Origin of the sequence: Paraburkholderia sp. (genome assembly GCF_035501035.1) — a bacterium.
Lineage (GTDB): Bacteria > Pseudomonadota > Gammaproteobacteria > Burkholderiales > Burkholderiaceae > Paraburkholderia.
Map to the genome: position 1 here is coordinate 1 of NZ_DATJWR010000025.1, position 44064 is coordinate 44064.

Sequence of the window (44064 nt, forward strand, 5' to 3'; positions counted from 1 at the left end):
TTCACCGCCACGAGCGAATCCGACTGGCTTATACGGTACGAAAGAAGGCCCTGTCGGGGCAGGAGCAGACACGCGAGACGGCGTCGCCGGAGTTGCAGGTCGCCCTAGAGCGGATAGCCAGGCTGGAAGGCGAAAATCGCCGCCTGGAAGCGGAGAACAACGCACTGCTTGAGCAGTTTGCACGATGGGCCTACAACGCCCAGACGCGGAATCTGACCAAGGAATTCCTGAACAATCCGCTTCCTGCCGTGGACCGCGAACGAAGCAAACCACTTCAGCCGGCAAAGAAGTCATCGTTGGCCGGCAAGAGCCGTCGATGAGGGGCCGCGCAGGGACCTGTGGATAACTTGCGCTGCTCTCCCCCCTGCACGATTAAAGATATTTCCTGACCGAAAAGCGAAAGCACCAAAAATTAGAGCCCGGCTACGCCGGGCTGAACAAAAGCGTAAATAAGATGGGACATCTGGCAAGATTAGCTACGTCTACTAGTACGATGGGATTGTGTGAGCCTTATGCAGCAAGCTTTCCAAGCGTTATTGACAAACAAAAGTGCCCATAACCATTTTGAGGTTGCGTAACCGCGGAATATGAGCATCAACCCCGCCTCTGTGCGGGGTTTTTCTTTTTCACCTGCGTTATTCATTGCGCCTGGAAATCTGTCTGCCGGACAGCGGCACGCCGAACTCGTCACCGCGCACATGCAGGCCGCAGCCGGCGCTGCGACCTTTTTGCACACGCAGTCTCCTTTCCGCCTGAGCCTGCACATTTCCTGACCAAAATCACGGCAAATCCGCCGCTGCTGAGTGACCATAAAAAAGATGCATTAATTTTGCATCTTACAGAGATCGCGCATCGATCCGACAGTCGATCAGGCGCCTCTCGATCACGTCATCGCCGTCACCCACAAGGAAAGGAGCAAGCCGTGTTTTGCTATCAATGTGAACAGACCGACCGCACCCAGGCCACACCGGGGTGCGCCTCGGCGAGAGGCAACTGCGGCAAGGACGCCACGACCTCGGATCTGCAGGATCTGCTGATCTATGCCGTCAAGGGCATCGCACAATACGGCGCGCTCGCGCGCAGCCTCGGCAGTCCCGATCGCGAGGCCGACCGTTTCATGCTCTACGCGCTGTTCACGACGCTCACCAACGTGAACTTCAACGCAAGCCGCTTCGTCGCGATGCTGCGTGAGGCCGCGCAGCATCGCGATCGCGTGAAGGCGGCCTGCACGGCGCTCGCGCTCGCGCAGGGCGTCGCCGTGCAGGAGCCGGCCGGTCCCGCGCACTGGCAGCCGGGCAACGATCTCGCCGAATTGCAGGCGCAGGCCGCGCTCGTCGGCATCAAGGCAGGGCTGCCGAACGTGGGCCAGGATATCGTGGGGCTTCGCGCACTCGTGCTGTACGGTCTGAAGGGCGTGTGCGCCTATGCGCACCACGCGCGCGTGCTCGGCTACGAGAGCGAAGAGGTCTATGCGGGCGTGGAGGCGGCGCTCGTGTTTCTCGCGAGCGACCCCGCACAGGCCGGCGATCTGCTCGAGCATGCGCTCGCGCTCGGCAACCTGAACCTGAAGGTGATGGAACTGCTCGACGCGGCGAACACGGGCCGCTTCGGCATGCCCGAGCCCACTGCCGTGCGCATGACGCCGGTGGCGGGCAAAGCGATCCTCGTCTCGGGTCACGATCTCGGCGACCTGGAGGCGCTGCTCGAAGCGACTCAGGGCACCGGCGTGCAGGTCTATACGCATGGCGAGATGCTGCCGGCCCATGCTTATCCGAAGCTGAAGGCGTATTCGCACCTCGCGGGCAATTACGGCGGCGCATGGCAAGACCAGCAAGCCGATTTCGCGAACTTCCCCGGCCCGATCCTGATGACGTCCAACTGCCTGATCGAGCCGCTCCCGCAGTACCGGCAGCGCATCTTCACGGCGGGGCCGGTGGGCTGGGCCGGCGTGCGCCATCTCGAGCATCACGGCTTCGCACCGCTCGTGCAGGCCGCGCTCGCGCTGCCGGGCTTTCGCGAGACGGCGCCCGAAGAGGTCATCACGATCGGCTTTGCGCGCAATACGGTGCTCGGCGTCGCCGACAAGGTGATCGACGCCGTGAAGGCCGGCCAGATCCGCCACTTCTTCCTGATCGGCGGCTGCGACGGCGCCGCACCGGGCCGCAACTACTACACCGAGTTCGCGCAGGCGGCGCCCGAGGACACCGTCGTCATGACGCTCGGCTGCAACAAGTACCGCTTCAACCGTCACGCGTTCGGCGACATCGGCGGCATTCCGCGCCTGCTCGACGTCGGCCAGTGCAACGACAGCTACTCGGCGATCCAGATTGCGATTGCGCTCGCGAAGGCCTTCGATTGCGGCGTGAACGATCTGCCGCTCACGCTCGTGGTGTCGTGGTTCGAGCAGAAGGCGGCCGCCGTGCTGCTCACGCTGCTCGCGCTTGGCATCCGCAATATTCATCTCGGACCGACGCTGCCCGCCTTCCTCACGCCGAACGTCCTCGACATTCTCGTCGAGCAGTTCGGCATCCAGCCGATCGGCGTGGCGCACGCGGATCTCGCGGCAGCGCTCGCACGCAAGGCCGCATGAATGCCGGTGGGAATGCGATGAGTTATCGAATCGAGCTCACCACGCGCGACGGCCACGCGTTCGGCTTTGCGTGCGAGCCGGGGCAGGACGTGCTGGCGGCGGCCGCGGCGGCGGATATCACGCTGCCCTCGCAGTGCCGGCGCGGCAGTTGCGGTGCGTGTCACGCCACCGTGACAGAAGGCGCGTACACGCTCGGCGCGCATGGCGCCGACGCGCTCCCACTTGGCGAAGCGCAGGCGGTCCTGCTGTGCCGCACGACGCCTTCGGGCGACCTGCGCGTGGCCGTGCCGTACGACCACACGAAGGTGTTGCTGCAGCCGGTCGCCGTGCGCGCGGCTCGCATCGCCGCGCTGGAGACGATCGCCGACGACACATGCCGCCTCGAACTGCAACTCGAACCCGACGACATCAACGGCAGCGCCGCCGAATTCGAAGCGGGCCAGTTCGTCGAGCTGGCGCTGCCCGAGCTTGGCGTGCGGCGGCCGTTCTCGCTTGCTAACACGAGCAACTGGGAAGGGCGCCTCGAATTCCTGATCCGGCTGCGGCATGGAGGCGAGTTTTCGGCGTATCTGCGCGAGCGGGCGCGGCCAGGCGACGCGCTCACCGTGCACGGCCCGCAAGGCGGCTTCGGACTGATCGCGGATAGCCTGCGTCCGCGCTGGTTCGTTGCGGGCGGCACGGGGCTCGCGCCAGTGCTTTCGATGCTGCGTCGCATGGCCGAGTACCAGGAGATGAACGACGCGCGGCTTTTCTTCGGCGTGAATCGCGAGAGCGAGCTCTTCATGCTGGGCGAGCTGGACGCGCTTCGGGCGGCGTTGCCGCAATTGCGCGTCGAGCTGTGCGTGCGCGAAGCGGCCCACGGCTGGCAAGGCTCGCACGGCACGCCAGTCGATGCGCTTGCCGCCGCGCTTGCGCCCGGGGGGGCCGTGCCCGACCTCTACGTCTGCGGGCCGCCCGCCATGGTCAGCGCCGCGCAGGCGGTGGCGGCGCAGGCGCGCGTGCCGTCCGTGCAGTTCGTCAGCGAGCGCTTCGCAGTCTGAGCGGTCGGCGCTTCGTCTGCTTCTTTCCCCGTTTCTGTTGACCCCGCCCTCGGGCGGGTTTTTTTTCGCGCGTCGGTCGACCGGGAGAGGCGCCGATTCGTAAGTAATTGACATTTGGTCATTAACTGTCAAAATGTCCAGCATCATGAAGCCAATCCGCGAAATCCGTTCCAGCCAGCCGTGCGACGAAAACGAGCTGCTCCTGCGTGAGGGCAGCAAGATCGTCGAGGCGCTCGGCCAGACGCTCGCGCCGCTTGTCGAGGTCGTGCTGCACGACCTGACGCGGCCCGAGCATTCCGTCGTGGCGATCTCGAACAACCTGTCAGGGCGGCAGGTCGGTGATGCCGCGACTGAAATGGGCCTCGCGCGCATTACCGACCCCGGCTTTCCCGAGGTCGTGCCCAACTATCCGAACCGCTTTCCCGACGGGCGTGCGGCCAAGAGCACGTCGATCGGCCTCAAAAACAGCGCGGGCGAATACGTCGCGGCCCTCTGCCTGAACATGGATGTTTCGCTGCTCGGCGCGGTGACCGCGGGCCTCGGCCAGCTGATCCAGACCGAAAGGCACGCGCCGGTGGCCGAAACGCTCGCGCCGCGCGCCGCCGGCGACGTGCGCGCGGCACTCGAACGCTTCGCCGCCGCGCGCAACACCACGCCCATCGGCATGACACTCGCGCAGCGCCGCGAAGCCGTGCGCGAACTCGCGGCGAGCGGCCTTCTGAACCTGCGTCATGCACTCGCCGACGTGGCTACCACGCTCGGCGTGGCGCGCTCGACCGTATACACCTACTTGCCAGCCGAAGACCGACCATGAGCACTCTGCCTATCACCTTCGAAGACGTTGTCGCCGCCCACGAACGCCTGCGCGGCGTCGCGCATCGCACACCGGTTCTAACCTCAAGCACTGCGAACGAACGCACCGGCGCGCAGCTTTTCTTCAAATGCGAGAGCTTCCAGCGCATGGGCGCGTTCAAGTTCCGCGGCGCCTACAACGCGATTGCGCAGTTCACGCCGCAGCAGAAGGCGGGCGGCGTGATCACGTTTTCGTCGGGCAATCACGCGCAGGCGATAGCCTTGTCGGCGCGTCTTCTCGGCGTGAAGGCCGTGATCGTGATGCCGCACGACGCGCCCTCCGTGAAGGTGGAGGCGACGCGCGGCTACGGAGGCGAGATCGTCTTCTACGACCGCTATACCGAGGACCGCGAGGCATTGGGCAAGCGGCTCGCGGCCGAGCGCGGTCTCACGCTGATTCCGCCTTACGACCATCCGCACGTGATGGCCGGGCAGGGCACCGCAGCGAAGGAGCTGTTCGAGGAAGCGGGCGAACTCGACATGCTGCTGACGCCGCTTGGCGGCGGCGGCCTGCTCTCGGGCTGCGCGACGGCCGCGCACGCGCTCGCGCCGGCATGCACGGTGGTGGGCGTCGAGCCCGAGGCCGGCAACGACGGCCAGCGCAGCCTGCAGACGGGCAAGATCGTCCACATCGACACGCCGAAGACGCTCGCCGATGGCGCGCAGACCCAGCATCTCGGCAACTTCACGTTCGAGGTGATCCGCGAGCGCGTGAGCGAGATCGTCACGGTGAGCGACGCCGAGCTGGTCGAGACGATGAAGTTCTTCGCGAGTCGCATGAAGATCGTGGTCGAGCCCACGGGCTGCCTCGCGGCGGCGGCGGTGCTGCACGGCAAGGTGGACGTGCGCGGCAAGCGCGTGGGCGTGCTCATCTCCGGCGGCAACGTCGACTTGCTGCGTTTCGCGGAGCTGGTTCAGGCTGCGGGCTGAGGTGCTTTAACGGCTGAGGTGCTTTAACGGCTGAGGTGCTTTACGGCTGAGGCGTGGTGCGCTCAGCCGCGCTGTTGCGCGCTGCGCCGTGCGCGCGTTCGTCCCTGGCCGAATTCCTTCCATTTGCGGCCGGCTCAACCGGGCGCGGCCGCGCCTTTCACCGCGCTCGCTACATTTGCGTGGAAACCGCACTCGCGCTGGGCAATAACGGCGTGTTCATCGCTTTACTGGCCCCTCCTGCAACTACTCCATTGCGCTAGTCGTGCTTTGCATGGCCGTCTTTGCGCGTCGGCGTGAAGTAACCTCTTTTGGGGGCACTTTCGGGGAAAGGTGGCCTCATTGAGCATAATTCATGCGAAAAATGGAGACAGGAGAGTTAATGTTTCGGAAATCTCCGATTTCGGCGGTCGAGATTCAATGGTCAGATAAAAGACCCTGCTGACGTTGGCGCATTCTGGCGCGCGCTCGGGGCGCAACGCGCCACGGCAAACTCACCTCGAAGGAGATTCAGTGTGAAGCTACGTGTCGTCCTGACGGACGATCATCCATTCGTTTTGCCTGGTCTTCGCTCCGTACGCATCGTTGTGGGGGACATCGAGGTGGTTGGCCTGGCGAGAACCGCAAGCCAGCTACTCCAACTATTCGAAACGGTATCGTGCGAAGTCGTGGCGGCCCACCTCGCGATACCCGCAGCCTCCGGCGAAGCCGAAGATGATTTGCGTCTCGTGCGGCGTTTGCGTCGCGATTGGCCCCATATTCGCGTGATCGTCGCGCCGGGCGTCACGAATGCCGCAAACCTGCGCGCAATGGCGTGCGCGGGCGTGACCGGCGTGTTGGGCAAGAGTGCTCCCATGGATCAGATCGAGGGCATCGTGTGCGCGGCGGGGCAACGGCACACCTCGATGAGACCCGCCATTGAGCGTGAATTCGAGGTCGCCGGTAGCAGGCCCGCTATGCGCGCGCCGCGTTTGACGCCACGCAAATCAGCGGTGATTCGCAGGTTCGCCGGCGGCTGCACGCCCCCCAGAATCGCGCGCGCCCTCGGCCGCGAAGTGCACACGGTGAGCCGCCAGAAGCAAGACGCAATGGCGAAGCTCGGCGTGAGCAACGACGCGGGACTCTTCGCCTTTGCGAGGGCGTACGGACTCCTATGAATTGGTCTACCTTGCCGTCGGCGCGTTGCGCCTCAATGCGTGCGGCTCCCATGCGCGAGCGCGACGAGACGCGTGTCGCCTCGTCCGCCTCGGCCCTCGTGCTAGCGCCCGAGACGGTCGAAGTCGCGGCGCCTGTGCGCGTAATCGTCGCGGACGATCACCCGGTCGTCCTGCATGCATTGGAAAGCCTCCTCGCGAGCTATCCCAACCTGCAGATCGTCGCGCGTGCGCAGAGCGTGCCCGAACTGTTCGAGGCCGCGGCGCGCCATCCCTTCGAGCTCGTTCTGATGGACCTGTATATGTCTCTGCCCGGCGAGATTGACGGTCCTGGCGCAATCCGCGCCTTTCGCAGCGATTTCCCGCACAAGGCCGTGGTCGTGCTCACTATGGAAAGCGACGCCTCGGTGTTGCGCAAGGTCATCGATCTCGAGGTGAACGCTTTGCTCAGCAAGTGCGACCGGATCGACCTGATTCCGGTTGCGATCATGTCGGCGATGGCGCGCGAGCACTATGTCGGGCCCGTCGTGCGCGATTTGCTGGAGGCTGCGGTGCGCACCGAGCGGCGCGAGGAGGTGCAACGCATTCTCACGCGGCGCGAGTTCGAAGTGATGACGCACTATGCCGCGGGACTCGGCGTCACGGAAATCGCAGGTCTGCTCGGCCGCAGCGTCAAGACGATCAGTGCGCAGAAGTGCGCGGCCATGAAGAAGCTCGCACTCAGCAACGACATCGAGCTGTATCGATTCGCGGTCGAATGCGGCGTGACGCAGGGCGAGCAAGCCTGAGCGCGCGTTCGCACACAACGCCGACATGCAAGACATTCGCGTCGCGCGAGAGGCGCCCACTCGCGCGAACAGGCCTCAGTGGATGATTGCCGACGCGCAAGCGAGGGTTCGCGATCGTGTCGCGAATTTTGGGACGCAACGGCGCGCGGTGTAGTCGGCGGCGAGGCCAGTGACACGCTTGCGCTCGCTACGCAGATCGATACGACCGAGCGTGACGTTTGTCGCTTCCGCACTCTGTATACGTGGCTTGCGCGGCGAATAGCGATCGTTTGCCGTGCTGCGTGCGCTTGCGCGCACGGTGTGCCGCTCTGTCAGATCGTCGGTCGGCTCCCACGCAGCGTCAGAACACTCAGCGCGCAAAAAGCGCAGCAGGAAGCGAGATCGGGGCCTTGCCTTCGACTCACCAACCGCGATCGTGTCGATTTCGCAGCGCAGGTCGAACTCGCCCAGTTCCGCCCGAGTCGCGCACATCTCAATTTACCGCCCTTTTTTCTGTAGGAATTCTCTTCGTTTATCTCGCGCAATGTCCTGTTCATTTTCAGAGTTGTCCTATCTGAATGCCGGGATTGTCTCTCCATAATTTCAGATTAGACGCGTGGTCCGTCAGATATTCCCGCTTTTGCTATGCGATAGACGGGCGGCCCAGTCAGAGCCGGCCGGAAATGGTGTAGCAGGCTGCCCGCGGCTCCGACGGCTTCCGCGCGAATCTGCGATGGATTGGAGGCAGGACGATGAAGCTCGGAAAGCGTTTGGCGGTCGAGGGCGCAGGCACCGCGTGGCTCGTGTTCGCGGGATGCGCGGCCACGGCGCTTGGCGCGAACCTTTCCGCGCAGGGCAACAACGTGCTCGAAATGGCGGCGGCGTTCGGCTTCGCGCTCATGGTCGTGAGCTATGCGGCCTCGCGCGCGACGAGCGCGCACTTCAATCCCGCGGTCACGATCGGCTACGCGGTTTCCCGGCGCTTCCCGGTGCGCGACGTCGCGCCGTACATCGCGGCTCAGACCGTAGGCGCCATTCTCGGCGCCGCCTTGCTCATACGCGTCGCGAGCGGGCGCCCGGGATTTTCGGTCGCGGTCTCCGACTTCGGCAGCAACGGCTACGACGATCATTCGCCCAGCGAATACGCACTCTCCGCCGTGTTTGTGCTCGAAATGGCCGTGTCGTTTGCGTTCGTCTTCATCCATCTGTTGATGTCGAGCACGGCTGCGCGGCGCAAGGCGGCACCTCTTGCGCTGGGCGCGTGCCTTGCCGCCATCTATCTGATCGCCATTCCTGTGAGCAATGGCGGCGCGAATCCGGCGCGCTCGACAGGGCCGGCGCTTTTCGTCGGCGAGTGGGCGCTCGATCAGCTCTGGCTCTTCTGGGCGGCGCCGCTGTTGGGAGGCGCCGCGGCTGGCATGGTGTACCGCCTCGTGTGCCGCCGGCGTTCGTACACCTTGTCCGCGCCGTTGCGCGAGGGCGCGTGAATGCTGTTCGCCGTACGCCGGGTGCCGATGAGGTCGACTTTCGACATCCCCGCTTTGCACGCATACCCAGCCAATTCCCGGAGCGTGTGCGGGCTTTCTGGCGCGCTTGCACTCGTCGTGGCGTTTCTGCTCACTTGTTTCGCAACTGCGGCGGACGCTGCGCCTTCGGGCGGGCCGCTCGGCCAGGGCGCCGAACTTTCGCGACGTGAGCCCACGGCGTTGCCGCCGCGGCTCGTCGTGGGTGTCGTCGCGGGGGGCTGGCCGCCGCTGGAAGTCTTCGATGGCGGCACACTCACCGGCTTCAGCGCCGATTATCTGCGCCTGCTCGTTGGCACGGGCGTCAAACTTCAGGCGCGTATCTTTCCTGACATGCCGACGCTGCTCGCGGCGGCCTGCGCGGGCGACATCGACATCGTAATGAGCCTCGCGCGCACCCCGTCGCGCGAACGCTGTCTCGCCTTTACGGTGCCTTACCTGAGCGGCAACACGGCATTCGTCACGCGTGCCGGCAACACGTCGCTAGCCACCCAGCCGGAGCGCCTCGCGCATGCGAAGTTCGCCGTCGAGCGCGGGTATGCGCTCGAATCCGCATTGCGCGAGCGTTTTGCACAGGCGCGAATCAAAACGTTCGTGAGCACGCAGGCTGCCCTGCACGCCGTCGCAGAGGGCGAGGCCGACGTTTATGCGGGCTTCGCGCCGGTCACGCGCTATCAGCTTACGCTCGATGCACTCCGCGATTTGCGCGTCGCTTTCGAGGAGCGCGAGCGCATGCGCGAGTTGCGCTATGCCGTGCCGGTGTCGAAATCGGGCCTGCGCGATCGACTCGATCTGCTTCTTGCCGGTGTGCGGCCGGCGGCGGCAGCGACCGTGCGGGAGCGCTGGCTCGGCAGCGAGGTGCACCAGAATGCCTCGTCGCCGACGTTCAGCCTGAGCCCCGACGAGCGTGCATGGCTGCGTGCCCTGCCGCCGCTGAAGGTCGGCTATGACGCCGGCTGGTTCCCGTTCAGCTACAAGAACAGTGCCCGTAAGCCGTCAGGCATGGCCAACGATTATCTCGACTATCTGAGCCGCTCGCTCGGCGTGACCTTCGAACGCGTGCCGATTTCCCCTTGGGCGAGCGCCGCGGACGCACTGCAGCGTGGCGAGATTGCGCTCGCCGCGACTTCGGTGAACGACGGCGCGTTCGGCACCGGCGTGCACTATTCGGAGGCTTTCGAGCACTATCCGCTCGTGATGGTCGGGCGCCGCACCGAGCCGATGGCGCGCTCGCTTGCTGACTTCGCCGGGCGCCGCATCCTGCTCGCACCGCACGCGCCGGAACTGCAGGAATTATTGAGTGCGCCGGACGGCGGCCTGATCGGTGCGCAGGTCGCACGCGCGGCGAGCCTCGATGAGGGGCTCGAGACGGTCGCACACAACGAGGCAGATGTGCTGGTGGTCAACGCGGCCGTGCTCGACGAACCGCTCAGCGGCAAGTACCTCGAATCGCTGAAGGTGTTGGGCGCAGTAGGTGTCGACGAGTCGGCGGCTTTTGCCGTGCGCGGCGACCTCGCGCCGCTTGCGCGCCTGGTCGATCGTGCGCTCGACTCGATGACGCCCGCCGAACAGCAGCAGATCCGCAATCGCTGGACCGCCGCCGCGTCGACGCGAGCCGGCGGCTGGAGCGTGAACGCATTGCGCCTTCTGCCGCTGCTGATCGTGTCCGGCGTGCTGCTGCTCGTCACGATGCGCGCGTACATGCAACTGCAGCGCGAGATGCAGCGGCGGCGGCGCGCCGAGCAGGTGCTGGCGCGCCAGGTCGAACAGCAGGACACGATGATGGAGATGATCCCCTATCCACTCGGCGTAGTGGATCTCGACAGCCGCTTCGTCGCGATCAATCGCGCCTACGAGGAGGCGACAGGCCTGCAGCGAGCCCAGGTGCTGGGCCAGACGGGCTGCGCGATCATGGCGTGGGGGCTTGAAAACAGCCGCCGCATGGACGAACTCTACCGGCTCACGATCGCCGACGGCGAGAGCCAGCGCGTCGAACTGACCTTTGAGAACGCCGGTGGCGAGGCGCGTCACGGCATCTTCTGGACGCGCCTGTGCCGGGACCCGCAAGGCACGCCGTTCTGCGTGCTCGGCACGCTGATCGACGTCACCGACATTCGCCGCGCCGAGCTGCGCGCACGCGAATCGGAGCGCTTGCTCTCGGACGTCACGAGGTCTGTGCCGGCGATCGTGTTCCAGCTGCGCCGCGCGGCCGACGGCAGCTACTCGTTTCCGTACGTCGGTGGAGACACCCAGCGGCTGCCTCGCGGCACGGCCGAAGCGCTCACGCACGCCAGTTCGGTCGACCTCACGCGCATTTGCCGACGCGACCGCTCTCGCCTTGCCGCGCGGCTCGAACGTTCCGCGCGCCGTTTCCTGCCGGTCCACACCGAGTTCCGCTTCAATGGCCCGACGGGCCTCATCTGGGTGCGCGCGGAGTTCGCGCCGCCCCGCGCCGAAGACGGCGCGATCCTCTGGAGTGGTTACGCGGTGGACATGAGCATCGAGCACGCGCGCGCCGAAGAGCTCAAGCACGCACGCGACATGGCTGAGGCAGCCTCGCGGGCGAAGGACGATTTTCTCGCCATGATGAGCCACGAGATCCGCACGCCGATGAACGGCGTGCTCGGCCTGATCGAGGTGCTCGAGCGCACGCCGCTCAATCCCGACCAGGCGCAGATGATCGGCATGGTGCACGAATCGGCAGGGGCGCTGTTGCAGATTCTCGACGACCTGCTCGACTACTCGAAGATCCAGGCCGGCCATCTCGTGACCGATTCCGAGCCGTTCGACGTGCGCGAGCTCGTCGACAATGCCGTCGGGTTGCTGGCGGCGCGTGCGCACGAGAAGGGGCTGAAGGTGCGCGTGGACGTGGAGGCGGGCGTCGCGGCGCTATTGCGCGGCGACAGCGTGCGGCTGCGCCAGATACTCTTCAACCTGCTCAGCAATGCGATCAAATTCACGCTGGAGGGCGAGGTGAGCGTGCGCGTTCGCGCGCTCGACCTCGGCGGCCAGGTCGACGCGCCCGTGCGTCAACGGCTCTCGGTCTCGGTGGCCGATACCGGCATCGGCATTGCGCCCGAGGCGCACGCACAGCTGTTCGAGCCCTTCGTCCAGGCCGAGACGTCGACTACGCGGCGCTTCGGCGGCACGGGGCTGGGTCTCACGATCTGCCGCAAGCTCGCGGCGCTGATGGGGGGCGCGCTCGAGCTGGAGAGCGAACTCGGCCGCGGCACTTGCCTGACGCTGCACATCGAACTGCCGGTGGAGGCTCGGTACCGCACGGCCGACGACGGGCTGCTGCAGGGCAAGCGTGCACTCGTCGCTTGCAGCGACGCGAAAGTGGCCACAGCCTTGATGCACTTTGGCGTCGCGCGCGGTATGAAGATGCGTCAGGTGGCGCCTGCGGAGCTTGCCCGCGCCGCGCGTGCGGGCAAAGTCGACATGATTTTCGCATCGGAAGCGCTGATGGAGGGCTTGGGCAAGCTGGAGGCGCCCATCCTTTGCCTGACGGAGAAGCCGAAACCGGTCGGCTATCGCGTAGCGGAGAGCGGCGTGCGCGTGAGCGTCAACCCGCTGTCCTGGCGCGGCTTGAGCGTCGCTTGCGCGATGGCGCTGACGGGGCTGCCGGTCAAGGCGCCTGGGCTGGCGCGTCCGGTCGACGAAAACGCGATCACGCTTCCAGCGCCGGATCGCGAGAAGGAGCTCGCAACTGGACGTCTCATCCTCGTGGCGGAGGATCATCCGGTGAACAAGGAGCTGATTCGCTATCAGCTGACGCTGCTCGGCTTTGCCTGCGATGTCGTCGACGACGGCGCGCAGGCGCTCCAGGCGCTCGCCGAGCGAGACTACGGCTGTCTCATTACCGATTGTCATATGCCGAACGTCTCGGGCTACGATCTCGCGCGGCGCATACGCGAGGCGGAGCGGGAGGCGGGCGATGGGCGGCGTTTGCCGATACTCGGCATCACCGCCAACACGTATCTCAGGAACAAGCGCCAATGTCGCGAGGCGGGCATGGACGATTGCCTGATCAAGCCGACGCGCGTGGCCATTCTGCGCGAGCACCTCGTACGCTGGTTCGGCGCGCAAGGCGCGCAGCGCGTCGTATTGGACGAAGCGGCGAGCGAGGGCGGCACCACCGGCCAGGCCGAGTCAGGGGCCGGCCCGGCGGCGGCCTCCGGTTCCGGCACGGGAGCCGACAGGCCAGTGAGCGCACGCAGGTTCGCGCCGCTCGACCTCGCGCACATGATCCGGGTTTGGGGCGGCGAGGCGACTGTGAAGACGCTCCTCGGCACATTCGTCTCGTCAATGCGTGACGACCTGGATGCGCTGCCGCCGCTGCTCGAGCAAGCCGATGTCATGCGGCTGCGCGAATGGCATCACCGGCTCGCCGGGGCCGTGGGCGTGCTGCAATACCCGGCTCTGCTCGCCGAGCTCGAGACGTTTCGCCGTCACATGAATAGTCATACGGCCGGGCAGTTGCGCGAGGAGGGCTACGCGCTCATCCGTACCTGCCAGGAGATGCTCGGCGGCATAGAACAACAGGCCGCACTGCTGACGTGAATGGTGCGTAGCACGAGCGTTCGGGCGCAGGAAAAAACGGGCGAAAAAAAACGCGGCCGAAGCCGCGTTCAAGCTTGGAGACCCTTCGATGAAGAGTCACTTCTCGCAATCAAAGCTTAGTCGCGGTGCGAGGAGAAATCGAGATGAATTCGATCAATTGATTGTTACGGTAAGTGCCTGTAATCATCGCGCTTGCGAAACCATTCGACGGTGAAATCCACGAACGATCGCGTTTTTGCCGGCACGTGGCGACGGCCTGGGTAGACGAGCGAGAGTTCCTTCTCCGCATCGCGGATTTCCCACTCGGCAAGCACGCGCACGAGCAGGCCCTTTGCGAGATCGGCGACCACCTGGTTCGCAGGCAGGATCGTGATACCCATGCCCGCTATCGCGGCCTGGCGCAGCATCACTGAATTGTTCACGGCGTATGTGGGCTCGAGCAGCATCGGCACGCGGGCGCCGTCCGGACCCTCGAAGTGCCATTCGTTGCCGTGGACGTCGGCGGAAGGAGCAAGCAGCTTGTGCGCGCTGAGATCGGCTGGATGGTGCGGCGCAGCACGGCTTGCTAGATAGGTGGGTGAGGCGACGGCGGCGGGCGCGACATTCACGAGCGGCCGGCGGATCAGGGTGCCGCCGCTCACCTGGCGTGGCGCGACGATGCCGGCGTCGAAACCCTCTTCGATCAGTCGACGGGGCGGTGCAGCAGCGTGAGCGAGAGCCGGACTTTGGGGAACGCGGCGAGATACTGCGCGAGCATGGGCGTGAGGTCGTGCAGCGAGAACGATGCATGCGCGACAACGCGAAGTGTGCCCGACGGGACCGATACGCCATGAGCGATCTGCGTTTCGATGCGTTCCAGGTCGTCGAGAACCTGGCGGCAGCCCTGTGCATATGCGGCGCCCGCTTCGGTGAGCGACGCGCTGCGCGTGTTGCGGTTGATGAGCCGTGTTTCCAGGTGAGCTTCGAGCAATGCCACATAGCGCGTGATCACCGCGTTCGACATGTTCAAGCTGGCTGCCGCCCGACCGAACGAGCCGTGCTCCGCAACGCTCACGAATACACGCATGGCCTGGAGCTGATTCATGGTTTTGGGGCGCGAGGACATGGAGCAGAGCGGGACTTCAATGAATGAGTAATGAGGGTGGGGTAAATGCGCTATGCATACCCTGATTGATGGTACCGATGCATACCGGGTGAGTGGAATGGGAATCGTCCGAATCAACGCTTTATCTCGAATTAAGGTGTTGCATTGCGACAACGATTTATCAGGATCCCGTATGAATTTGTCGCCCATCAAAAAAATAGAGATAAGACGTGAGCGTTGAGGAACAGGAGCTTCAGGGTTGACCCCAAGCGTTTTCTATTTGTTCAAAAACTCTTTTATATAGCTTCGGGGTGGTGAGCCAGAAAGCGTCAACCATAAACTTTGCGATGCAAATCAATGCGATGTCGCATACACCGCACCATGGAATCGCTATGCCGGCGTGAGGCCGGTGACGGCATCCACTTTTGCCGAAAGGCCTTGCATCGAAGGAAGCATATGAAGAAGAACCTGGCTATCGCAGCGGCAGTCGCTGCGACCTTTGCTACGGCGTCGTACGCACAAAGCAGCGTCACGCTCTACGGCATCGTTGATGCCGGCTTTACCTACACCACGAATATCGGCGGCAACGCGAACTACGCGTTGACGAGCGGCAACATTCAGCAGAGCCGTTGGGGTCTGCGCGGCGCCGAAGATCTGGGCGGCGGTCTGCGCACGATCTTCACCCTCGAAAGCGGCTTCGACGTCACGAACGGCCAGCAGAACGGTGCCCTGTTCAGTCGTCAAGCGTATGTCGGCCTGGCGCACGACCAGTACGGCACGCTCACGCTCGGTCGCCAGTTCGACTCGGTCGTCGACTACGTTGGCCCGCTCATGGCCGTCGGCACGTGGGGCGGCACCTACATGGCGCACGTCCTCGACAACGACAACGGCAACGCCACGTTCTCGATCAACAACTCCGTGAAGTACCGCAGCGCGAACTACTCGGGCTTCGAGTTCGGCGGCCTCTACGGCTTCTCGAACCAGGCCGGTGGCTTCGCGAACAACCGCACGTATAGCGCCGGCGCAAGCTATAGCTATGGCGGTCTGCTCCTCGGCGCGGCGTACCTGCAGGCGCAGGGTCTCAATCGCAACGCGAACGGTTCGCTCCAGGGCGCACCGCTCGCCACGACTTTCGACAACGTCTACCGTCAGCGTACGTGGGGCGCGGGTGCGAGCTATACGTATGGTCCGATGGTCGGCGGCGTCGTATTCACGCAGTCGCGCGTGAACTCCGAGGGGAGCAGCGCGCTTCGCTTTAACAACATCGAAGCCAACTTCCGCTACAACCTCACGCCGGTTCTCGGCATCGGCGCGATGTACACGTACACGAACGCCAATGGCGACGGTATCGACACGGGTACTGGCAGCCGCTCGGCGCACTGGAACCAGTTCGGCGTGCAAGCAGACTACGCACTGTCGAAGCGTACCGACGTCTACGTCGAAGGCGTGGGCCTGTGGGGTGCTGGCCAGAACGCGGTGGGCCTGACGCAAGTTGGCTACACCTCGAACGGTGGTGTTTCGTCATCGAAGAACCAGGGCGTCGTCTCGACGGGTATCCGTCACCGCTTCTAAGGACTTCAGGAGCTTCGCGTTCCCGGTCCTGCACGTCACAAACGTTGCAAGCGGGAACGCGTAGCACTGGATAGCAAATAGGGAGTACCTGGGTTGAAGGGCGCTGCTTGCAGCGCCTCTTTTTATTGCAGGCAGCTTACGTTGCGCCGACTTTGGCGCATCGGACACGTTGCGCGAATTTGCTCTAGCATGTGAGAGCGCGGCTGCGACCTTATGGTGCAGCGCGCCACAACAACAGGAGAAATTCCATGAAAGCGCTTCGTCCGCTGCAGCTCGCTCTCGCCCTCTGTGTTTTCGCCTCCGGCGCCGCGTTCGCCGACACCGTCGCGCTGAAAGCCGATCTCGAACCGTCCAGCGAAGTGCCGCCGCGCGTGAGCCAGGGCCACGGCATGCTCAACGCGACGTTCGACACGTCCACGAAATCGCTGAACTGGACCATCACGTACGAAGGACTGTCGGGGCCGGTGATGGCCGCACACTTCCACGGTCCGGCGCCAGTCGGTCAGAACGCGAACGTGCAGGTGCCGATTCCGAAGGGCGAGCTGGCGAGCCCGATCAAAGGATCCGCCACACTCAACGAGCAGCAGGTCACCCAACTCATGGGCGGGCAGTGGTATTTCAACATTCATACGCAGCAGAACCCTTCGGGCGAGATTCGCGGCCAGGTGCTGCCTGCCAACTGACTGGCGCTCGGGCATTTGCCTGTCGGCTCGTTCCTGCAATCGACGTTTGATTGCAGGACGGTATCGATGGACCTCCGCCCAGAGGTGAGGCGATGAGCTGGCAATGCAGGCTGATTTGCGGGTTCTTGCGCCGCAACTTCCTGCCGCAAACGCGCAAGCCGATAGACATTGCGCGCGTGCGCCTGTTGACGCAGAGGCGCATCTGGACGCCACGCGTGCCGCGCGGCTGGCGGTTGCGCGAACAGTACGAAGTCTCCGATGTCCCCTTGCGCGGCGAGTGGCTCCTATGCGAGCGCTTGCCTGCGCAGCGCACATTTCTTTATCTGCATGGCGGCGGCTATTACTTTTGCTCGCCGCGTTCGCAACGCGCGATTTCGTTCGGCCTGGGCAAACGCGCCGATGCCGATGTCTTCTCGCTCGAATACCGCCTCGCGCCAGAGCATCCGTTTCCGGCCGCGCTCGAGGACGCACTGGCCGCCTATCGCCGCTTGCTGGCGAATGGCGCTCGGGCTGGCTCGATCGTGATCGGCGGCGATTCGGCGGGCGGCGGCCTGGCGCTTGCCACGCTCATTGCTTTGCGCGACGCAGGCGATGCGCTGCCGGCCGGCGCGTTGCTCTTTTCGCCCTGGACCGATCTTGCCGTGACGGGCGCATCGATACGCGAGAACGACGGGCGCGATCCCATGTTCTGTGGCGACGTATTTGCGCGCATCGCGCCGCTCTACCTCGGCGCGGCAAGCGCAACCGACCCCTACGCCTCGCCGCTTTACGCCGATCTTCGCGGCCTGCCGCCGCTGAGTTTCTTTGTCGGAAGCACGGAGACGCTGCTCGATGACACGCGCCGCGTGGCCGAACGCGCGCGGGCTGCCGGCGTGGAGGTGGAGTGCGAAGTGGCGCGGGAGCTGCCACACATCTGGCCGATCTACGCGCCGTTCATGCCCGAAGCGCGCCGCACGCTCGACGCCGCTGCGCATTTCGCCCGTCGCGTCACCGCCGCAGCCACCGATGCGCGCGGCGATGGCAATCCCAGCCCGTCTCAGTCTAGCGAGACGTCGATCGCGTCATAGACTTCGCGCACGGCGGCTTCGCCGTAGCGGCGTTCGAGCCGGCGCACGGTGAAGTGTCCGTGGGCCACCTGCTGGAAATGATCGATGAAGACGGTGTTGACCATCGCGCCGAGCACCGCGCCGATGGCCGGAATCGACTTTGCCGCGACCTGCTCGCTCACCTGCACGGAGAACCGCGCGGCCACGGTTTGCATGAGCCTGAGGAGCGCCGTGGAGCCGTGCGCGGCGAAGCCCTTCGTCGCCAGTTCCGACGAGGCCTTCGACACCGCCTGCGCCAGCGCACCGCGAACGATGAAGTAGCCGAAGTCCGCTTCGTCGTCGGCGCTCGAGCGTCCGCCCATGCCGAATACGGTCAGGCACTGCAACTGCGTTTCCGCCCGTGTCAGATCCTCGCCCTCGCTGCGTGCGATGTCGCAAATCGAGCGAAACATCAGCGTGGTCGTGACTGGCAGCTCGACCGGTAGTGCGAAAAGGCCGAACGCACCACCCGCCGCGCCCGTGGTCGCTACCGCGAACTTGTGCAGCAGGTTGCTCGGCCTCGCGTTTGCGCCCGCGCCAGGCACGCCATGCGCACCATCGGACGGCACGAGCGCGCCTGGTTTGCCGAGCGTCTTCAGGGCGAGCTGCAAGCACTTGCGCAGCGCGGCTTGCGTGGCGTCGGTCACCTTCTCGTTCGCGACGCCGGGCAGCCGAGCGATCAGCTTCTCCACCGGCGCGCCGACGATCGCCGCCAGCTTCATGCCGAGCGGTGGTGTTTCGAGTTGATGTCTGGCGCGCCGCAGCGCGTCGAGATCGGCCGCGGAGAAGGCAGCGGCGGGACCCTCGCGGGGCACGAGCGCGGGTGTCGGCTCCATGACTCTCCTTCGATTCGGAACGGCAAAGGCGGATAGCACCGCCACTCGACGCCCAGTGTAGTGGATCGGGTCGTGCTATGATTCAAACCTTTGACGCGTCAACCGTTGCTGGATCAAAAAATGGCCGTTCATACCGCCGCCCATCACTCAAGCGGGCAGGTTCTGCCGTTCCGGGAGTCGCTGCTCGCGATGCTCGGCGTCTCTTTCGTGACGATGCTCGTCGCGCTCGACCAGACCGTCGTGGGCACCGCGCTGCCGACCATCGTCGCCGAATTGCGCGGCTTCGAGCTTTATGCGTGGGTCGCCACCTCCTATCTGCTGACCTCGGTCATCACCGTCCCCATTTTCGGGCGGCTCGGCGACTATTACGGGCGCAAGCCGTTCGTGATTGCGTCGATCGTCGTCTTCACCGGCGCTTCGGTGCTGTGCGGCGCGGCGAACAGCATGTTATTCCTCGTGATCGCGCGCGGCCTGCAAGGCGTCGGCGGCGGCATGCTGGTCGGCACCGCGTTTGCCTGCATTCCCGATCTATTTCCCGATTCCGTGGTGCGCCTGCGCTGGCAAGTGCTGATGAGCTCCGCATTCGGCATCGCCAATGCGGTTGGGCCGTCGCTCGGCGGCTTCCTCACGCAGTACTGCGGCTGGCGCTCGGTGTTCTACGTGAATCTGCCCGTCGGCTTGCTCTCGCTCTTTTTCGTCTGGCGCTATCTGCCGCATTTGCGCCACGTCGCGCACAAGGAGCGTATGCGGCTCGACTGGCCCGGCGCGCTGCTCATCGCGCTCGCGCTCGGCAGCCTGCAGCTCTTCGTCGAGCGCCTGCCGGGGCACGGCCTCAGTGCCTCGGCCATCGGGCTGCTCGCGCTCGCACTCGCGGCCGGCTGGGCGCTGTGGCACTGGGAGCGGCGCTGCCCGCAGGCGATCCTGCCCGTCGACATGTTCCGCAACGCTAGCCTCAACGCACTCTTCACGCTGGCCGTGCTGGGCGGCTTCACGATGTTCTCGCTGCTGTTCTATGCGCCGCTGCTGTTCCAGGGCGGCTTCGGCATGACGCCGAAGGAAGCGGGCGTCGTCATCACGCCGCTCGTGGTGTTCATCACGATCGGGAGCATCGCGAACGGGCGTATCGTCTCGCGCATCAAGAATCCGAACCTGATGCTCTACATCGGCTTTGCGATGCTCGCCGTAGCGTGCTTCGCGGTTTCGCTCGCCACGCGCGGAACGCCGCGCGGACTGCTCATGGCGTTCATGATCATGGCCGGCGTGGGCCTCGGCTTCGTCATGCCGAACCTCACCGTCTTCGCGCAGCAGACCGCCGGGCGCGAGCATCTAGGCATCGCCACGGCGCTCTTGCAGTCGCTGCGCATGATCGGCGGCATGATCGGCACGGCGTTCACCGGCACGATGGTCACCCAGCTCTATTCGAGCGGCGTGCAAAGGGCGCTCGATGCCGACCACGCCACGCACTGGCTGCCGCAGCTTGCCGACCCGCAAATTCTCATCAACCGCGACGCGCAGGCTGCGCTGATCGCCGATCTCACGCACGCCGGGCATAATGGCGCGCCATTGCTCGAAGCCGCGCGCGAGGCGCTAGTGGGCGCGATTCATCTTGGCATTGCCGTGGCTGCGGCGGTTGCGCTGGTGTCGGTCTGGCAGACGCGGCGCGTGCCGCCCGTCAAGCTGCAGCGCAAGGTCGAGCCCGTGATTCACGCGGATTGAGTTCCGGCCGTTCGCGGCACATACCAGAACACCCAGCACATACCGGCGGACACCGGCAGATATCGGCCCTAGCGCCGCCAGGAAATCAAAGCATGGAAATTCAGGACCGCGTCGCCATCGTCCAGCAGTTCGGGCGGACCTACCGCTCGTTCATGTCGGCGTTCGAGGCGCAGGTCGGGCATCCGCTGCCGCGCTGGCGCATTTTGCTCGCGCTCTACGACCAGAACGGCGAGTCTTCGCAAAAGCGGCTCGTCGAGCGGCTGCGTGTGGATCCGGGCGCGCTCACGCGGCAGTTGAAGGCGCTGCAGTCGCTCGGCTGGATCGAGCGTCGCGCCAACGAGCGAGACAACCGCATCACCAATGTGACGCTCACCGACGCGGGCCGCGCCGTCGTGGAAGAGGGGATGCCGCGTCGCAACGCGTTCCTGAATCAGACGATGTCGCTGCCCGACGACGTGCTCACGGCGCTCTCGGGCGCGCTGGGGATGATGGAGGCGCGCATCGGCGAAGCCGCCGCCGCCGCGGCGATCGCGCGGGCGCCAGAGGCGCAATCCGAAGCGGGCTGAGCGCGCTACATTCGCTGAGTCCGCATCCACGCGCGCGGCGGCGTGCCATGCGCCGCCGCGCCTCTTTCTCGAAGGCGGCGGCTGCCGCGATCAGAAGAACGTCTCGATCACTTCCGTTACGCGATACGACGGATCGACCATCAGCACCTGGCGCCACTTGTCGAACGTGAGGCAGGGGTGCGAGATGTCGAATGCGATCATGTCGCCGACCTTGAGATCGGCGAGCGCCGGAATCTTCAGGTACGCGTGCTGATCCATCATCTGGAACACTTCCCAGCCTTCGCTCGCGGCCACTTCGCGCGGCGTGCCGCCGTTCGCGGGGCGATAGTGGCGCGACGGTTCCGGAAAGCCCGCGTCGAATGCGGCGTCGCGCTTGCCGAAGCCCACGATGGCGCGGCCCGGCTCGGGAATCGACTGCACGTAAGCCCATAGCTGCAGCGCGGGCAGAAGCGCCACGCCCATCTCGCGCGCCACCGGGTTGCGCGTGAGGATCTGCGTTTGAGCCTGCTTGTACACGCCCACGTCGTGCGTCACGTAGCAGCCGGGACGCAGCACCACGTCGATCGCGCCCGCCTGCGTGGCCGGTGCGAACTCTTCCGCCACGATGTCGTACCAGGCCGAACCGGCGCCCGAAAGGAGCGCTGGGGTACGCGCGAAGCGGCCCGTCGCCGCGAGCTCCTGCGTGACATTCAGCGCATCGCGCAGGAAGGTGCGCACTTCGCTCTCTTCCTTGAGAATGCCCTCGTACAGCTCCACGCCCGCCAGCTTGAGCGAGTCGGGGTAACGCGCGATGGCCGCGAGCACGGCGTTGCGCGTGTCGGTGTCGCGCACGCCCGTGCGGCCGCGCGGCACGCCCAGTTCGAGCAGCACCTGCAGCGTGCGGCGCGAGGCGCGGAAGAATTCGCCAAGTTGCTCGACGCCCTCCACCGAATCGACCAGACAGAAGAACTCGAAGTCCGGATCGCTGAGCAGCTCCGCGATGATCGCCATGTTGCGGCGGCCCACCAGCTGGTTCGCCATCAGCACACGCGAGATGCCGCCGCGGTACGCGGCACGCGTTTGATGTGCCGTGGCGAGCGTGATGCCCCACGCACCGGTCTCGATCTGGCGGCGAAAGAGCTGCGGCGCCATCGTCGTCTTGCCATGCGGGGCGAGCTTCACGCCATATCGCGTGACGAAGTCCTGCATCCACTTGAGATTGTGCTCGACGCGATCGGCGTAGAGCACCGCTGCGGGCAGGCTCACGTCCTCTTCGAGCAGATTCCATTCGAGGCGCGCAGCGTCCCCGAGCGGCACGCTCGATCCCGGCACGTTGCCGAGGCCTTTGCTGTTCGGGTCGATCGTCGCACTCTGATAGTTTGTAACTTTCATTTCCCTTTGCTCCATACGCTCCATTGCACCGCCGTATTCCGTGCCGGCGTTGACTCGGAGATAGTACACAAAGTAACATCGCTTCGTGAATTGTTATTTACTAACAGGCTCCCTGCGATGAACACTGCCGCCGATCCGGCCCGCTTCGACATCGTCGCGCGCATCGCGCAACGCGTGCCCGATCTGCGACCGGCCGAGCGCGACGTCGCCGCGCTGATCCTCGACGATCTCGCCGGCGCCGCCCGCGCGAGCATCGGCGAACTGGCGCAGCGTGCGGGCGTGAGCATCGCCTCCGTTACGCGCTTTGCGAAGGCAGTGGGCTGCCACGACGTGCGCGAACTCAAGCTGCGGCTCGCGCAGGCAGCCGCCGTGGGCGAGCGCTTCCTGCGCGGCAGAGCCGCGGCGGCAGGCGAGGGCGAGTCGAGCGCTTTGCATGGCGCCGCGGAATCCGCGCCCGAGCCGCTTGCCACGCGCGTCTACGAGGAGATTCACACGGCGCTCGCGCGCAACCATGAGCTGCTGCGCGAAGCACCCTTCGTGCAAGCCGCCGCCGCGCTCGCGCAGGCGCGCATGATCTACGTGTTCGGCATGGGCGGCGGCTCGAGCGCGCTCGCCGACGAAATGCGCTTTCGCCTCGTGCGCCTCGGCCGCCCCGTGGCATCGTACCAGGACAGCCTGCTGCAGCGCATGGTGGCGAGCACGCTCTCGCCCGACTGCGTGGTCGTCGCGCTTTCCGTAACAGGGCGCGTGCCCGAGCTGCTCGATGCGTGCCGCATCGCGCGCGATTACGGGGCGACGCTCGTCGCGCTCACGGCGCCCGCTTCGCCGCTCGCCGCGCTCGCCGACTGGCTCGTGCCGATCGTCGCGAGCGAGACCGATTTCATCTACAAGCCGTCTTCGTCGCGTTACGCGATGATGATGGCACTCGACGTGCTCGCGACCGAGCTGGCGCTCGCCCAACCCGAAGCGAGCCGCGAGCTGCTGCGCCGCATGAAGCACACGCTCGACGTGCACCGCGGCGGCGGCGAACGCCAGCCGCTCGGCGACTGAGCGCCATCCTGAGGAGAAACGCATGCATTCGCACCCCGAAGCCGCCGACACGCTGATCGTCGGCGCCATGCTTTACGACGGCACCGGCGCGCCGCCTGTCGAGCGCGACGTGGCGCTGCGCGACGGGCGCATCGTCGCGATCGGCAATCTGTCGAACTGGCTCGCGGAAGAGGTGATCGAGGCCAATGGGCGCGCGCTCGCGCCGGGCTTCATCGACGTCCACACGCACGACGACACGCACGTGATCCGCGCGCCGCAGATGCTGCCGAAGATCAGCCAGGGCGTGACGACGGTGGTCGTCGGCAACTGCGGGATCAGCGCGTCGCCCGTCACGCTCAAGGGCGATCCGCCCGACCCGATGAACCTGCTCGGCGAGCGCGACGCGTTTAGCTACCCCACGTTCCAGGCTTATGTCGACGCGGTGAACGCGGCGCGGCCTGCCGTCAACGTCGGCGCGCTGATCGGCCATACGGCGCTGCGCAACAATCACATGGACGACCTCAAGCGCGCCGCCACCGGCGACGAGATCGCAGCCATGCGTGCGCAGCTCGAAGACGCACTCGCGCTGGGCGCGCTCGGCCTTTCCACGGGTCTCGCGTACGGGTCGGCGTTCGAGGCTTCCACCGAAGAGGTCGCCTCGCTCGCGCAGCCGCTCGCCGCCGCGGGCGCGCTCTACACGACGCATATGCGCACCGAGTTCGACGCGATTCTCGAAGCCATGGCCGAGGCGTACCACATCGGCAAGCAGGCGCGCGTGCCGGTGGTCATCTCGCACCTGAAGTGCGCGGGCCCTTCGAACTGGGGGCGCAGCACGGAGGTGCTCGCCTCGCTCGAAGGCGCGCGCAAGTATCAGCCGGTGGGCTGCGACTGTTATCCGTACAGCCGCAGCTCGTCCACGCTCGACCTCAAGCAGGTGACGGGCGACATCGACATCACGATCACGTGGTCCACGCCTCACCCGGAGCAGGCGGGCAAGCTCATCAAGGACATCGCGGCCGAGTGGGGCGTCTCGCAGCAGGAAGCGGGCAAGCGCCTGCAGCCGGCGGGCGCGGTGTACCACAACATGTCCGAGGAGGACGTGCGCCGCATCCTGTCGCATCCGGCCACGATGGTCGGCTCGGACGGCCTGCCGAACGATCCGCTGCCGCATCCGAGGCTGTGGGGCGCGTTTCCGCGCGTGCTTGGTCATTACGCGCGCGACGCGGGCTTGCTGCCGCTCGAAGAAGCGGTGCGCAAGATGACGGGTCTTTCGGCGCGGCGCTTCGGCCTCACGCAGCGCGGCGAGGTGCACGTGGGCTGGCATGCCGACCTCGTGCTGTTCGATCCCGCGAAGGTGCGCGACGCGGCCACCTTCGACAAGCCGCAGCAGGTGGCCGAAGGCATCGACGCGGTGTGGGTGAACGGCGTGCTTTCGTACCGCGACGGCCAGCCCACGGGCGAGCGCGCGGGTCACTTCGTCGCGCGCGGCAAGCGCGAAGCGCAGGCCGAGGCGGATGCCTTCTAGGCAGTCGACATCCGGCGAATTTCGAACTCCGGCGCGTGTGGATAACCAGGCCGCGCGCGCTGCACACTTCTCACAGGAGCAAACGATGAAACGAATTGGAGTGGAAGGCGGCAAGGGCCAGGGCGGACAACATCTGCCGTTCGCGCGCGCCGTGGAAGCCGACGGCTGGCTGTACGTCTCGGGCCAGACGCCGATGGAAGGCGGCGAGGTGATCAACGGCGGCATCGTCGAGCAGTCGCACAAGGCCATCCAGAATCTGTTCGCAATCCTTAAGGAAGCGGGCTACGGCGCGGAGCACGTGGTGCGTTGCGGCGTGTGGCTCGACGACGCACGCGACTTCTCCTCGTTCAACAAGGTGTTCCGCGAGTACTTCGGCGAGCATCCGCCGGCACGCGCATGCGTGCAGTCGAGCATGGTGGTCGACTGCAAGGTCGAGATCGACTGCGTGGCGTACAAGGCGCCGGCCGGCAAGTAACGGCGCGTCGCGAAGCTGCACCGAAGCTGTGTGAAACGGCTGCCGGAGTCATCCGGCAGCCGTTTTTTCTTGTGCGCCGCCGCCGCGCGGGGCCGTGGTAGTACTCCATTCAACAGAGGATAACGATTTCGTGAAAATTCCCAATATATGAGCGACCCAATCACATATTGGAGAAGTCAAAAAAACCTGCCTACAATCTGACCCATCCGACAAGCCGCGCCGACAAGGCCCGCGGCAAACGCAGTCGGCAGACCCCAATAAATCCGGCGCACGCGGCAACACGCGCAGCGAACCGGACCGCAAAGGAGACGTTCGCCATGTTCCAGCCTGCGCAAGGTGCGGCCACGCGCTGCTGCCTGCCGCTCCGTGTTCGATGTGTCCCGGCAGCCACGGCTGGCGAGGCGCATCGCCGTCTCCCGAAGCTGGGTTCGCGTGCCGCCTGACGGCGCGCGCCTCCAATCGACTCCTTCGTCGCCCTCGCCATGAACAAAGCGATGTCCTCGACTCTTGCCGCGAGCCTCCCCGACGAGGCCGCCGCCACGCAAGCCCCCGCGCCAGCGCAGGCGAACGCGCGCCCGGCCGATGAAATCGGCGTCGCGAGCTCGCTGCTCGACGGCTCGATGCAGCAGGCCGGCACGCAGACGCTCTTGCGCGGCCTCGCGATCCTCGAAGCCGCCGCCGCCGGCGTGCGCGACCTGCGCTCGTTCGGCGCGGTGCTCGGCACGACGCGCAGCACCACGCATCGCCTCGTGTCCAGCCTCGTGCAGGCGCGCTACCTGCGCCAGGTGCAGGGCGGCTATCTGCTCGGGCCGAAGCTCATCGAACTCGGCACCATCGCGCTCGAGCAGATGCCGCTCACGGCCGTTGCACGCGCGCATCTGCAGGCGCTCGCCGACGAAACGCTCGACACGATCCACCTCGGCGTGCGCGACGGCGACGACGTGCTCTACATCGACAAGATTCCCGGCCAGCGCGGTCTCGAGATGCGCTCGCGCGTCGGGCACCGCATGCCGCTCGCCTCGACGGGCATCGGCAAGGCGATGATGCTCGATCTCGCGCCGCAATCGTGGCGCGACCTCTTCGACGCGTCGCGCCGCGCGCTCGCGGGCGTGAGCTTCCGTCCCGATCACAGCCTCGATCCGGATACCTTCCTCAAGCGCATGGCGACCTACTCCGCGGGCGGGTACACCTTCGATCTGGAGGAAAACGAAATATCGATCCGCTGTGTGGCGGCGCCGGTGCGCGACGCCTCGGGCGCGATCGTGGCGGCGCTTTCGGTCGCGAGCACGATTCCCTATATGCCGCTCGAACGCATGGACGAACTGATTCCGGTGGTGCAGCGCGAAGCGCGCGCGATTTCCCTGGAGCTCGGCTGGCGCGCGCCGCAGCCCGCCACGCGCAGGATCCGTCGATGAAGGCATCCGACAAGCACGCAGGCGGCGCGGCCGGCGACGTCGCGCTCGCTCGCAAGGCCGCGCTGATCGCGCTGGACTGGGGCACGACATCGCTGCGCGCGTATCTGTTCGACGCGGCCGGCGACGTGCTCGCCACGCGAGTCTCGACGGCGGGGATCATGAACCTGCCGGTGCCGGCCGAACAAGGCGGCTTCGACGCCGCCTTCGATGAAGCATGCGGTATCTGGCTCGGCGCGTCCCCGACGCTACCGGTGCTCGCCGCAGGCATGGTGGGCAGCGCACAGGGCTGGGTGCAGGCGCCTTATGTGGAAACGCCCGCGGGCGCGCAGGCGCTGGTGGACGGCATCGTCCGTGTGCGTGCGGCGTGCGGCGCGCAGGTGGCCGTGGTGCCCGGCGTGCTCGAGCCGGGCGCGCTGCCGAATGTGATGCGCGGCGAGGAAACGCAGATTTTCGGCGCGCTGGACGCATTGCGCGACGAGGCTCCGGTGCAAACGTCGCTGATCGGCTTGCCCGGCACGCATGCGAAATGGGTGGTGGTGGAGGGCGATCGCATCGTGCGCTTCTACACCTTCATGACGGGCGAGGTGTACGCGGCGCTGTGCGCGCATACGATCCTCGGCCGCACGATGAAGCATCCCGCCGAACCGGATACGGCTGCATTTCTGCGCGGCGTGAGCGTCGCGCGAGAGCAGGGCTGCGTGGGGCTGCTCGCGACGGCGTTCAGCGCGCGCACGCTCGGCCTCACGGGCCAGCTGGCCGCGGACGAGCAGCCAGACTATCTCTCGGGCCTCGTGATCGGGCACGAACTCGCCGGCCTCGAAGCGGCGCTTGCACGGCGCGACGTGGCGCTTGCCGCCTGTGCGCCGCAGCTGATCGGCGCCGAGGCGCTTTGCGAGCGATACCGTCTCGCGCTGGCGCAATTCGGCTGCGGCGACGCGCACGTCGTGCAGCACGCAACCGAGCACGGGCTGTGGCGCATCGCCGTGCAGGCCGGGCTCGTTGCGCCGCGGTGACGCGTGCATGCCGCGGGATCGAACCAGACACGAATCACGCACGAACCAGACACGAAGCAACAGGAAGCCGATATGGAACCCGAACTGAACCTGCCCGCCCCGTACATGCCGCATGCGGGCTTTGTCGCCGCATTCGCCGCGTGTCGCATGATCGCGATCGTGCGCGGCATCAAGCCTGCCGAGGCCGCCGCGCATGGCCGCGCGCTTTACGAAGCGGGCTTCCGGATCGTCGAGGTGCCGCTCAATTCGCCGCAGCCGCTCGACAGCATTGCGGCGCTGCGCGAAGCGTTGCCCGAGGACGCGATGATCGGCGCGGGCACGGTGCTCACGCCCGAGCGCGTGCGCGACGTGAGGGATGCGGGCGGTGAACTCGTCGTGATGCCGCACGCCGACACCGACGTGATTCTCGCCGCGAAGCTGCAGGGCCTCGCGTGCGTGCCGGGCGTGGCGACGCCGACCGAAGCGTTCGCGGCGCTCAGGCACGGCGCGGATGCGCTCAAGATGTTCCCCGCCGAGCAGCTCGGCCCGGCCGTGACGAAAGCGTGGCGCGCGGTGATTCCGGCGGTCGTGCCGCTTCTGCCCGTGGGCGGCGTGAAGCCCGACAACATGGGGCCGCAGCTGGCGGCGGGCGCGAGCGGCTTCGGCCTTGGCTCGGCGCTGTACAAGCCGGGTCAGGACGTGGCCGCGACGCGCGCCAGCGCGCTGGCCTTCATCGAAGGGTGGAAGGCGACAGTGCGCACGCAAGGAGCGAACGCGTGAACCGGCTCGCGGGCAAGGTCGCGATCGTGACCGGCGCCGGCCGAGGCATAGGCGCGGCGATCGCGCGCGCGTTCGCGGGCGAGGGTGCGGCCGTCGTGCTCGCCGAGCTCGATGGCGCGAGCGCCGAGGCCACGGCCCGCGAGATCGCAGGCGCGGTTGAAGGCGCGCAGACGCTCGCCGTGCAAACCGACGTGACGCAGCCCGCCTCGGTGCACGCTGCCGTGGAAGAGGCGCAACGCGCGTTCGGCCCGGTCGACGTGCTCGTGAACAACGCCGGCATCAACGTGTTCGCCGACCCGCTCACGATGACCGACGAAGACTGGCGGCGCTGCTTCGCCGTCGACCTGGACGGCGTGTGGAACGGCTGCCGCGCGGTGCTGCCGGGCATGGTCGGGCGCGGCGCGGGCAGCATCGTCAACATCGCTTCGACGCACGCGTTCCAGATCATTCCGGGCTGCTTTCCGTATCCGGTCGCGAAGCACGGCGTGATTGGCCTGACGCGCGCGCTCGGCATCGAATACGCGCCGAGGAACGTACGTGTGAACGCCATTGCGCCGGGCTACATCGAAACGCAGCTCACGCACGACTGGTGGAACGCCCAACCCGACCCGCAAGCGGCGCGCAAGGCGACGCTCGACCTGCCGCCGATGAAGCGCATCGGGCGCCCCGAGGAAGTCGCGATGACGGCGGTGTTCCTGGCTTCGGACGAAGCACCGTTCATCAACGCGAGCTGCATCACGATCGACGGAGGCCGCACGGCGCTGTACCACGACTAGTCCCGATCGAGCAGAAGGCAACATTTCGCATCACGAAGCAAACGCAAAATGCAGGAATCCGCCGCAGCGCTGGCCGCGCGCCGCGGCGGGAAAAAGAAGAGGCGGCCAGACACCCTTCCCGTGACTGAAGAAGACAGGAGACTGACAACATGCAACGACGTATCTTTCTGACGCTGATGGCCGCCGCGGTTGCCACGAGCGCGACGCTCGCCGGGGCGCCCATCGCACAGGCGGCCGACCAGGTGAAGATCGGCTTTCTCGTGAAGCAGCCCGAAGAGCCGTGGTTCCAGGACGAGTGGAAGTTCGCGGAAATCGCCGCGAAGCAAAAAGGCTTCACGCTGGTGAAGATCGGCGCGCCTTCGGGCGAGAAAGTGATGAGCGCGATCGACAACCTCGCCGCCCAGAAGGCGCAGGGCTTCATCATCTGTACTCCTGACGTCAAGCTCGGGCCGGGCATCGTCGCCAAGGCGAAGGCCGACAACCTGAAGATGATGACGGTGGACGACCGTCTGGTAGATGGCTCGGGCAAGCCGATCGAGTCGGTGCCGCACATGGGCATCTCCGCGTACAACATCGGCAAGCAGGTGGGCGACGGCATTGCTGCCGAAATCAAGAAGCGTGGCTGGGACATGAAGGACGTCGGCGCGATCGACGTGACCTATGAGCAGCTGCCGACCGCGCACGACCGCACGTCGGGCGCCACCGACGCGCTCGTGGCCGCCGGCTTCCCGAAGGCGAACATTGTCCAGGCGCCGCAAGCGAAGACCGACACGGAAAACGCCTTCAACGCCGCCAATATCGCACTCACGAAGAACCCGCAGTTCAAGCACTGGGTGGCCTACGGCCTGAACGACGAAGCCGTGCTCGGCGCCGTGCGCGCAGCGGAAGGCCGCGGCTTCAAGGCCGACAACATGATCGGCATCGGCATCGGCGGTTCGGACTCGGCGCTCAACGAGTTCAAGAAGCCCGAGGCGACCGGCTTCTACGGCACCGTCATCATCAGCCCGAAGCGCCACGGCGAGGAAACTTCGGACCTGATGTACACGTGGATCACGCAAGGCAAGGAGCCGCCGCTGCTCACGCTCACGACCGGCATGCTGGCCACGCGCGACAACGTGAACCAGGTGCGCCAGGAGATGGGTCTCGCTGCGAAGTAAGGCTGAAGCAGTGGTTTGAAGTGTTTCCCGTTGCGGGGCGGCCGGCGAAGCAAAGTCTCGCCGGCCGCGCCCGCAGCGTATCGAATGAGAGGAAACCGAAGTGTCAGCGACACTACGTTTTGACAATATCGGCAAGGTGTTCCCGGGCGTGCGCGCGCTCGACAGCGTGTCGTTCGAGGTGCGCGCGGGCGAGGTGCACGGCCTCATGGGCGAGAACGGGGCGGGCAAGTCCACGCTGCTGAAGATTCTCGGCGGCGAGTATCAGCCCGATTCCGGCCGCATCCTGATCGACGGCAATGAGGTGCATTTCCCCGATGCGGCCGCCTCGATCGGCGCGGGCATCGCCGTGATCCACCAGGAACTGCAATACGTGCCCGACCTCACGGTCGCCGAAAACCTGCTGCTCGGCGCGCTGCCCAATGCGTTTGGCTGGGTGAAGCGCGGCGAGGCGCGCAGGTTCGTGCGCGAGCGGCTGGCGGCGATGGGCGTGGACCTCGATCCGGCCGCGAAGCTCGGCAGGCTCTCCATCGCGCAGCGTCAGATGGTGGAGATCTGCAAGGCGCTCTTGCGCAACGCGCGCGTGATCGCGCTCGACGAGCCGACCAGCTCGCTTTCGCACCGCGAGACCGAGGTGCTGTTCAAGCTCGTGCGTGAATTGCGTGCCGACAACCGCGCGCTCATCTACATCTCGCACCGCATGGACGAGATCTACGAGCTTTGCAACGCCTGCACGATCTTCCGCGACGGCCGCAAGGTCGCCTCGCACGAGAAGCTCGAAGAGGTGAAACGCGAAACGCTCGTGGCCGAAATGGTGGGCCGCGAGATCAGCGACATCTACAACTATGCGCCGCGCGAGCACGGCAACGTGCGCTTCGCGGTGCGCGGCATTCAAGGGCGTCCGCTCGCCGAGCCGGCGAGCTTCGAGGTGAAGGCGGGCGAGATCGTCGGCTTCTTCGGGCTCGTGGGCGCGGGGCGCAGCGAGCTCATGCAATTGATCTACGGCACGCACAAGCGGCGCGCGGGCGAGATCGAACTGGACGGCAAGCCGATTCGCGTGAAGAGCGCGAGCGACGCGATTCGTCACGGCATCGTGCTGTGCCCGGAAGACCGCAAGGAGCAGGGCATCGTTGCGATGGCAACGGTTTCGGAGAACATCAACATCAGCTGCCGGCGGCATTTCCTGCGTGCCGGCATGTTCCTCGATCGCAAGAAGGAAGCCGAAACGGCCGATCGCTTCATCAAGCTGCTGAAGATCAAGACGCCGAGCCGGCGCCAGAAGATCCGCTTCCTTTCGGGCGGCAACCAGCAGAAAGCGATTCTTTCGCGCTGGCTCGCCGAGCCCGACCTTAAGGTCGTGATTCTCGACGAGCCGACGCGCGGCATCGACGTCGGCGCGAAGCATGAAATTTACAACGTGATCTATCAGCTCGCCGCGCGCGGCTGCGCGATCGTGATGGTGTCGTCGGAATTGCCGGAGGTGCTCGGCGTGTCGGATCGCATCGTGGTGATGCGCGAAGGCCGCATTTCGGGCGAGTTGCCGCGCAGCGCGGCGAGCGAACACGCGGTGCTTGACCTCGCGCTGCCGCAGCGCGCGAAGGCGTTGGCCGCATGAGTGGACGGGGAGGAGTGACTGAAATGCAAGCAAGAGAAAACCTGGCGGCTGAATCTGGCAACAGCGCGGCCAACAGCACGGCCAACAGCACGGCCAACAGCACGGCCAAGAGCGTCGCCGACGCGCTGATTCCGAGTGTCAGCGACAAGCAGAAGTGGTGGCAGCAGATGACCGAGTACAGCCTGATCGTGATTTTCGCGGTCATGTTCCTCGTGATGTCGCTGACCGTCGATCACTTTTTCTCGATCGAGAACATGCTCGGTCTCGCCCTGTCGGTCTCGCAGATCGGCATGGTGTCCTGCACGATGATGTTCTGTCTCGCCTCGCGCGACTTCGACCTTTCCGTGGGCTCGATCATCGCGTTCGCGGGCGTGCTCTGCGCGATGGTGCTCAATGCGACGAACAACACGTTCATCGCGATCGCGGCGGCCGTGGCGGCAGGGGCCGCGATCGGCTTCGTGAATGGCGCGGTGATCGCGTATCTGCGCATCAACGCGCTGATCACCACGCTCGCCACCATGGAGATCGTGCGGGGCTTTGGCTTCATCGTCTCGCACGGCCAGGCCGTGGGCGTTTCGTCGGACACGTTCATCGCCATGGGCACGGCGTCGTTCTTCGGCGTGCAACTGCCGATCTGGGTCACGCTCATCTGCTTCATCGTGTTCGGCGTGATGCTCAACCACACGGTGTACGGGCGCAACACGCTCGCCATCGGCGGCAATCCCGAAGCGTCGCGCCTCGCCGGCATCAAGGTCGAGCGCACGCGCGTGTGGATCTTCCTGATCCAGGGCGCGGTCACGGCGCTTGCGGGCGTGATCCTCGCCTCGCGCATCACGTCGGGCCAGCCGAACGCGGCCGAGGGCTTCGAGCTGAACGTGATCTCCGCGTGCGTGCTGGGCGGCGTGTCGCTGCTGGGCGGCCGCGCGACGATCTCGGGCGTGGTGATCGGCGTGCTGATCATGGGCACCGTCGAGAACGTGATGAACCTGCTCAACATCGACGCGTTCTACCAGTACCTCGTGCGCGGCGCGATCCTGCTCGCGGCGGTGCTGCTCGACCAGTTGAAGAACCGCGGCATACGCGATTGATGCACAACGAGGAGTATTGAACGATGTCGGATTTCGCCAGACCCGCCGATGCAAAAGCGCGTCACGCGCATGAAAACTACGCACGCTATCCGAGCCTCGTGGATCGCGTGGTCCTCATCACGGGCGGCGCGACCGGAATCGGCGCGTCGTTCGTCGAGCACTTCGCGGCGCAGGGTGCGCGCGTCGCGTTCTTCGATATCGACACGAGCGCGGGCCAGGCGCTCGCCGACGAACTAGGCGATTCGCGCCACAAGCCGCTTTTCGTGGCCTGCGATCTCACCGATATCGCCGCGTTGCGCGCCGGCATCGCCGACGTGAAGAGCGCGCTCGGGCCCATCGAAGTGCTCGTGAACAACGCTGCGAACGACCGCCGCCACACGCTGGCCGAGGTCACGCCCGAGTCGTTCGACGCGGGCGTCGCCGTGAACCTGCGGCACCAGCTCTTCGCGGTGCAGGCCGTGGCGGAGGACATGAAGGCCGCGCGCGCGGGCTCGATCATCAACCTCGGCTCGATCAGCTGGCTCCTCAAGCAGTCCGAAATGCCGGTCTACACGATGAGCAAGTCGGCGGTGCAGGGGCTCACGCGCGGGCTCGCGAAGGATCTCGGGCGTTTCGGCATCCGCGTGAACTCGCTCTTGCCGGGCTGGGTCATGACGGAGAAGCAGCGCCGCCTCTGGCTCACCGACGAAGGGCGCGAGGCCATCAAGCGCGGCCAGTGCATCGACGCGGAGTTGTTGCCCGAGGATCTCGCGCGCATGGCGCTCTTTCTCGCCGCCGATGACAGCCGCATGCTCACTTCGCAGGAGGTCATCGTGGACGGAGGCTGGGCATGAGCGCAAACGAAGGCGCTTCGAGCGACGTCGTGGCCGAACTGCTCGTCGACTCGAAATGCGAGCTGGGCGAAGGCGCGACGTGGTGCGCGCGCAGCGGCCGGCTCTACTGGACCGACATCGAAGGCAAGCGCCTTGCGCGCTACGACGCGCGCGACGGCAAGCACGTGACGTGGGAGATGCCCGAGCGCCTCGCGTGCTTCGCGCTGTGCGAGGACGAGCGCACGCTGCTGCTCGGCCTCGCTTCGCGCCTCGCGTTCTTCGATCTGGAAACCGGCGCGATCGAAACGATCGTCGAGGTCGAGCCCGGTGTGCCGACGCGGCTGAACGACGGGCGCTGCGACCGCCTGGGCCGCTTCGTGTTCGGCACGAAGTACGAGGGGTCGCCGAGGCAGGCGATCGGCGGCTTCTATCGCCTGAATCACGACCTCACGCTCGAACGCCTGCCGCTGCCGGCGCCCGCGATCTCGAACAGCATCGCGTTCAGCCCGGACGGCGCGACGATGTACTACTGCGACTCGCCGACGCGCGAAATCCGTGCATGCGATTACGGCGCCGATGGAACGATTGCAAACCAGCGCACATTCGTGACGCTCGCGGACGACACCGGCGTGCCGGACGGCTCGACCGTCGACGCCGAGGGTGGTCTCTGGAATGCCCAGTGGGGCGGCGCGCGCGTGGTGCGTTATGGCGCCGATGGCAGGGAAATGGAGCGCGTAAAGATTCCCACAGCGCAGCCAAGCTGCGTTACGCTCGGCGGTGCGCTTCTGGATACGCTTTACGTCACGAGCGCGCGCGAGGAAATGGATGAGGCAACGCTCGCGCGCGAACCCCAGGCGGGCGGCGTGTTCGCGGTGCGGGTCGGCCGCCGCGGCCTTGAGGAGCCGCGCTTCCAGGGGCATCGACGTGCTTGAGGCGGTTGTATTCAGCGCAGCCTGAAAACTTGATCGGATCGTTTCGGAAGGGCAGCCCGTGTGCGCCGCCTTCGATGAAAGCACTGCTCATCGCAGCGAGCACACGAAGCAAACAGACGGATAGTCGTTGCAGTTCGGCAACAGATGCAGTCGATCGGTAGTGTGCAGTCGGCCGTGCAAGTAAGACCAGAAGGAGAAGGGCGAACACAAGAAGCGGCCGCCGGCCCCTGCGAGAGTGAGCGCGAGGGAAACGGCAGGCCACCGGTGCGCCGCCTTTTGCGGCGGCAATCGAACATGCCTCTCGAGGAGCATCTTATGAGCGTCGCGAATTCCGCTGTGCGTCGACCTACCCGTTCCACCGTGTCTCCCGCCGCGCCGGCCTCCGTGCCGAGCGCGGCGGCTTCATCACCATCGTCCACTTCTCCTGCCGCCGCGCGCCGTGCGCGGCTCGAAGCCGCTACGCATCCCGTGCTGCCGGGGCCGAGCACCTCGGCCGTGGCGATCGGAGCGGCGGGCACCAGCGATGTGGCCTGCGTGACGCTTGCGAACGCGTATTTGAGGCTCGACGTCGCGCCCCAGCTGGGCGGCGGAATCACACGCTTCGACTGGCGCAGCGAAGGCGCGCTCGAACCCGTGTTCCGGCGCTGCGAGCGTGTGAGCGCGCGCATGGACCCGAACGAGCTTGCGTGCTACCCGCTGCTGCCGTATTCGAACCGCATCGGCGAGGGGCGCTTTCACTTCGGCGGCCGCGACATCGAGGTGCCGCGCAATCGCGCGAGCGAGCCGCTGCCGATCCACGGCGATGGGTGGCTCGCGCCGTGGAGCATCGAAAGCGCCGATCGCGAGCGTGTGCGCCTCGTGCTCGATCGTAGCGACGGTGAGCCGTATGCGTACCGCGCGGCGCTCGCTTACGCGCTCGATGGCGCGACGCTCGAGATCGCACTCGAAGTGGAAAACACGGGCCGCGATGCGCTGCCGTTCGGTCTCGGCGTGCACCCGTTTCTCGCGCGCGACGCGAGCACTGAGCTTTCCGCGCCGGCAAGCGGCCTGTGGCTTTCGGGCGCGGACTGGCTGCCGCTGCGCCACGTGCCCGCGCCGCCGGCCTGGCAGTTCGGTGTGGCCTACCCGCTGCCCGACCAGCTCGTGAACCACGCGTTCAGCGGCTGGAGCGGGCGCGCGGCCGTGGTGTGGGAGCGTCGCCGGCTTTCGCTCTCGATCTGCGCGAACACCGACTACTACGTGCTCTACACGCCGCCCGGCGAGGACTTCTTCTGCTTCGAGCCCGTCGATCACCCGATCAATGCCGTGAATCTGCGCGGCGGCGGCGACGCCAACGGCATGACCGTGCTCGCACATGGCGAGCGGCTCGTGCGGCGGTTCAGTTTCACCGTCGAGCGCATGGACATGCGTGCGGCGGCGAGCCCCCACCGGGCGGGCGCGCGGGGGCGTACGGGCGGGCGCGGCGGCAAGGGAGCGCGGGTGCGCGCGCAGGCGCGCTGAGGCAGGCAAAGCGTTCGATGGCGGTGCCGCGGCGCGGCGCCGCATCGCGAGCCGGGTAAAATACGCGCCGTTTTCCCACCAACGGCTCGCCGCGAGCACCCATCATGACCTCGTTCTCCCAGACCCTCCAGGCCGCCTGGCAGCGTACCGGCTCGCTACTGTGCGTCGGCCTCGACCCCGAGCCCACGAAATTCCCGGCCGCGCTGGCCGGCCGCAGCGACGCGATCTTCGAATTCTGCCGCGACATCGTCGACGCCACCGCGCCCTACGCGTGCTCGTTCAAGCCGCAGATCGCGTACTTCGCCGCGCACCGCGCCGAAGACCAGCTCGAAGCGCTGATCGCCCACATCCACGAGAAGCATCCTGGCCTGCCCGTCATTCTCGACGCCAAGCGCGGCGACATTGGCAGCACGGCCGAGCAATACGCGCGCGAGGCGTTCGAGCGCTTCAAGGCCGACGCGGTGACCGTCAATCCCTATATGGGCTTCGATTCGATCGAGCCGTGGCTCGCTCACACGGGCAAGGGCGTGATCGTGCTGTGCCGCACCTCGAACCCGGGTGGCTCCGATCTGCAGTTCCTCACCACCGACGGCAAGCCGCTCTACCAGGTCGTGGCCGCGCTCGCCGCGCAAAAGTGGAACGCGAGCGGCGAACTGGGCCTTGTGGTGGGCGCAACGTTCCCGAAGGAAATCGAAGCGGTGCGCGCGATCGTGGGCGACATGCCGCTGCTGATTCCCGGCATCGGCGCGCAAGGCGGCGACGTCGAAGCGACCGTACGCGCTGGCCGCACCGCGAACGGCACGGGCATGCTCATCAACTCGTCGCGCGCGATCCTCTACGCGAGCAAGGGCGACGACTACGTAGCGGCGGCTGCGACGGTTGCGAGGGAAACGCGCGATCGCATCAACGCGTACCGTTGATTGCGGTTCGGTTGGCTCAGGGCCTGGCACTGCCAGGCCCTGAGCATTGTGCTTGATTTAAATAGCACAACGAATTAAGTCGGAATCCGGGTGATAGATATGGAGACGCTGTTGCGTCCCATTCGATCGTGTTCACTTACCCGCGCTGCGCGTGCATTGCAGAAGTCGCAGCGAGTATCAATAAGTAATGCAAAGTAAAGCCGGGTAGTGCGCATTTATCGGCACGTCTTCGGATGCGTCGCTCTTCGCGCGATTCTCGATACGCGCCGTGCGGCTCAATCTTTCTTCGCGACCGCGGCAGGCTTGCCGAGCAACTCGATGATCGCGCGATGCAGCGGAAACTTCTCGGCGAGCTTGTTCGTATCGGCGATCTCGAACTCGCTGAACTCGAACCCAGGCGCCACCGTGCAGCCCACGAGCGCATACGTGGAAGGATCGCAGCAGCGCGCCGCGAACCAGTGCCCCGCCGGCACCACGGCCTGAAAGACCGTGCCGGGGTGCTCGAGCGCGTGGCCGAGCTTGCGCGTGGAGAGCACGCCGCGATCGTCGATCGAATGGATTTCGATGGGCGAACCCGCGTAGAAGTGCCAGAGCTCGTCCGATCGGATGCGGTGCCACGCCGAATAGGCGCCTTCCGAGAGCAGGAAATAGATGGCGGTGGAAGCCGCGCGCGTGCCCTCGGCGGCGCTCGCGCTCTCGCGTCGCACGAGCTTGTCGGCGCGGTAGGTTTCGCTGTAGTAGCCGCCCTCGGGGTGCGGTTCGAGCCCGAAGCGGCGGATCAGTTCTTCGACTGCGGCATTCGCGGTTGCCATGGCGTGTGCCTTTCGTGATGGGCCCCGGGCGGCAGTGCAAACAGCAGTGCAAACGCGCGCGGGCCGGTTTCAGCGTTCCTGCTCGTCGATGAGCGCGAGCAGCCCGCGCAGCGCGTGCGCGGCTGCCTGCACGCGGATCTGTTCGCGGTCGCCCTTGAAGACCAGCGTCTCGACGCTCGTGTGCAGCCGGTTGCTCCAGCCGAACGACACCATGCCGACAGGTTTTTCCGGCGTGCCGCCGCCAGGACCGGCGACACCGGTAATGGCGAGCGAAACTTGTGCCCGGCTGTTGCGCAGCGCGCCTTCGGCCATCGCGTGCGCGACGGGTTCGCTCACGGCGCCGTATTTTTCGATGAGCTCGGGCGGCACGCCGATCATCTCCGTCTTCGCCTGGTTCGAATAGGTGACGAAGCCGCGCTCGAACCAGCCGCTGCTGCCGGAAATGTCGGTGATGGCGGTGGCGACCATGCCGCCCGTGCAGGATTCGGCGGTCGCGAGCATGATGCGAGCGTCGCGCAGCTTGTTGCCGACGCGGATGGCGAGTTGGTGGACGACGGAATCGGTAGGCATTGCGGGCAATCCGTTGAGGTGGCGGCGAGGCGTGATTAGGCCAACAGTCAGACCGACATGCGCCAGAGCGCGATCACGAGCAGCGTGAAGAACGCGGCGACGATGTCGTCGAGCATGATGCCGAGGCCGCCCTTGAAGCGCCGGTAGAAATAGCGGATGGGCGGTGGTTTCACGATGTCGAAAAACCGGAAGACGAAGAAGGCTGCAAGCCGGCTCACGAAATCGACGGGCGTGATCATGAGCATCACGAGCCAGAACGCGACGATCTCGTCCCAAACGATGGCCGATGTGTCCTCCGTGCGCAGCTTGTTCGCCGTGAATCCCGTGATGCCGATGCCCGCGAAGAAGCCCGCGACGATCAGCAAGCCCCACTCGGTCACGCTGAGGTAGCGGTTGAGCACTTCGAACGAAGCCCATGCGAACAGCGTGCCGGCCGTGCCGGGCGCGAGGCGCGAGAGCCCCGAGCCGAAACCGAGCGAGATGATGTGTAGCGGATGCGTGAGCATGAACGCGGCATTGGCGCGGCGCGGGCTGCCCGGTTGGGCGCGCGCGCCGGGCGCGGCGGCGTTGGACGCCGCGCCAGCCGGGCTGGCCTGCCGCCCGGCCGTCGCGAGTTCGTCGGCGGGCGAAGGCGTGGGGTCAGTCTGCATGGAAGTGGTCGAAACCTTGCAACGTCAGGTTGAGCGGCGTGCCCGCGGCGTCGCGCCAGGCGATCGCGGGGGCGGCTTGGGGCGAAGCGAGGGAACCCATTGTACCGATGCGCGTGACGCGCACGCCGGCCTGTTGCGCCGCTGCCTCAACCGCCTCGCGCCGAGCCGGCGCGGCCGTGAAGCACAATTCGTAATCGTCGCCGCCCGCGAGCGCGCATTGCAGCTGCACGTCGCGCGGCAGGCGTGCGAGCGCCGGCGATAGCGGCAGGGCGTCCACGTCGACCGTCGCGGCAAGGTGCGAGCGCTCCAATATGTGCAGCAGGTCGCCGGCCAGCCCGTCCGAAACGTCGAGCGCCGCGCGCGCGACGCCGCGCAGCGCGAGGCCGAGCGCCACGCGTGGCTCGGGGTACTCGAGAGCGCGGCGCAAGGGGGCGGCGTCCTGCTCGCTCACTGGCCATTCGCCGCGCAACATGCCGAGGCCCGCGCGTGCGTCGCCGGGCGTGCCGGAAACCCAGATGTCGTCGCCTGCCTGCGCCGTGTCGCGCCGGAGTGCGGCATCCTGCCGCACCGAGCCGAAGACCGTCAGGCACAGGTTGAGCGGGCCCGCGGTGGTGTCGCCTCCGATCAGCTCGCAACTGTAGCGGTCGGCCAGCTCGAAGAGTCCCGAGCTAAAGGCCGCGAGCCAGTCCTCGTCCGGCTTGGGCAGCGCGAAAGCGAGCGTGAAGCCGAGCGGCCGTGCGCCCATTGCGCCCAGATCGGACAGATTCACGGCGAGCGCCTTGTGGCCGAGCGCGTGCGCATCGATATCGGGGAAAAAGTGGCGGCCTTCCACCAGCATGTCCGTCGAAACGGCCAGCATTTCGCCGGGGTCGGGCGCGATGAGCGCGCAGTCGTCGCCGATACCGAGCGCGGCGCGCTGGGTGTTCGTGCGCGCACGTCGCGCGAAATACCGGTCGATCAGGGAGAACTCGGAAAGCATGACGAAAGGTCTATGACGATTGGCATAACCGCGTGGGCAAAGGGCGCGCCGGTGCAGCGTTCGCCTCATTGCGGTCGCGGCACCTGCGCCCGAACTGTAAAGAATGCGCTCGGAGATTGGCGCTACAATGGGTTCGAATCAGCGTTCGAGTTGTTATTCTAATCTGCACTAACGTCCTGCCTCCCATGTCGAATCCCGCCACGAACAAGCTGCGCGAAGCCGCCCTCGATTATCACGAGTTCCCAACACCCGGGAAGATCGCGATCGCCCCGACCAAGCAGATGATCAACCAGCGCGATCTCTCGCTCGCGTACTCGCCGGGTGTCGCGTTCGCGTGCGAGGCGATCGTCGAGAATCCACTCAACGCCGCGCGTTTCACGGCCCGCAGCAACCTCGTTGGCGTCGTGTCCAACGGCACGGCGGTGCTCGGCCTCGGCAACATCGGGCCGCTCGCCTCGAAGCCCGTCATGGAAGGCAAGGCGGTGCTCTTCAAGAAGTTCGCGGGCATCGACGTGTTCGACATCGAGCTCAACGAGTCGGACCCGCACAAGCTCGTCGAGGTGATCGCGGCGCTCGAGCCCACGTTCGGCGGCATCAATCTCGAAGACATCAAGGCGCCGGAATGCTTCATCGTCGAGCGTGAAGCCCGCAAGCGCATGAAGATCCCGGTCTTCCACGACGACCAGCACGGCACGGCCATCGTCGTGGCGGCGGCGTTCACCAACGGCCTGAAGGTCGTGGGCAAGGACATCAAGGAAGTGAAGCTCGTCGCGTCGGGCGCGGGCGCGGCGGCGCTGGCCTGCCTCGACCTGCTCGTCGATCTGGGCCTGCCGCTCGAAAACATCGTCGTGACCGACCTCGCGGGCGTGGTCTACAAGGGCCGCACCGAGCTGATGGACCCGGACAAGGAGCGCTTTGCGCGCGAAACGAACGCGCGCACGCTGGCCGAGGTGATCGAAGGCGCCGATATTTTCCTCGGCCTTTCGGCTGGCGGCGTGCTCAAGCAGGACATGGTCAAGCAGATGGCCGCGAAGCCGCTCATCCTGGCGCTCGCGAACCCCACGCCGGAAATCCTGCCGGAACTCGCGCTCGAAGTGCGCCCGGACGCCGTGCTCGCCACGGGCCGCACGGACTACCCGAATCAGGTCAACAACGTCCTGTGCTTCCCGTTCATCTTCCGCGGCGCGCTCGACGTGGGCGCGACCACCATTACGCGCGAGATGGAAATTGCCGCCGTGAACGCCATTGCGGAGCTGGCGCGCCAGGAGCAGAGCGACGTCGTCGCCACGGCCTACGGCATCCAGGATCTGCAGTTCGGGCCCGAGTACCTCATTCCGAAGCCCTTCGACCCGCGCCTGATCGTCAAGATCGCGCCGGCCGTCGCCCGCGCGGCGATGGAGTCGGGCGTCGCGACTCGTCCGATCGAGGACATGGACGCGTACGAGCAGCACCTCCAGCAGTTCGTCTACCACAGCGGCACGACCATGAAGCCGATCTTCCAGCTCGCGCGCGCCGTGGAGCCGGAGAAGAAGCGCATTGTGTTCGCCGAGGGCGAGGAAGAGCGCATCCTGCGCGCGGTGCAGATCGTCGTCGACGAAAAGCTCGCGAAGCCTATCCTGATCGGCCGCCCGGCCGTGATCGAGCAGCGCATCGCGCGCTATGGCCTGCGGCTCGTCGCGGGGCAGGACTACACGGTCGTCAACACGGACCATGACGAGCGCTATCGCGAGTTCTGGCAAACCTACGCGAAGCTCATGGCGCGCAAGGGCATCACGCAGCAAATGGCGAAGATCGAAATGCGCCGCCGCACTACGCTGATCGGCTCGATGCTCGTGGAGAAGGGCGAAGCCGACGGCATGATCTGCGGCACCGTGAGCACGACGCACCGCCATTTGCACTTCATCGACCAGGTGATCGGCAAGAAGGCCGGCTGCAACGTCTACGCGGCGATGAACGCGCTGGTGCTGCCGAACCGGCAGATTTTCATCGCCGACACGCACGTCAACGTCGACCCGACGCCGGAACAGCTCGCCGAAATCACCATCATGGCGGCCGACGAAGTGCGCCGCTTTGGCATCGAGCCGAAGATCGCGCTGTGCTCGCACTCGAATTTCGGTTCGAGTCTCGCGCCTTCCGCGCAAAAAATGCGCGACCTGCTCGAAATCTTGAAGGAGCGCGCGCCGAACCTGCAGGTGGACGGTGAGATGCACGGCGACGTGGCAATCGACGCGAACCTGCGCAAGGAAATCCTGCCCGAGTCGACGCTCGAGGGCGAAGCGAACCTGCTCATCATGCCGAACATCGATGCGGCGAACATCTCCTACAACCTGCTCAAGACGGCGGCCGGCAACAACATCGCCATCGGGCCGATCCTGCTCGGCGCGGCGAAGCCGGTGCACGTGCTCACGGCTTCGGCCACGGTGCGTCGCATCGTCAACATGACGGCGCTGCTCGTCGCGGATGTGAACGCGTCGCGTTAAGCTGACTCCCCGATCGCACCGGCAGCGCCGGTGACGCTCACCCGAAAATCGGCGCGCTCCCTGTGAGCGCGCCGATTTTTTTTGCCGGCAAGGCCAGCTGTTGACCAAGCTTGTCACCAGGCTTTAATCCGAAAACGAAATTGTAAAATTTACCATTTTGACCCTTGTGCGCGGTCGAGTCCTGGTGTTCGCCGCCTGACGAACGTTGCTTCCGGGCATCATTAGCGATACCCTTACATCTTTCATGGTCGTCGAACGCGTAACCCGAGAAGCGGGAACCAGGTGATGGCGCGCATGGAGTTGCGGAAGGAAAGCGAGGCCGGTATTGCCGGCAGCCCGGTCGCGATGCCTGGTGTAACCCGTTGTTTTGGCAGCGGTTTGGCGGGCGTGCGGCGGGCGGTGTCGGTCGTGCTGATGGCAGCGGCGGCGCTCGCGGCAGGCGGCGCTCAGGCACGGACGAGCCAGTCTGACGACGCGGGGGCTTCGGTCGGCAGCATTTCGGTCAACGAACTGCCACGCGAGGCGGTCACCACGTTGAGCCTGATTGCAGCAGGCGGCCCGTTCCCTTATGAGAAGGACGGCGTCGTGTTCGGCAATTTTGAGCGGATATTGCCACCGCACCGGCGGGGCTACTATCACGAGTACACCGTCCCGACGCCGAACGCGCACAATCGCGGCGCGAGGCGCATCGTTTGCGGCGGCCCGCGCAGGCAGACCGACGATTGTTACTATTCCGACGACCACTACGCCAGTTTCAGGCGAATTATTGATTGACACCGGGAAGAGCGGTATGAGCGATAACGTTTACGCGCACGACCCGCGGGTCGCGAGCGATCTGTTCGCGTCCGGGGAGGGCAACCTGTTCCAGCGCGTCATGCAGTTGAAGCAAGACAGCGAGGCGCGCGAGAAGGAGGCGGCGCTTTCATCGAACGAGGGGGCCATGAGCCTGTTTTCGACCGTGCGGCCGAATATTGTCCAGTCGATCCGGGCGTTTCGCGTTCAGGATCTCGCGGACGAAGCCCAGCGGCTGCAGCAGCATTTCCTCTACGCGTTCTGCGCGAACGCGCAAACCAAGCAGGAAGTGCTCGAAACCATTGCCACATCGTTTCTGTTTCCGAAGCATTTCGGCAAGAACTACGATGGTTTGTACGACTGCCTGACCGATCTCGTGCAAAAGGCCGGCGAGCAGCCGGGCTTCGTGATCGTGCTCGAAGGGCTGCCGATCGCCCAG

The 44064-nt window shown here is 66.0% G+C and carries 39 protein-coding genes and 1 pseudogene; 31 read left to right on the plus strand and 9 right to left on the minus strand.

The features are described 5' to 3' along the window. From VMJ11_RS01590 to VMJ11_RS01620, 7 genes and pseudogenes are all read left to right on the plus strand, one after another. Positions 1 to 320: pseudogene (locus VMJ11_RS01590) on the plus strand (hypothetical protein); the annotation flags it as partial. 602 nt (positions 321 to 922) lie between these two features. Next, complete coding sequence (hcp, locus tag VMJ11_RS01595) at positions 923 to 2590, plus strand: hydroxylamine reductase (protein WP_325616231.1); 1668 nt, start codon at positions 923 to 925, stop codon at positions 2588 to 2590. A 17-nt stretch (positions 2591 to 2607) separates the two neighbouring features. Then, on the plus strand, positions 2608 to 3630 hold the full coding sequence (locus VMJ11_RS01600; protein WP_325616234.1) for a 2Fe-2S iron-sulfur cluster binding domain-containing protein: 1023 nt from the start codon (positions 2608 to 2610) through the stop codon (positions 3628 to 3630). Positions 3631 to 3775: 145 nt separating this feature from the next. Beyond that, positions 3776 to 4444, plus strand: a complete 669-nt coding sequence (locus VMJ11_RS01605; protein WP_325616237.1) for a helix-turn-helix transcriptional regulator — start codon at positions 3776 to 3778, stop codon at positions 4442 to 4444. After that, a complete protein-coding gene (locus tag VMJ11_RS01610; protein ID WP_325616239.1) occupies positions 4441 to 5412 on the plus strand; it encodes a threo-3-hydroxy-L-aspartate ammonia-lyase in 972 nt (323 codons plus the stop codon). The genes VMJ11_RS01605 and VMJ11_RS01610 overlap by 4 nt, the downstream gene beginning before the upstream one ends. Before the next feature lie 512 nt (positions 5413 to 5924). Beyond that, positions 5925 to 6566, plus strand: coding sequence for a response regulator transcription factor (locus tag VMJ11_RS01615; RefSeq protein WP_325616242.1), 642 nt, complete (start codon positions 5925 to 5927; stop codon positions 6564 to 6566). Positions 6567 to 6601: 35 nt separating this feature from the next. Then, positions 6602 to 7351 (plus strand): response regulator transcription factor, encoded by a 750-nt coding sequence (locus VMJ11_RS01620; protein WP_325616244.1) that lies wholly within the window; start codon positions 6602 to 6604, stop codon positions 7349 to 7351. A gap of 75 nt (positions 7352 to 7426) precedes the next feature. Here VMJ11_RS01620 and VMJ11_RS01625 read toward each other — a convergent pair whose 3' ends face one another. Beyond that, positions 7427 to 7822, minus strand: coding sequence for a hypothetical protein (locus VMJ11_RS01625; RefSeq protein WP_325616246.1), 396 nt, complete (start codon positions 7820 to 7822; stop codon positions 7427 to 7429). 260 nt (positions 7823 to 8082) lie between these two features. Between VMJ11_RS01625 and VMJ11_RS01630 the strand changes: the two genes are divergently transcribed. Continuing rightward, positions 8083 to 8817 (plus strand): aquaporin, encoded by a 735-nt coding sequence (locus VMJ11_RS01630; protein ID WP_325616248.1) that lies wholly within the window; start codon positions 8083 to 8085, stop codon positions 8815 to 8817. Between the two features lie 84 nt (positions 8818 to 8901). Further along, positions 8902 to 13416, plus strand: a complete 4515-nt coding sequence (locus VMJ11_RS01635; RefSeq protein WP_325616250.1) for an ATP-binding protein — start codon at positions 8902 to 8904, stop codon at positions 13414 to 13416. A 164-nt stretch (positions 13417 to 13580) separates the two neighbouring features. On the opposite strand, the gene VMJ11_RS01640 is transcribed toward VMJ11_RS01635, so the two are convergent. Continuing rightward, positions 13581 to 14057 carry a substrate binding domain-containing protein gene (locus VMJ11_RS01640; protein ID WP_325616252.1) on the minus strand — a complete coding sequence of 159 codons (477 nt, stop codon included), beginning with the start codon at positions 14055 to 14057 and terminating at the stop codon, positions 13581 to 13583. Between the two features lie 41 nt (positions 14058 to 14098). Next, a complete protein-coding gene (locus tag VMJ11_RS01645; protein WP_325616256.1) occupies positions 14099 to 14500 on the minus strand; it encodes a LysR family transcriptional regulator in 402 nt (133 codons plus the stop codon). Between the two features lie 456 nt (positions 14501 to 14956). Between VMJ11_RS01645 and VMJ11_RS01650 the strand changes: the two genes are divergently transcribed. From VMJ11_RS01650 to VMJ11_RS01660, 3 genes are all read left to right on the plus strand, one after another. Continuing rightward, positions 14957 to 16072 carry a porin gene (locus VMJ11_RS01650; RefSeq protein WP_325616259.1) on the plus strand — a complete coding sequence of 372 codons (1116 nt, stop codon included), beginning with the start codon at positions 14957 to 14959 and terminating at the stop codon, positions 16070 to 16072. 248 nt (positions 16073 to 16320) lie between these two features. Next, on the plus strand, positions 16321 to 16755 hold the full coding sequence (locus VMJ11_RS01655) for a CHRD domain-containing protein (protein WP_325616261.1): 435 nt from the start codon (positions 16321 to 16323) through the stop codon (positions 16753 to 16755). Positions 16756 to 16847: 92 nt separating this feature from the next. Continuing rightward, positions 16848 to 17822 carry an alpha/beta hydrolase gene (locus VMJ11_RS01660; protein WP_325616263.1) on the plus strand — a complete coding sequence of 325 codons (975 nt, stop codon included), beginning with the start codon at positions 16848 to 16850 and terminating at the stop codon, positions 17820 to 17822. Here VMJ11_RS01660 and VMJ11_RS01665 read toward each other — a convergent pair. Further along, on the minus strand, positions 17792 to 18676 hold the full coding sequence (locus VMJ11_RS01665; protein WP_325616265.1) for an EcsC family protein: 885 nt from the start codon (positions 18674 to 18676) through the stop codon (positions 17792 to 17794). The two genes, VMJ11_RS01660 and VMJ11_RS01665, sit on opposite strands and share 31 nt — an antisense overlap. Before the next feature lie 120 nt (positions 18677 to 18796). Between VMJ11_RS01665 and VMJ11_RS01670 the strand changes: the two genes are divergently transcribed. Next, the gene (locus VMJ11_RS01670) at positions 18797 to 20392 is read left to right on the plus strand and encodes an MDR family MFS transporter (RefSeq protein ID WP_325616267.1); all 1596 of its coding nucleotides are present in this window, start codon (positions 18797 to 18799) and stop codon (positions 20390 to 20392) included. Between the two features lie 92 nt (positions 20393 to 20484). Further along, positions 20485 to 20958 (plus strand): MarR family winged helix-turn-helix transcriptional regulator, encoded by a 474-nt coding sequence (locus VMJ11_RS01675; RefSeq protein ID WP_325616270.1) that lies wholly within the window; start codon positions 20485 to 20487, stop codon positions 20956 to 20958. Positions 20959 to 21048: 90 nt separating this feature from the next. Here VMJ11_RS01675 and VMJ11_RS01680 read toward each other — a convergent pair whose 3' ends face one another. Continuing rightward, positions 21049 to 22329: an amino acid deaminase gene (locus VMJ11_RS01680; protein ID WP_325616273.1), complete on the minus strand. Its 1281-nt coding sequence runs from the start codon at positions 22327 to 22329 to the stop codon at positions 21049 to 21051. Positions 22330 to 22446: 117 nt separating this feature from the next. Between VMJ11_RS01680 and VMJ11_RS01685 the strand changes: the two genes are divergently transcribed. The 14 genes from VMJ11_RS01685 (at position 22447) to pyrF (ending at position 37342) form a co-directional block, all read left to right on the plus strand. Continuing rightward, positions 22447 to 23379, plus strand: coding sequence for a MurR/RpiR family transcriptional regulator (locus VMJ11_RS01685; RefSeq protein ID WP_325616275.1), 933 nt, complete (start codon positions 22447 to 22449; stop codon positions 23377 to 23379). 22 nt (positions 23380 to 23401) lie between these two features. After that, positions 23402 to 24883 carry a D-aminoacylase gene (locus tag VMJ11_RS01690; RefSeq protein ID WP_325616277.1) on the plus strand — a complete coding sequence of 494 codons (1482 nt, stop codon included), beginning with the start codon at positions 23402 to 23404 and terminating at the stop codon, positions 24881 to 24883. An 85-nt stretch (positions 24884 to 24968) separates the two neighbouring features. After that, entirely contained in the window at positions 24969 to 25358 is a 390-nt protein-coding gene (locus VMJ11_RS01695) for a RidA family protein (protein ID WP_325616279.1), read from the plus strand. A gap of 482 nt (positions 25359 to 25840) precedes the next feature. Next, positions 25841 to 26773 (plus strand): IclR family transcriptional regulator, encoded by a 933-nt coding sequence (locus VMJ11_RS01700; protein ID WP_325616281.1) that lies wholly within the window; start codon positions 25841 to 25843, stop codon positions 26771 to 26773. Further along, the gene (locus tag VMJ11_RS01705) at positions 26770 to 27786 is read left to right on the plus strand and encodes a 2-dehydro-3-deoxygalactonokinase (protein ID WP_325616283.1); all 1017 of its coding nucleotides are present in this window, start codon (positions 26770 to 26772) and stop codon (positions 27784 to 27786) included. Before VMJ11_RS01700 ends, VMJ11_RS01705 begins: the two co-directional genes overlap by 4 nt. A gap of 72 nt (positions 27787 to 27858) precedes the next feature. Further along, positions 27859 to 28545: a 2-dehydro-3-deoxy-6-phosphogalactonate aldolase gene (locus tag VMJ11_RS01710; protein WP_325616286.1), complete on the plus strand. Its 687-nt coding sequence runs from the start codon at positions 27859 to 27861 to the stop codon at positions 28543 to 28545. Beyond that, positions 28542 to 29321 carry an SDR family oxidoreductase gene (locus tag VMJ11_RS01715; protein WP_325616287.1) on the plus strand — a complete coding sequence of 260 codons (780 nt, stop codon included), beginning with the start codon at positions 28542 to 28544 and terminating at the stop codon, positions 29319 to 29321. The genes VMJ11_RS01710 and VMJ11_RS01715 overlap by 4 nt, the downstream gene beginning before the upstream one ends. A gap of 149 nt (positions 29322 to 29470) precedes the next feature. Next, positions 29471 to 30478, plus strand: a complete 1008-nt coding sequence (locus VMJ11_RS01720; protein WP_325616289.1) for an arabinose ABC transporter substrate-binding protein — start codon at positions 29471 to 29473, stop codon at positions 30476 to 30478. A gap of 100 nt (positions 30479 to 30578) precedes the next feature. Beyond that, the gene (araG, locus tag VMJ11_RS01725) at positions 30579 to 32090 is read left to right on the plus strand and encodes an L-arabinose ABC transporter ATP-binding protein AraG (RefSeq protein ID WP_325616291.1); all 1512 of its coding nucleotides are present in this window, start codon (positions 30579 to 30581) and stop codon (positions 32088 to 32090) included. A gap of 23 nt (positions 32091 to 32113) precedes the next feature. Further along, the gene (gene araH / locus VMJ11_RS01730; protein WP_325616293.1) at positions 32114 to 33178 is read left to right on the plus strand and encodes an L-arabinose ABC transporter permease AraH; all 1065 of its coding nucleotides are present in this window, start codon (positions 32114 to 32116) and stop codon (positions 33176 to 33178) included. 23 nt (positions 33179 to 33201) lie between these two features. After that, on the plus strand, positions 33202 to 34011 hold the full coding sequence (locus VMJ11_RS01735) for an SDR family oxidoreductase (protein WP_325616296.1): 810 nt from the start codon (positions 33202 to 33204) through the stop codon (positions 34009 to 34011). Further along, a complete protein-coding gene (locus VMJ11_RS01740) occupies positions 34008 to 34922 on the plus strand; it encodes an SMP-30/gluconolactonase/LRE family protein (protein WP_325616300.1) in 915 nt (304 codons plus the stop codon). The genes VMJ11_RS01735 and VMJ11_RS01740 overlap by 4 nt, the downstream gene beginning before the upstream one ends. A 315-nt stretch (positions 34923 to 35237) precedes the next feature. Continuing rightward, on the plus strand, positions 35238 to 36422 hold the full coding sequence (locus tag VMJ11_RS01745) for an aldose 1-epimerase (RefSeq protein WP_325616304.1): 1185 nt from the start codon (positions 35238 to 35240) through the stop codon (positions 36420 to 36422). 104 nt (positions 36423 to 36526) lie between these two features. Continuing rightward, positions 36527 to 37342, plus strand: coding sequence for an orotidine-5'-phosphate decarboxylase (gene pyrF / locus VMJ11_RS01750; RefSeq protein WP_325616307.1), 816 nt, complete (start codon positions 36527 to 36529; stop codon positions 37340 to 37342). A 275-nt stretch (positions 37343 to 37617) separates the two neighbouring features. Here the strand turns inward: pyrF and VMJ11_RS01755 are convergent, their stop codons facing one another. From VMJ11_RS01755 to thiL, 4 genes are all read right to left on the minus strand, one after another. Beyond that, positions 37618 to 38154: a cupin domain-containing protein gene (locus tag VMJ11_RS01755; RefSeq protein ID WP_325616309.1), complete on the minus strand. Its 537-nt coding sequence runs from the start codon at positions 38152 to 38154 to the stop codon at positions 37618 to 37620. Positions 38155 to 38223: 69 nt separating this feature from the next. Beyond that, complete coding sequence (locus tag VMJ11_RS01760) at positions 38224 to 38724, minus strand: CinA family protein (protein ID WP_325616311.1); 501 nt, start codon at positions 38722 to 38724, stop codon at positions 38224 to 38226. A 47-nt stretch (positions 38725 to 38771) separates the two neighbouring features. Then, entirely contained in the window at positions 38772 to 39374 is a 603-nt protein-coding gene (locus VMJ11_RS01765; protein WP_325616312.1) for a phosphatidylglycerophosphatase A, read from the minus strand. Further along, positions 39364 to 40353 carry a thiamine-phosphate kinase gene (gene thiL / locus VMJ11_RS01770; RefSeq protein WP_325616314.1) on the minus strand — a complete coding sequence of 330 codons (990 nt, stop codon included), beginning with the start codon at positions 40351 to 40353 and terminating at the stop codon, positions 39364 to 39366. The genes VMJ11_RS01765 and thiL overlap by 11 nt, the downstream gene beginning before the upstream one ends. Before the next feature lie 185 nt (positions 40354 to 40538). On the opposite strand from thiL, the gene VMJ11_RS01775 reads away from it, so the two are divergent. From VMJ11_RS01775 to VMJ11_RS01785, 3 genes are all read left to right on the plus strand, one after another. After that, positions 40539 to 42833, plus strand: coding sequence for an NADP-dependent malic enzyme (locus VMJ11_RS01775; protein ID WP_325616316.1), 2295 nt, complete (start codon positions 40539 to 40541; stop codon positions 42831 to 42833). 414 nt (positions 42834 to 43247) lie between these two features. Beyond that, positions 43248 to 43607 carry a ribonuclease gene (locus VMJ11_RS01780; RefSeq protein ID WP_325616320.1) on the plus strand — a complete coding sequence of 120 codons (360 nt, stop codon included), beginning with the start codon at positions 43248 to 43250 and terminating at the stop codon, positions 43605 to 43607. 16 nt (positions 43608 to 43623) lie between these two features. Continuing rightward, the coding region (locus VMJ11_RS01785; RefSeq protein WP_325616318.1) for a barstar family protein at positions 43624 to 44064 on the plus strand (441 nt) is incomplete at its 3' end.

Coding starts and splice junctions, on each gene's coding strand:
- VMJ11_RS01600 (WP_325616234.1), top strand. CDS start 2,608: ATGAGTTATCGAATCGAGCTCACCACGCGCGACGGCCACGCGTTCGGC.
- VMJ11_RS01605 (WP_325616237.1), top strand. CDS start 3,776: ATGAAGCCAATCCGCGAAATCCGTTCCAGCCAGCCGTGCGACGAAAAC.
- VMJ11_RS01610 (WP_325616239.1), top strand. CDS start 4,441: ATGAGCACTCTGCCTATCACCTTCGAAGACGTTGTCGCCGCCCACGAA.
- VMJ11_RS01620 (WP_325616244.1), top strand. CDS start 6,602: ATGCGTGCGGCTCCCATGCGCGAGCGCGACGAGACGCGTGTCGCCTCG.
- VMJ11_RS01625 (WP_325616246.1), bottom strand. CDS start 7,822: ATGTGCGCGACTCGGGCGGAACTGGGCGAGTTCGACCTGCGCTGCGAA.
- VMJ11_RS01630 (WP_325616248.1), top strand. CDS start 8,083: ATGAAGCTCGGAAAGCGTTTGGCGGTCGAGGGCGCAGGCACCGCGTGG.
- VMJ11_RS01645 (WP_325616256.1), bottom strand. CDS start 14,500: ATGAATCAGCTCCAGGCCATGCGTGTATTCGTGAGCGTTGCGGAGCAC.
- VMJ11_RS01650 (WP_325616259.1), top strand. CDS start 14,957: ATGAAGAAGAACCTGGCTATCGCAGCGGCAGTCGCTGCGACCTTTGCT.
- VMJ11_RS01655 (WP_325616261.1), top strand. CDS start 16,321: ATGAAAGCGCTTCGTCCGCTGCAGCTCGCTCTCGCCCTCTGTGTTTTC.
- VMJ11_RS01660 (WP_325616263.1), top strand. CDS start 16,848: ATGAGCTGGCAATGCAGGCTGATTTGCGGGTTCTTGCGCCGCAACTTC.
- VMJ11_RS01665 (WP_325616265.1), bottom strand. CDS start 18,676: ATGGAGCCGACACCCGCGCTCGTGCCCCGCGAGGGTCCCGCCGCTGCC.
- VMJ11_RS01670 (WP_325616267.1), top strand. CDS start 18,797: ATGGCCGTTCATACCGCCGCCCATCACTCAAGCGGGCAGGTTCTGCCG.
- VMJ11_RS01675 (WP_325616270.1), top strand. CDS start 20,485: ATGGAAATTCAGGACCGCGTCGCCATCGTCCAGCAGTTCGGGCGGACC.
- VMJ11_RS01680 (WP_325616273.1), bottom strand. CDS start 22,329: ATGAAAGTTACAAACTATCAGAGTGCGACGATCGACCCGAACAGCAAA.
- VMJ11_RS01685 (WP_325616275.1), top strand. CDS start 22,447: ATGAACACTGCCGCCGATCCGGCCCGCTTCGACATCGTCGCGCGCATC.
- VMJ11_RS01690 (WP_325616277.1), top strand. CDS start 23,402: ATGCATTCGCACCCCGAAGCCGCCGACACGCTGATCGTCGGCGCCATG.
- VMJ11_RS01695 (WP_325616279.1), top strand. CDS start 24,969: ATGAAACGAATTGGAGTGGAAGGCGGCAAGGGCCAGGGCGGACAACAT.
- VMJ11_RS01700 (WP_325616281.1), top strand. CDS start 25,841: ATGAACAAAGCGATGTCCTCGACTCTTGCCGCGAGCCTCCCCGACGAG.
- VMJ11_RS01705 (WP_325616283.1), top strand. CDS start 26,770: ATGAAGGCATCCGACAAGCACGCAGGCGGCGCGGCCGGCGACGTCGCG.
- VMJ11_RS01710 (WP_325616286.1), top strand. CDS start 27,859: ATGGAACCCGAACTGAACCTGCCCGCCCCGTACATGCCGCATGCGGGC.
- VMJ11_RS01720 (WP_325616289.1), top strand. CDS start 29,471: ATGCAACGACGTATCTTTCTGACGCTGATGGCCGCCGCGGTTGCCACG.
- araH (WP_325616293.1), top strand. CDS start 32,114: ATGCAAGCAAGAGAAAACCTGGCGGCTGAATCTGGCAACAGCGCGGCC.
- VMJ11_RS01735 (WP_325616296.1), top strand. CDS start 33,202: ATGTCGGATTTCGCCAGACCCGCCGATGCAAAAGCGCGTCACGCGCAT.
- VMJ11_RS01740 (WP_325616300.1), top strand. CDS start 34,008: ATGAGCGCAAACGAAGGCGCTTCGAGCGACGTCGTGGCCGAACTGCTC.
- VMJ11_RS01745 (WP_325616304.1), top strand. CDS start 35,238: ATGAGCGTCGCGAATTCCGCTGTGCGTCGACCTACCCGTTCCACCGTG.
- pyrF (WP_325616307.1), top strand. CDS start 36,527: ATGACCTCGTTCTCCCAGACCCTCCAGGCCGCCTGGCAGCGTACCGGC.
- VMJ11_RS01755 (WP_325616309.1), bottom strand. CDS start 38,154: ATGGCAACCGCGAATGCCGCAGTCGAAGAACTGATCCGCCGCTTCGGG.
- VMJ11_RS01760 (WP_325616311.1), bottom strand. CDS start 38,724: ATGCCTACCGATTCCGTCGTCCACCAACTCGCCATCCGCGTCGGCAAC.
- VMJ11_RS01765 (WP_325616312.1), bottom strand. CDS start 39,374: ATGCAGACTGACCCCACGCCTTCGCCCGCCGACGAACTCGCGACGGCC.
- thiL (WP_325616314.1), bottom strand. CDS start 40,353: ATGCTTTCCGAGTTCTCCCTGATCGACCGGTATTTCGCGCGACGTGCG.
- VMJ11_RS01775 (WP_325616316.1), top strand. CDS start 40,539: ATGTCGAATCCCGCCACGAACAAGCTGCGCGAAGCCGCCCTCGATTAT.
- VMJ11_RS01780 (WP_325616320.1), top strand. CDS start 43,248: ATGGCAGCGGCGGCGCTCGCGGCAGGCGGCGCTCAGGCACGGACGAGC.